39 protein-coding genes and 2 tRNA genes (1 of these 41 cut by a window edge) are annotated in these 41,043 nt (G+C 60.8%); 14 read left to right on the plus strand and 27 right to left on the minus strand.

Translation table 11 applies throughout. The features are described 5' to 3' along the window. The 4 genes in view from trmD to rpsP are tightly spaced (at most 42 nt apart) and all read right to left on the minus strand, a layout consistent with a single transcriptional unit that may run on beyond the window. Positions 1-29 carry the 5' portion of a tRNA (guanosine(37)-N1)-methyltransferase TrmD gene (trmD, locus tag DW892_RS07315; RefSeq protein WP_117639941.1) on the minus strand. 730 nt of this gene lie to the left of the window's left edge, so 29 of the gene's 759 nt are visible here — the first part of the coding sequence; the start codon lies at positions 27-29; its stop codon lies beyond the left edge, outside the window. Between the two features lie 10 nt (positions 30-39). Continuing rightward, positions 40-531 (minus strand): ribosome maturation factor RimM, encoded by a 492-nt coding sequence (gene rimM / locus DW892_RS07320; protein ID WP_233506183.1) that lies wholly within the window; start codon positions 529-531, stop codon positions 40-42. Positions 532-565: 34 nt separating this feature from the next. Continuing rightward, on the minus strand, positions 566-811 hold the full coding sequence (locus tag DW892_RS07325; protein ID WP_171021534.1) for a KH domain-containing protein: 246 nt from the start codon (positions 809-811) through the stop codon (positions 566-568). 42 nt (positions 812-853) lie between these two features. Beyond that, positions 854-1,195 carry a 30S ribosomal protein S16 gene (gene rpsP, locus DW892_RS07330; RefSeq protein ID WP_022094749.1) on the minus strand — a complete coding sequence of 114 codons (342 nt, stop codon included), beginning with the start codon at positions 1,193-1,195 and terminating at the stop codon, positions 854-856. A gap of 201 nt (positions 1,196-1,396) precedes the next feature. On the opposite strand from rpsP, the gene dinB reads away from it, so the two are divergent. After that, positions 1,397-2,650, plus strand: coding sequence for a DNA polymerase IV (gene dinB, locus DW892_RS07335; RefSeq protein WP_187365005.1), 1,254 nt, complete (start codon positions 1,397-1,399; stop codon positions 2,648-2,650). Between the two features lie 98 nt (positions 2,651-2,748). Here the strand turns inward: dinB and rsfS are convergent, their stop codons facing one another. The 19 genes from rsfS to DW892_RS07430 all read right to left on the minus strand — a co-directional run bounded on the left by rsfS (position 2,749) and on the right by DW892_RS07430 (position 22,627). Next, complete coding sequence (gene rsfS, locus DW892_RS07340) at positions 2,749-3,204, minus strand: ribosome silencing factor (RefSeq protein WP_055250002.1); 456 nt, start codon at positions 3,202-3,204, stop codon at positions 2,749-2,751. Between the two features lie 28 nt (positions 3,205-3,232). Beyond that, a complete protein-coding gene (gene yqeK / locus DW892_RS07345) occupies positions 3,233-3,766 on the minus strand; it encodes a bis(5'-nucleosyl)-tetraphosphatase (symmetrical) YqeK (protein WP_197736885.1) in 534 nt (177 codons plus the stop codon). A gap of 86 nt (positions 3,767-3,852) precedes the next feature. Beyond that, positions 3,853-4,530 carry a nicotinate-nucleotide adenylyltransferase gene (gene nadD, locus DW892_RS07350; RefSeq protein ID WP_117637231.1) on the minus strand — a complete coding sequence of 226 codons (678 nt, stop codon included), beginning with the start codon at positions 4,528-4,530 and terminating at the stop codon, positions 3,853-3,855. Positions 4,531-4,533: 3 nt separating this feature from the next. Continuing rightward, positions 4,534-6,000 carry a GTPase ObgE gene (gene obgE, locus DW892_RS07355; protein ID WP_187365006.1) on the minus strand — a complete coding sequence of 489 codons (1,467 nt, stop codon included), beginning with the start codon at positions 5,998-6,000 and terminating at the stop codon, positions 4,534-4,536. Positions 6,001-6,084: 84 nt separating this feature from the next. Further along, positions 6,085-6,342, minus strand: a complete 258-nt coding sequence (rpmA, locus tag DW892_RS07360; RefSeq protein ID WP_006236075.1) for a 50S ribosomal protein L27 — start codon at positions 6,340-6,342, stop codon at positions 6,085-6,087. A gap of 33 nt (positions 6,343-6,375) precedes the next feature. Further along, positions 6,376-6,750 carry a 50S ribosomal protein L21 gene (gene rplU, locus DW892_RS07365; RefSeq protein ID WP_035138585.1) on the minus strand — a complete coding sequence of 125 codons (375 nt, stop codon included), beginning with the start codon at positions 6,748-6,750 and terminating at the stop codon, positions 6,376-6,378. A gap of 67 nt (positions 6,751-6,817) precedes the next feature. Continuing rightward, a complete protein-coding gene (locus tag DW892_RS07370) occupies positions 6,818-7,630 on the minus strand; it encodes a TIGR03936 family radical SAM-associated protein (RefSeq protein ID WP_099431827.1) in 813 nt (270 codons plus the stop codon). Beyond that, positions 7,627-9,504, minus strand: a complete 1,878-nt coding sequence (locus DW892_RS07375; protein WP_117629156.1) for a TIGR03960 family B12-binding radical SAM protein — start codon at positions 9,502-9,504, stop codon at positions 7,627-7,629. Before DW892_RS07375 ends, DW892_RS07370 begins: the two co-directional genes overlap by 4 nt. A gap of 10 nt (positions 9,505-9,514) precedes the next feature. Further along, complete coding sequence (locus DW892_RS07380) at positions 9,515-10,444, minus strand: YcjF family protein (RefSeq protein WP_006236071.1); 930 nt, start codon at positions 10,442-10,444, stop codon at positions 9,515-9,517. Between the two features lie 18 nt (positions 10,445-10,462). Further along, a complete protein-coding gene (locus DW892_RS07385) occupies positions 10,463-11,689 on the minus strand; it encodes an FtsW/RodA/SpoVE family cell cycle protein (protein ID WP_055249988.1) in 1,227 nt (408 codons plus the stop codon). Positions 11,690-11,698: 9 nt separating this feature from the next. Next, entirely contained in the window at positions 11,699-13,768 is a 2,070-nt protein-coding gene (gene mrdA, locus DW892_RS07390) for a penicillin-binding protein 2 (RefSeq protein WP_117639953.1), read from the minus strand. A 13-nt stretch (positions 13,769-13,781) separates the two neighbouring features. After that, complete coding sequence (locus DW892_RS07395) at positions 13,782-14,348, minus strand: hypothetical protein (RefSeq protein ID WP_117583249.1); 567 nt, start codon at positions 14,346-14,348, stop codon at positions 13,782-13,784. A gap of 11 nt (positions 14,349-14,359) precedes the next feature. Beyond that, entirely contained in the window at positions 14,360-15,301 is a 942-nt protein-coding gene (mreC, locus tag DW892_RS07400) for a rod shape-determining protein MreC (protein WP_117639955.1), read from the minus strand. Positions 15,302-15,379: 78 nt separating this feature from the next. After that, entirely contained in the window at positions 15,380-16,411 is a 1,032-nt protein-coding gene (locus DW892_RS07405) for a rod shape-determining protein (RefSeq protein WP_006236061.1), read from the minus strand. 127 nt (positions 16,412-16,538) lie between these two features. Further along, complete coding sequence (locus DW892_RS07410) at positions 16,539-17,843, minus strand: tetratricopeptide repeat protein (RefSeq protein ID WP_233524911.1); 1,305 nt, start codon at positions 17,841-17,843, stop codon at positions 16,539-16,541. An 11-nt stretch (positions 17,844-17,854) separates the two neighbouring features. Beyond that, positions 17,855-18,397, minus strand: a complete 543-nt coding sequence (locus DW892_RS07415) for a peptidylprolyl isomerase (RefSeq protein WP_055249980.1) — start codon at positions 18,395-18,397, stop codon at positions 17,855-17,857. 107 nt (positions 18,398-18,504) lie between these two features. Continuing rightward, entirely contained in the window at positions 18,505-19,647 is a 1,143-nt protein-coding gene (locus tag DW892_RS07420) for a zinc ribbon domain-containing protein (RefSeq protein WP_158549290.1), read from the minus strand. A gap of 103 nt (positions 19,648-19,750) precedes the next feature. Further along, positions 19,751-22,474, minus strand: a complete 2,724-nt coding sequence (locus DW892_RS07425; RefSeq protein ID WP_117766669.1) for an HAD-IC family P-type ATPase — start codon at positions 22,472-22,474, stop codon at positions 19,751-19,753. Positions 22,475-22,550: 76 nt separating this feature from the next. Continuing rightward, positions 22,551-22,627 (minus strand) — tRNA-Arg (locus tag DW892_RS07430). 204 nt (positions 22,628-22,831) lie between these two features. Between DW892_RS07430 and aroF the strand changes: the two genes are divergently transcribed. The 10 genes from aroF to DW892_RS07480 all read left to right on the plus strand — a co-directional run bounded on the left by aroF (position 22,832) and on the right by DW892_RS07480 (position 32,870). Continuing rightward, a complete protein-coding gene (gene aroF, locus DW892_RS07435) occupies positions 22,832-23,854 on the plus strand; it encodes a 3-deoxy-7-phosphoheptulonate synthase (RefSeq protein ID WP_117766671.1) in 1,023 nt (340 codons plus the stop codon). Between the two features lie 3 nt (positions 23,855-23,857). Continuing rightward, positions 23,858-24,772, plus strand: a complete 915-nt coding sequence (locus DW892_RS07440) for a prephenate dehydrogenase/arogenate dehydrogenase family protein (protein ID WP_117766673.1) — start codon at positions 23,858-23,860, stop codon at positions 24,770-24,772. 36 nt (positions 24,773-24,808) lie between these two features. Continuing rightward, complete coding sequence (gene aroB, locus DW892_RS07445; protein WP_117766675.1) at positions 24,809-25,915, plus strand: 3-dehydroquinate synthase; 1,107 nt, start codon at positions 24,809-24,811, stop codon at positions 25,913-25,915. Beyond that, positions 25,909-27,228 (plus strand): 3-phosphoshikimate 1-carboxyvinyltransferase, encoded by a 1,320-nt coding sequence (gene aroA, locus DW892_RS07450; protein WP_117766677.1) that lies wholly within the window; start codon positions 25,909-25,911, stop codon positions 27,226-27,228. Before aroB ends, aroA begins: the two co-directional genes overlap by 7 nt. Position 27,229: 1 nt before the next feature. Further along, complete coding sequence (gene aroC / locus DW892_RS07455; protein WP_117766679.1) at positions 27,230-28,327, plus strand: chorismate synthase; 1,098 nt, start codon at positions 27,230-27,232, stop codon at positions 28,325-28,327. A gap of 43 nt (positions 28,328-28,370) precedes the next feature. Continuing rightward, the gene (gene pheA, locus DW892_RS07460; RefSeq protein WP_117766681.1) at positions 28,371-29,516 is read left to right on the plus strand and encodes a prephenate dehydratase; all 1,146 of its coding nucleotides are present in this window, start codon (positions 28,371-28,373) and stop codon (positions 29,514-29,516) included. Then, a complete protein-coding gene (locus DW892_RS07465) occupies positions 29,517-30,755 on the plus strand; it encodes a shikimate kinase (RefSeq protein ID WP_117766683.1) in 1,239 nt (412 codons plus the stop codon). Positions 30,756-30,854: 99 nt separating this feature from the next. Further along, a complete protein-coding gene (gene aroQ, locus DW892_RS07470; RefSeq protein WP_117766685.1) occupies positions 30,855-31,292 on the plus strand; it encodes a type II 3-dehydroquinate dehydratase in 438 nt (145 codons plus the stop codon). Between the two features lie 130 nt (positions 31,293-31,422). Then, the gene (locus tag DW892_RS07475) at positions 31,423-31,872 is read left to right on the plus strand and encodes a DUF4869 domain-containing protein (RefSeq protein ID WP_117766687.1); all 450 of its coding nucleotides are present in this window, start codon (positions 31,423-31,425) and stop codon (positions 31,870-31,872) included. Further along, positions 31,872-32,870, plus strand: coding sequence for a translation initiation factor 2 (locus DW892_RS07480; RefSeq protein WP_117766689.1), 999 nt, complete (start codon positions 31,872-31,874; stop codon positions 32,868-32,870). Before DW892_RS07475 ends, DW892_RS07480 begins: the two co-directional genes overlap by 1 nt. A gap of 357 nt (positions 32,871-33,227) precedes the next feature. Here the strand turns inward: DW892_RS07480 and DW892_RS07485 are convergent. From DW892_RS07485 to DW892_RS07495, 3 genes are all read right to left on the minus strand, one after another. Then, positions 33,228-33,304 (minus strand) — tRNA-Arg (locus DW892_RS07485). A gap of 54 nt (positions 33,305-33,358) precedes the next feature. Next, complete coding sequence (locus DW892_RS07490) at positions 33,359-34,126, minus strand: ABC transporter ATP-binding protein (protein WP_117766691.1); 768 nt, start codon at positions 34,124-34,126, stop codon at positions 33,359-33,361. Positions 34,127-34,137: 11 nt separating this feature from the next. Beyond that, complete coding sequence (locus DW892_RS07495; protein WP_233502550.1) at positions 34,138-34,983, minus strand: ABC transporter permease; 846 nt, start codon at positions 34,981-34,983, stop codon at positions 34,138-34,140. A gap of 160 nt (positions 34,984-35,143) precedes the next feature. Between DW892_RS07495 and DW892_RS07500 the strand changes: the two genes are divergently transcribed. Genes DW892_RS07500 through DW892_RS07510 form a run of 3 tightly spaced genes read left to right on the plus strand, consistent with a single transcriptional unit; the run spans position 35,144 to position 39,485 of the window. After that, on the plus strand, positions 35,144-36,115 hold the full coding sequence (locus tag DW892_RS07500) for a glycosyltransferase family 2 protein (protein ID WP_117766693.1): 972 nt from the start codon (positions 35,144-35,146) through the stop codon (positions 36,113-36,115). A gap of 6 nt (positions 36,116-36,121) precedes the next feature. Next, positions 36,122-37,090, plus strand: a complete 969-nt coding sequence (locus tag DW892_RS07505; RefSeq protein WP_117766695.1) for a glycosyltransferase family 2 protein — start codon at positions 36,122-36,124, stop codon at positions 37,088-37,090. Beyond that, a complete protein-coding gene (locus tag DW892_RS07510; RefSeq protein WP_117766697.1) occupies positions 37,074-39,485 on the plus strand; it encodes a YfhO family protein in 2,412 nt (803 codons plus the stop codon). Before DW892_RS07505 ends, DW892_RS07510 begins: the two co-directional genes overlap by 17 nt. Before the next feature lie 37 nt (positions 39,486-39,522). Here DW892_RS07510 and DW892_RS07515 read toward each other — a convergent pair whose 3' ends face one another. Further along, positions 39,523-40,977 (minus strand): sugar nucleotide-binding protein, encoded by a 1,455-nt coding sequence (locus tag DW892_RS07515; protein ID WP_117766699.1) that lies wholly within the window; start codon positions 40,975-40,977, stop codon positions 39,523-39,525. Positions 40,978-41,043 lie beyond the last annotated feature (66 nt).

The raw sequence follows: 41,043 nt of genomic DNA on the forward strand, positions 1-41,043 counted from the left end.
GGAAAGACCGAAAGGGTCTCAATCAGCATGTTGTCCTCCCTACTTGTCCATATCGATCAAGCCATCCATCACGTGGACGGAAATTGTTCCTGCATCGGGAAGATCGAGCACGACCCGCTCGATCACGGGAATCAGTACCTCGCCGTACCGATCGCCTTCGACAACCCAAACATCGTTGGCAGGCGTCGACATGATCTCGACAATCGTGCCGAGCGAACCGAAGCGCTCGTCGACCACCTCGCGACCCATCAGGTCGGTATAGGCGGCGTCGAGCGAATCGAGCTCAAAGTCGTCACGATTTGCCAGCACATAGCATCCCGTGATGCCCTCGGCGGCCGTCAAGTCGTCAATGCCCTCAAACGAGACCAGATCGCCATCGCCCGTATCGGTGACGGACACGACCGTGCAAAAGCGGTCGCGCTTGAGCGCCGGCGGCGTCAGGGCGACGCGCATACCCGGCTCTAATACAGAAGGAAGCCCCCGCAGCGGCTGCGCGAGGACCTCCCCCTTCCTTCCGTGCGGCTTGACCACACGGGCGATGTTTTTGTACTGGGACCTCAAGGTCCTAGCCCAGAACCTCTACCTCGACAGCAGTGTCGAGGCGAGCGGCCAGTGCACGGGCGAGCGTGCGAATGGCCTTGATGGTACGGCCACGACGGCCGATGACCTTAGCGACGTCATCCTCGGCGACAGAAACCTCAATCGTAGAGGCGTCATCACCATCAATGACCTCAAGGCTCACGGAATCCGGGTCGTCGACGATCTGAACAACGAGATATTCGACGAGATCGGCGATGCGATCTGAGAGCATTGCCTCACCCTCGAGCTGTGCAGCGTCAACCTCAGGCACGATTTACTCCTCGGCGCCCTCAGCGGCCTCAGCGGCAGCCTTAGCGGCCTCGGCCTCTTTGGCGAGCTGCTTCTTGGACTTCTTGACGACGGTCTCGGTCTTCTCGCCCTCGTTGGCGGCCTTGACCAGAGCGGCGACGGCGTCGGTGAGCTGAGCGCCCTTGGACTGCCAGTCGGCGATCTTCTCGAGGTCGAGGTTGATGGTCTTGGGGGCGGTCATCGGGTTGTAGCGGCCAACCTCCTCGATGATACGACCGTCACGCGGGGCGCGGGAATCGGCGACGACGACACGGTAGTACGGACGCTTCTTAGCGCCGTGACGAGCAAGGCGAATCTTGACTGCCAAAGGAAACTCCTCCAACCAAGCAGCTTTAGGCTGCAACTACAAACAAACAGTTGAACATAATACGCCATCGACGCGGGCAGGTGAAGTCCGTGAGACCAACTTCTTCGGTGTAGTCGAGGGCAAATCCATATCTTAGACAAGAATTCGGGATTTGCAAGCACATACACGCACCCCACATGAGCTGCGCGGTATACTCATGACATGGAAAGACGCGAACATACATACGGTTATGAGGATGCCATGAGCGTCACGCCGCCTCCCTGGACGGGTCCGGCGGTGGGCCTCATGGACCTCGATGCGTTTTTTGCGAGCGTGGAGATGCTCGATCATCCCGAATGGCGCGGAAAGCCACTCATCGTGGGCGGAGACGCCGATTCGCGTGGCGTCGTGTCCACGTGTTCGTATGAGGCGCGCCGCTTTGGCGTGCACTCTGCCATGGCCTCGGCCGAGGCGCGGCGCTTGTGCCCGCAAGCCATTTGGACGCACGGGCACTTTGATCGCTACCGCGAGGTGAGCGCGCAGGTCATGGCGATTCTTGCCGAGGAGACGCCGCGCGTTGAGCGCGTATCCATCGACGAAGCCTTTATCGATATCACACCGGGTCGCTTTGCGCCCGAGGACCCACTGCTGGTTGCACGGCGTATAAGCGACCGTGTGGCAGCGCTGGGAGTGACGTGCTCCATTGGCGTGGGCTGCAACAAGACGGTCGCAAAGATCGCAAGCGAGCGGGATAAGCCGTTTGGGCTGACCATCGTGCGCCCCGGAACCGAGCAGCGCTTTTTGGCCGCGCTGCCGGTATCTGCCATGAGCGGCATCGGGCGCTCGGCCGAGGAGCGACTGCGCCGTATGCGCATCTACACGCTCGGCGAGCTGTCACGCGCGCCGGAATCCACCTTGGCCTCTATTTTTGGCGTCAACGGCGAACGTATGCGTCAGCGTGCGCTGGGACTTGAAATCTCCGAAGTCACGAGTCTCGATGAAGAGCGCGAGGTCAAGTCGGTCAGCAATGAACGCACCTTTGCTAAAGATTTGACTGAGCGTGGGGATATTGAGGCGGCGATTGCGCTGCTGGGCGAGTCAGTGGGACGCCGCCTGCGCCGTCAGGGACTAACGGGCGCCACGGTGACGCTCAAGCTCAAGTATTCGTATGGAAACGGTCGCTCGGCACAGCGCCGGCTGCCTCATCCGACCGACGATGAGAACATCTTCGTGGCGGTTGCACTCGAACTGCTCGACAACATCTGGCAGGAAGGAATGCACGTGCGCTTAGCAGGCATCGGCATGAGCGACTTCGACCACCAAGGCGGCATCCAAACCGACCTGTTCTGCGAGATCGATGACCGCGGAGCCCAATCCAGCGACCGCCGCGACCTCTCCGTCGCCATCGATGCCGTCCGAGACAAGTTCGGCGACACCGCGCTATCCTTCGGCCGCCAATCCCGCTTCAACGATTAACCGCCTTTGGTCAAAAAGAAAGCTGGGCAGGTACGGAAAACCGCAACTGCCCGGCAAAATGCGCGAGGCTAACTAAAAGCCCCGTATCAAATGAGCCACTAGAGGAGGTCGAGGGGGAGCTGGGGGGCGTCACCCCAGAGCTTTTCTAGACGGTAGAAGTCGCGGGCTTCGGGAGTGAAGACGTGAACGACGACCGAGCCGTAGTCCATGAGCATCCAGGTCTTCTGCTCGCGGCCCTCGATGGAGAACGGATGCTCGCCGCAAGCCGCGGCGACCTTCTCCTCGATCTCGTCGACGATAGAATCGACCTGGCGGTTGTTGGTACCGGTGGCAAGCACAAAGTAGTCGCACACGTCGGAAAGCTCGGTCAGGTCGAGCACCTGCACGTCCTCGCCCTTCTTGTCGTAGGCGGCCTGCGCGGCGGCGCGGGCGACATCCTCGGCGGCGACACCGCTCGCGGACAGCGAGGCGGCGGTGCGGTCGGACGTGGCAACGAAACTCTTGTGCTCCACACCTTCAAGAATCTGCTCGTCAGTCATGGTCTCATCGGCCATGGAATACCTCTTTCTAGACACACCCGAGCTAGCGCAGCTGGGCGTAATGGTTGTAAATCGTAATAGCCGTGGGATAAAGATAGCGCCCGGACTGGATCACATAGACCAGACCCTGCGCAAAACAGGAGAAGAACAACTCGTCGAGCGAGGACTTCCCCACCATCTTGCGCAGCGCATGGGCATAGTCGCCGTGGCGGTTGGGCTCGATGGCATCTGCCACAAAGACCACCATATCGAGCGGCGTCATGTCGCAAGCACCCACGGTGTGACGGTCGACAGCCTGAAAGACTGCCGGCGACAGCTCGGGAAAAAGCTGCGGAAGCTCATAGGCGGCAACAGGGCCATGCAAAAGCGGCGTCGCGGCGGAAGGAGAGCCGGCAACCTTGATGCCATAGTGAAGCGCGCGGGCCACGAGCTCGTCATCGGAAAGCACCTTGTCCCAGTCGTGAATTAAGCCGGCGGCAGCCGCATCAAAGCGGTCAACGCCGTAGACCTCGGCCAGATGAAGTGCGGTCTCGGCAACACCCAGCGAATGCACATAGCGCTTGCGCTTATCTTTCATGCGAACATCGAGCAGCTCTTGAATGCGCTTGAGCAGCGCGCGCTCATCGCCCTCAAACTGATCCTCTACCGACAACGTAGCCCCCATCACTCAAAATCTTCTTGGCCCAAATCGGCATATAGCCTGCGCTTGCGAATGTAGCCGAGCACGGACTCGCTCGTAAGATAGCGCACGCTCATGCCGCGGGCAACTCGCTTACGAATGTTCGTCGAGCTGATCGCCAGCGCCGGAATCTGAATATAGCGCACGTCGAACGGCAGCCCCGACTCTTTGATTCGGGCACGCGCCGTATCGATATCAAAGCCCGGTCGCGTCGCCGCAATAAAGGTAGCAAGCTCAGCAATTCGCTCGGCATCATGCCAGGTCACAATATCAATAATCGCGTCGGCGCCCGTAATAAAGTAGAGCTTTACCTGCGGCGGATAAAAGTCGCGAAGGGCATGAAGCGTATCGGCCGTATAGGTTACGCCCGGACGGTCAATCTCGAACCGGCTCGCCAAAAAAGCCGGATTCGCGGCGGTGGCGAGAACCGTCATGGCATAACGGTCCTCAGCAGGCGTCACCGGTTTGTCGAGTTTAAAGGCAGGAGAGCCGGCCGGCATAAAGAGCACAGCGTCCAAGTCGAGCGACTCGCGCGCCTGCTCGGCAGTCACCAAGTGCCCGTAATGAATCGGGTCGAAGGTGCCGCCCATAATGCCAAGCCGAAACTCTTTGCCCTCTTTTATGGGCAGCTCGGGCAAACCGATTCCACCGCGCAGCGACATGGCTTACTCGCCCTCCGAGGTCTCGGCATCGTCCGCGGCATCCGCCGCATCGACAACCTCGACGCCCTCATCCGGAGCATCGGTCACGTCAAGGGCCTCAACGGCAACGTCCTCGCCAGCGTCCTCGAGCTCCTCGTACTCCGAGAAGTCCTCGGCGCCCTCAAAGTCAAAGGCGCGCTGGCAAATGCGGACCTCGTCGCCCGCACGGCAGCCGGCCTTCTCGAGCGCGTCGTCAACACCCATGCGCGCAAACTTGTGCTGCAGGTAGATGACGGCTTCCTCGTTTTCCCAGTCGGTCTGGATAACCATGCGCTCGATGGCGCGACCGACCACGCGGAAGGCACCGGGCTCTTCCTGAACAATGCGGAAACGCTTCTCGCGCTGCAGGCGACGGCGCTCCCACTCCTCGTCGCGAAGATCGACCGGCTCATCGGAGACCGCCAGCTCGGCGCGCAGCTTAGCCACCTGCTCGCCCACGGCAAGCATCAGCGTGTTGAGGCCGGCGCCCGTCACGGCGGACACGGCAAAGAACATATGTCCATCGTCGAGCGCGGCGCGCTTAAGGTCGGCAATCTTGTCGGCCGTGCCCGGCGCATCGCACTTGTTGGCGACGACGATCTGCGGACGCTCCGAAAGCTCGGCGCCATACTGCTCGAGCTCACGGTTGATGATGCGGTAATCCTCAACCGGGTCGCGATCCTCAAAACCGCCCGTCATGTCGACGACATGCATGATGAGCGCCGTACGCTCGATGTGGCGCAGGAACTGGTGGCCCAAGCCCTTGCCCTCGCTCGCGCCCTCGATGAGGCCGGGGACGTCGGCAACGACATAGGAGTACTCGCCGGCACGCACCATACCCAGGTTGGGCACGAGCGTGGTAAACGGATAGTCGGCGATCTTGGGTCGGGCGGCACTCATGCGCGCGATAAGCGAGGACTTGCCCACCGAGGGGAAGCCCACGAGCGCGGCATCAGCCATGAGCTTCATCTCGAGCTCAATCCAGTGCTCCTCGGCCGGCTCGCCCAGCTGGGCGAATGCGGGCGCGCGGCGCACCGACGTCACAAAGTGCGTATTGCCCAGACCGCCAGCACCGCCGGGCGCCACAACGACGCGCTCGCCATCATGCACCAAGTCGGCAATCTCGAACATCGGGGTCTGCGTCTCGGGGTCGAGCTCGCGCACCACGGTACCCATGGGAACCTTGAGAATAAGGTCCTCGCCGCTCTTACCGTTACGACGGGCACCCTGCCCGTGCGTGCCGCGCTCGGCGCGGAAGTGATGCTTAAAGCGGTAATCGATCAGCGAAGACAGCTGAGCATCGGCCTGGATGACGACATTGCCGCCACGACCGCCGTCGCCGCCATCGGGGCCGCCCTTGGGGACAAATGCCTCGCGCCTAAACGACATGCATCCGGCTCCGCCATCGCCGCCGCACACGTTAATGCGGCTGATATCGGTGAACTGTGACAACAGAATCGCCTCCTACAAAAAGAGGGAGACCCTTGAATCCTAAAACTCAAGTGCCTCCCACATATGTGCTCTATGAAGGGTGAATTACGCGTTCGCGAGCGGGCGTACGCTGACCCTGTGCTTGATACCCTTGTGGAACTCAACGGTACCGTCGACCAGCGCGAACAGCGTGTCGTCCTTGCCACGGCCAACGTTCTCACCCGGGTGGATGTGCGTGCCGTGCTGACGGACGAGAATCGTGCCCGTGGTTACCGTCTGGCCGGCATAGCGCTTCGTGCCAAGGCGCTGACCGCGGGAGTCACGGCCATTACGGGAGGAACCGAGTCCTTTTTTGTGTGCCATTGTGTATACCTACTCTTTCGTTACGAGTGTAATCTACTCGGCGACGGGAGCCTCGGCAACAGCCTCGGCCTCTGCCTTGACAGCCTTCTTGGCGCGGGACGTAGCCTGGACCTTCACGATCTTCAGCTTGGTGAGCTGCTGACGGTGACCCTTCAGACGACGATAGCGCTTACGCTTGTGGAACTTGAAGACCAGCTGCTTCTCGCCCTTGAACTGCTCAACGATCTGAGCGGTAACCTTGGCCTTGGCCAGCTTGTCGGGATCGGTGACGATCTTTTTACCATCGTTGAGGAAGATGACCGGCAGGGTGACCTTGTCGCCCTCATTGCCCTCGATCTTCTCGACGGTGATGACATCGTCGGTGGCGACCTTGTACTGCTTGCCGCCCGTGTTAACGATTGCGTACATGTTTACTTGCCCTTCATGCATCAGTTAGTGCAACAGCCGAATATAGTAGCAGGCGAAAATACCCCCGTCAACGAGTATGTGGAGCAAATCCACAAGTTCGCACAGGTATGGGGCTGACGAGTCGGCCCTCGTCGTCCTCGCATGCTTGATTCTGACGCTCGACATCGTAGGAGCAGATGGTCACGAGGTCTTGCATACCAGTGGAAACAATAGGTGCATCCACGCCCGGGGTCAAGCCCTGCAACAAAACATCAGCAGCGGAAAGCAAAATTTCCGGACGCATGGAGCCCTCGTTGTCGGCATGGGTGTCGAGCATGAGCACCAAATGGTCAGGGCGCTCCCCCGCCGTGAGCTCATAGCCCACGAGCGTGTGATCCAAATCCAAGCGCTTGCTCTTTTTGCCGCGCGCGTAGTCGATGCCATGGTCCGCGCGCAGCGTGTCGATCGCACGACGCACCTCGTCGGCGCTTACGGGCGCCTCGGGATCCAAGTGCAGGTCGATGCGATACGACAGACGCGTGAGCTGCGCCGTCAACGCCGGCGTGCGCACGTCGATGTACGCCGCCTCGATGGGCGCCAGATCGGCCGGAGACGCCGCAGCCAGGCGCCCAAACGCCTCGTCGAGCGCCACGAACTCGGTCATAAACAGGTCATACCACTCGCAGGTCGACGACGTACCCACCGGTAGCGCCGAAGAGAAGCCCACGCGCATGTGCGGAGAGAAGCCCTGTGTGACGGCATAGGGAAGTCCCGCGCGGCGCACGATGCGCTCAATGGTATGGATTACTTCGAGATGGCCCAGGTACTTAAGGCGATCGCGCTTGCCATAGCGAACACGAAGTCTAAAGAGCGTGGGGTTGTCGGTCAGGCGCTCACTCATGCGCGATCACCCATCAATACATTCTTGGCGTGAAGCGTGGGGCAGATTCCGCAGCCGGTGCACGACGTGCGGGTGCAGTCGGGAGTCGTGACGCCCTCGAGCGAGCGACGGTACTCGCGCTCGAGGAAGCCGCGCGTGCAGCCGGGGCTCACATGCTCCCACGGTAGGCGCCAGTCCAACTCGTAGGGCAGGTGCACGAGCTCATTGAGGTCGATGCCGTTTTTGGCAGCAGCCTCCTTCCAGTTATCGAGCGAGAAATGCTCTACCCAAGCGTCAAAGCGAGAGCCCGCGCGCCAAGCATCGATGATGACGGGCGTCATGTCACGACCGGCGCGGGACAGCGCGGCCTCGATGAGCGAGGTCTCGGCATCGTGGTAATGCACGCGGACGGCACGGTTGCGAACGCTCGTGACAAGCAGCTTCTGGCGGCGCTTGACGTCGTCGTAGTCGAGCTGCGGGCACCACTGGAACGGCGTGGCAGCCTTGGGAATAAAGACCGAAACCGAGATGGACACCGAGATCGAGCCGCGACGAGCCTTGGGCACCACGGAACGACCGAGCTCCAGCACGTGATCGGCCAGATTGGCGATGGCCACGATGTCCTCGTCGCGCTCGCCGGGAAGGCCCATCATAAAGTAGAGCTTCATGCGGTTCCAGCCGGCCTCGAAGGCTGCCTTGGCCGCACGGTCCAGGTCCTCCTCGGTCACGTTCTTGTTAATGATGTCGCGCATGCGCTGGCTGCCGGCCTCGGGCGCGAACGTCAGGCCGCCCTTCTTTTCGCCGGCGACCGACTCGGCCATATCCACGCCAAACGAATCCAGGCGCTGCGACGGAATAGACACGCGAATACCCGTATCCTCCAGGCGGCGGTTGAGCCTGCCGAGCACGTCGCGAATGCAGGAGTGGTCGGTCGTGGAGAGCGAGGTCAGCGACACCTCGTCATAGCCGGTCTTTTCCAGACCCTGAATCACCGACGAGACGATCTGGTCGGCCGAGCGCTCGCGCACCGGGCGATACGTCATGCCGGCCTGACAAAAACGACAGCCGCGGGCGCAGCCGCGCAGGATCTCGATAGACAGGCGGTCGTGAACCAGCTGCGCATAGGGCACGCACGACTGCGACAGCGGATTCGTGGCGCCGAAATCCTCGACGACGCGCTTGTAGACCACGGTCGGCGCATCCTTGCCCTCACGCGGCACGGTGTAGCCATGCGGCGAGCAGGGCTCGTCGTGACGAACCTCATAGAGCGACGGCACGTAGTTGCCGGCAATGGATGCAAGCTGCTCAACAATCTGCTCGCGCGGGACTCCTTCGTCGCGCAGGCGGCGATGCAGCTGGCAGGTCTCGAGCAGCGATTCCTCGCCCTCGCCGATGAGGATGGCATCGAAGAAGGCCGCGTACGGCTCGGGGTTGTACACCGAAGGACCACCGGCGATGATAATGGGGTCGTCCTCGGTGCGGTCGGCCGCCAACAGCGGAATGCCAGCGAGGTCGAGAGCCTCGAGGAAGTTCGTCACCGCCATCTCATGCGGCACATGCAGACCGACGATATCAAACGAAGCGACCGGCGCTGCACCCTCGAGCGACAACAGCGGAATACCCGCCTCGCGCATGGCGTCACCCATATCGGGCCACGGCACATAGCCGCGCTCACAGGAGATGCCCTCGGCCTGGTTAAGGATGTTGTAGAGGATGGCGATGCCCTGGTTGGGCAGACCAACCTCGTACACATCCGGGTAGATCAGGCAGCAACGGTAGTCGGCATCGGCCTTGGAAAGCGTGCCCCACTCGTGATCGATATAGCGACTCGGCTTCTCGACCTTGGCGAGCAACGGCTCAATTAAATGAAAACAGTCTTGGTATGCAACGCGCAACGGAAAACCCCTAAGCAGCGAGATCTGATGCGTCCTGATAGGACGCCATAGGACGGGTAGCGCCCGCGACCGTGGTCACCAGATCGCGAACGCGGGAGAACGTGGCAGTGACCACCTCGTTGGCACGGCTGTAGTCGACATCGCGCTCGTAGAGCGAAACGAGCGCACGGCCCATGCCATAGGTGCCCGCGGCAGCAGTGAGCGCCTTGACGGCAAACCCAATATGCGGCGTCTGCTTGACGAGCGCGCGGGTGACCGCGCGGATCACAAGACCGCCGGCAAGCACGCCGGCGACCTCGTAGCCGCGCTCGGGCTTAATGCCGCGTCCAAAGACGGCAGCGAGCTCAAAGAGCATGCCCACCTGCGCCAGCGCCATAACGGGATAATCGGCGCCCGGCAAAAACACCAAAGCCCCGGTCGCCATATTGGTGAGCGCACACGAGGTGATGATGCGGTTGGCCGCCGCGATGCGCATGAAGGCAAAGTTCGCCGCAAAAGCCGTTTCCTTGTCCGTGCGATCGAGAATCCAGCGGGCAAGCGTCTCGAGCAGATACGTCTTATCGGTTGCCGCTACCACGCCAAGCATGGGCGTGGACTCCTCGATAAACGGCACCTCCACAGCAGACTCGGCAAGCACGCACACGGGCGCGCCGGCGATCACGAGCTCCTGCACGGCACTCTCCAAGCGGTCGGAACCACACGAGAGCACCAGCACCACATCGGTATCGGTCTTTGGAGCAATTCGCTCCTCCCCCAGACGCTCGACGCGCACAATGCCCGAGGTCGTCTGCGGCACAAAGGCATCACGCACCGTCTCGGCCAGAAAGCGCGAGGCGGACGAATCCAGATAGACCGAGACGCGCACCGGCGTATCGGAATCCTTCTTAACGGACGCGCCCATCTTAAAAGCGCGGGTCAGCTTATCTACGGGAATTTTCATAGCAAACCCCTCCAGCGGTTACGCGGCGCCCGAACGATGCCGCCATATGGATTGTACGATACCCACCGTCAGCAGCTGAATCATCATCGAAGACGAACCGAAGCTAATAAACGGTAGCGGAATACCGGTAATCGGCATCATGCCGATGCACATGCCGATGTTTTCGAAGGTCTGGAACGCCCACATGCCAACGATGCCAACACACGAAAGACGCAAAAACAGGGACTCGCATTTAAAGGCGACGCGAATCGTCGAAAAGATCAACAGCACGTAGAGGCACAGGAGCAAAAAGGAACCGCAAAAGCCAAAGGTCTCGGACAGGAAGGCGAAGACGAAGTCGGTGTGGAACTCAGGCAGAAAGCCGCCGGCCGACTGCGTCGCATGGCCCAAACCCTTACCAAAGAAGCCGCCCGAGCCAACGGCGATTAGCGACTGCTGCAGGTTGTAGGCATCGTCCGAATCGGCATTATCGGGGTCGATAAAGACCGTCAGACGGTTCATCTGGTACTGCTTGATGAGCACATCGTGGCCGAGCAACGAATCAAAGACCGAATCAAGCGCCAGAACGAGGGCCACCAGGCCCACGAGCAGGGCCAGGGTCGACAGCACCCATTCGCGGCGTGCACCGCTCATACAGATGACGATGGCGCCCGAGACCAGCACGACCAGGCCCGAGCCCAGGTCGCCCATGGCAACGACGGCCAAAAACGGGATGGACAGCATGCCGCAGAGCTTGACGTAGTCGCGAACGGTATCGATGCGGCCGTTATACTGCGAGCCAAGCGTGGCGATAAAGAAGATGGTGATGAGCTTGGCAAGCTCGACCGGCTGGAATGTCAAGCCGATACCGGGAATCTTGATCCAGCCTGTCATGCCCAGACCGCCCGTATAGGACAGACCCGGAATCTTGGGCGAGAAGATCACGATCAGGTCGATGACGAGCAACGCCGTCGAAAAATTGGAAATACCGCGCAGATCGGTACGCCAGACGAGCACCGCAAGCACCGCGCCAATGCCAATGCCCAGCAGGTGGCGCGAGAATGAGGCGTCGGCCTTAAACTGTGACGCCGACCAAATAATGATGGCGCCATAGGCAACGAGCGCGACGGTAGCCAGCAGCACACCGATATGCACCTTTTGGCGAAACGTACCGCGCGAGGCCGAAAGTTGCTTGTTGACGCGGTCCAGGCTGCTGCGAGAGCCGGTCTTGGTTGAACGGAACAGATCCGCCGGAGAAAAATCCATCGCAACCTCCTATCGAACCGAAGAATCGCCCGAGGCCGAAGAGGTATCGGGCTCGTCATAAATCACGCCGAGCACGTCGCGCACGACATGCATCGCGGTATCCGAACCACCGCCGCCCTGCTCCAGGACAGTAGCGATGACATACTTGGGATCATCGGCCGGTGCATAGGCGCAGAACCACGCGTATTCGTCCTCGCCGCTTTTCTCGCCCGTGCCCGACTTGCCGTACACCTGCGGCGTCAGGGTGCCAAAGTGAGCCGCCAGGGACGTCGATGCCGTGTAAATCACGTCGTGCATGCCGTTGCGAACAAGAGTCAAATCCGAATCGCTGTTGATCTTGGCCTCCAGGCGCTTCTTCTTGCCCTTGCCGTTGTACTTATAGGCATCGCCGTCGCCATCGCGCGACACGGCAGACAAAAACACGTGAGGCACGTACTGTTTGCCGCCGTTGGCAAGACCCATATAGGCGCACGCCATCTGCAGGGGCGTCACCAAGATGTCGCCTTGGCCGATGGCAATGTTGGTCATATCGCCGGCATTCCACTTGCGGTCCTCGGCAGAGGCGTCGGTAAAGTACGACTCTTTCCACTCGGCATCGGGAATACGGCCCGCGCCCTCACTCGGCAGATCGATACCGCAGGTCTTGCCTAGGCCCCAGCGACGAAAGACCTCCTGCAGGCCCTCGGAATGTTGCTCGTCATAAAAGAAGGCCTTGCCCATGTCGTAGAAGACGGGGTCGCACGAGTTGGCGATACCCGACTGCAGCGTCATGGTGCCGTGGCCAGACGTCAGCCAGCAGCGCTTGCCCCAAGCCTTGCCCAGGCCCGTCCAATAGCCCGTGCAGTTGGTTGTCTGCGTTGAAGTGTAGGTTCCAAACTCAAGACCGGCCAGTGCCGAGAGCGGCTTGATGGTCGAGGCCGACATGTACTGTCCGCTAATGGCGCGGTTGAGCAGCGGGTGCGAACCCTTGTCATCATTGAGCTCGGTCCACACGTCATTTGAGACGCCGCCGATAAAGACGGACGGATCGAACTTGGGCTCGCTCGCCATGCCCAGGATCTCGCCATTGTTGGGATCGAGACACACCACAGCGCCGTTGCCGGCATTGCTGTAGCCAGTGGTCTTGGCAAGCTCGATGGCGCTCGCCAGCGCCGTCTCACAGGCCTGTTGGATCTTAAGGTCGAGCGTGAGCTTAATGTCGGAGCCGGCCTTGGCGGGCACGGCGCCGGCCTGACCGGTCACATTGCCCGAGGCATCGACCTTGACGGTCTGCTCGCCACGAATACCCTGCAGCAGGTTTTCGTAGTAGCTCTCAACACCCGCCTGGCCCACGATATCGCCCGACTGGTACGTAATCCGGCCAGCAGAAGCATCATCATCACCAGAGGTTTTCTTATTCTGGGCCTCGAGCTGCTCGGAGGTAATGGTGCCGGTATAGCCCAAGATATGGCATGCCGTCTCGCCATATGGATACTGGCGCTCGGTACGCTCGGCAATCTTGACGCCCGGGAACTCGCCGGCGTGCTCCTGAATATAGGCAACCGTGGAGCGACGGACGTCCGTCGCGATGGTATGCAGGCTCTGGGCGCCCTCGGAATTGTCCTGAATATTGCGCAGCACCGCCACGTAGGGCATACCGAGCACGTTGGCAAGATGGCGAACCAGAACCTCATCCTCGGCAAGGTCGCGGTAGGCCACGACAGCAAGTGAGGGACGGTTCTGGACAAGCGCCACGCCATTGCGGTCGAGGATGCGGCCGCGCACAGCGGGTGTGGTAACGGTGCGCGTCTGATTGCTATTAGCCTGCTTTTCGTAATAGTCCGACGAGACCATCTGCATGCCCCACAGCTTGACGGCAAGCGCCGCGAACATCGCGCCCGCACCCGTGGTGAGGATGGAGAAGCGGCCCTTAAAGGCGGTCGCCGCGGTATTGCCCTCGCCCTCGGTGGCGCGCGGGGCCGTCCCATGCTGCGTATCGTATGTAAAACGAGAATCGCCGCGACGCATAATGACCAGTGCGACCACGATGGCCACAACCAGCACGATACCGGCGATAATAACCGTCATCTGGGAAGACATCTACGAGCCTCCCCTATTTGAGCTTACGGGTCTTGGGCTTAAAGCGCATGCCCGTCTGGCGTCCGCCACGTGCGGAGAATCCATAACCGGACTGCGGCACGACGCCGGACATCAAAAACGGAATGGCAACCAGACCCGTCAGGATCGAAGACGGCAGCGCATGGCCGAAAATCGCCACGACAAAGCTCGTCTCCAAACCCATAAACAGCAAGATGATGCTGTAGATCACATTAATGACGAACGCGAAGGCGCCCACCGTGATGCCGCGCGCACTCGGGGCACCGCCCGTCTGACCGGCAGCGCTATGCACCAGGGCAAAAGAACCCACGGTCAGCAGGAGCGACATAACGCCCACCGGCACGGCAGCGGAAAGGTCATAGAACAAGCCGCTGCAAAAACCGCACACGACGGCACGGGTCGGGTCGCCCGAGAACACGCTTAGGCACACCAGGATAATCATAAAGTTGACGCGACCGCCCGCAATGGAGATCTGCGGTGCCAGGCCTGCCTGCAGCAGCACGCACACAATGGCGGCGATTACAAACGTGCGGGAGCTCATCCCCTGCTCGTGTAGATCCATGGACATGCCCCCTATTCGCTCGAGCCGGAATCGGTCGTCTCGGACGTGTCGGAACTGTCATCCGGGCTCTCGTCCTTCGTCTTGGTCGCAGCATCGCGCGACGTTCCCTGCGGCGTGCCGTTGGCCGTGTTCACGTCCTCATCCGAGGCCGACTGTTCGTCGGTCAGCGAGGTAATGACCAGCACTTCCTCGTTGTTCTCGGCCGTCGTCTGGGCGCGCACCACAATGGTGTAGTACACGTCGTTAGCCGATTTCTCAACAGACGAGACGGTGCCGAGCGGTAGACCCTTGGGGAACACACCGCCAATGCCCGAGGTCACGATGATGTCGCCAACCTTAACGTCGGAATCGACGCTCACGTACTCAAGACGCAGCGTGCCGTCAGCCTGACCCTGCAGCATGCCCTGGGCGCGCGTGTCCTGCACCATAGCGGACACGCCCGAGTTCTCATCGCCAATCAGGCGCACGGTGGACGTCTTGGCCGAGACCTCGATAATCTGGCCTATGACACCGGCAGAACTCGTCACAGGCATGTTGATGGTAAGACCGTCGGCAGAACCCTTATCGATGGTGACGGTCGAGGTCCAGGCATCGCCCGAAGCGCCGACGATACGAGCTGCGGTTGATTTGAGGTTGTAGGTCGACTGCAGGCCGACCAGCCCCTCCAGTCGCTCGGCGGTCTTTTGAGCCTCGGAGAGCTCGGCAACCTTAGAGGTCAGTTCCTCGTTTTGCTTCTTAAGCTCGTCAAGCGTGTCCTGCGACGCCGTAAGGTTAGAGAACACGTTACCGATCGCATTGAAGGGAGCCGCCACAGCCGAGCCCACAAAGCGCACCGGCGAGGTAATCGTCGTCACGCCCGAGCGCACGGCATGAATCGGTCCTGCCTCGCCCTCGCGGATGTAAAACGTGAGCAGCAACACCGAAATCAGGCTGAAAACAATCAACGGGCGCATACCATTTGATTGTCGCTTGGTATTCAGATTTGTGGAGAAACCCGAAGATCGTGCCAAATGGAATCCACCTTTTGGAAATTAAGCATTGGTCTGGACGAAGCCGCCATCAAACGCATTGGCCTCGAGCACGCGGGCACAGCCGTTAACAACGTTATCGAGCGCCGTGGGGCTGACGTTGACCGAAACGCCGGTCTCATCGCGCAGGCGCACATCGAGACCGCGCAGCAGCGCGCCGCCACCGGTCAGCAAAATGCCATAGTACATAAGGTCCGAGGCAAGATCGGGAGGCGTAGCGTCGAGTGCGTCCTTGACGGCCTTGGCCATCTCGTCGAGCGGCTTGTTGAGTGCGCGACGAATCTCCTCGCTCTCGATGCGCACGGTCTTGGGCAGACCGGTGATCACGTCGCGGCCGTTGACCTCGACGTCGAGCTCATCCTTGAGCGGCACGGCGGAGCCGACCTTGATCTTGATGTCCTCTGCCGTACGCTCGCCGATGGCCAGGTTGTAGGCATCACGAACGTGCGTGAGGATGGCCTGATCGAACTCGTCGCCGGCAATACGGATGGACTGCGAGACGACGATGCCGCCCATAGCGATAACGGCAACCTCGGTGGTACCGCCACCGATGTCGATGACCATGGAGCCGGTGGGTTCCTCGACGGGCAGGTCGGCGCCGATGGCAGCCGCCATGGGCTCTTCGATCAGATAGGCCTGGCGGGCACCGGCCTGGATCGTGGCCTCAAAGACAGCGCGCTTCTCGACCGACGTGACACCGGAGGGAACGCAGACGACAACACGCGGACGCGGAGTCCACGGATAGCGCTTCTCGGACGCCTTGTCGATAAAGTAGCGAAGCATGGCCTCGGTAACATCGAAGTCGGCGATGACGCCGTCCTTCAGGGGACGAACGGCCACGATGTTGCCGGGCGTACGGCCGAGCATGCGCTTTGCCTCGATACCGACCGCCAAGATGCGCTCGTCGTTCTTGTCGATGGCGACAACAGAGGGCTCGCGAATGACGATGCCCTTGCCGCGCACGGAGACAAGCGTATTGGCGGTGCCGAGGTCGATGGCAAGATCGCCCGCATAGCTACCGAAGAACATATCCATCAAAGAAAACAACGCAACTCCTGATGTGTTGGATGATTGCTGGAAAACTACTAGCTCATCATACTAGCGCAAGCCCGGCGCCTCACTTGCGGTGAAGCGCCGGGCAAAGCTAAATCCCATAAGGTCACTACTGGTTGTCAGCAGCCGAGAAATCCATATCAAGCGAAGAAACGGCCCAGCCGATATGGTTGTCGGAGCGCACGAATTTGACGGTGTACTCCTGCTCGCCGCCCTTGGACAGCGATGCCTTCACCTTGGCGGTCGTCTCGGTCATGGACTGATCCATGCCCTCGACGGACACGGTGGCACCCTGCGGAATCGAGGAGATGATCATCGACTTAGCGTCCTCGGACAGGCTCGAGGCCAGGCAAGACTCGGCCTTTGCGGCGTCACCGTCGCCGGCAGCCTGGAACAGATCGGTAACGACAGACTCCTGAGACGGGAAGCCAAAGCCGCGCGTGTAGGCAAAGCCCAGACCGCCCGCGGCGATCAAAATGAGCAGAAGCAGCACGATGAAGACTTTAAGACCCGTGTGGCGATGGCGACGACGGACCTTGGCCTGCTTACGATCCTGACGGTCCTGCTGGACCATCTCGGACTCGGACAGCGTAAAGAAGCCGGTGTCCGAGGGATCGGGCATAAACTGACCGGTCGCGCCCGTAGGATCGAGCGGATCGACGGCAGGAGCGTCCATCGCGGGCGCCGGAGCCGTGGCCATAGCCGTCTGGGCAGACAGCGCGGCAAGCGAATCGTGCACGCGGGCAAGCTCATCGGCCTGCTCGGAGGTGAGCTGGTAGATGCCATCGGCAGTAGCGGCGTTAAAGGCGTCGAGTGCGTCGGAGGGACGGCCGGCGGCAGAAAGCGCCTGACCCATGCCGGCGTTGAGCGCACGCGTGTCGTCGCGGGGGCCGGCAAAGTCGATAGCCGTGCGGTAGGTCTCCACGGCATCCGCCGGACGGCCGAGCTTAATGAAGCAACGACCGAGCTCGCCGAGTGCGGCGGCAGGAGCCGGATTGGCGCCGTCGATGGCAGCCTGACGGAAGGCAGTTCCTGCGTTGGCATAGTCGCCCGACTGGAACAGCGCATTGCCCAGGCCCAGATAGGCCTTGAACGGCGTGGCATAGGAAGCATCCTGCGTAGCAGCAGAGAACGCCTGAGCGGCCGTCGTGTAGTCGCCCACGGCGGCAAGCGCCTTGCCGCGGTTGGTGAGCAGCGCGCCGCGCTTGCCGTAGGTGCCGTCGTTGAGGGCGGCGGCATAGGCCTCGGCGGCCTCGGCATACATGCCCAGGTGCATCAAGGCGTTGCCACGAAGGTGATCTGCCTCGCCCATAATCTCATCGGGAGTCTTTGCCGCCCCAAGCATCTGGGCTGCAGCGGAAAAATCACCCGCGCGGCAAGCGGCGCGGCCCTGTTGGATCAGCTGGCTATTCAAGGAAGTCCCCTTTACTCGTGAACGATCTCGACATGGACGATCTCGTCGCCGGCACGCAGCTGCGAAATCACATCGAGACCCTCGACCGTGGTACCAAAGACGGTGTAACCGGAATCGAGGTTATGCTGGGCACCCAGGCAGAAGTAAAACTGCGAACCCGCGGAATCGGGGTCCATGGAGCGTGCCATGGCAAGGGCACCATCAACATGGCTGTTGCGCGGATTGGTGGCAAACTCGCCCTTGATGCAGTAGCCGGGGCCACCGGTACCGGGCATGCCGTCGGGGCCCTCAAGGCCGGCAGCGACGTCGGCGCCGGACATATCGCGGGTATTGGGGTCGCCGCCCTGAATGACAAAGCCGGGCACATAGCGATGGAACTTAAGGCCATCATAGAAACCCATCGTGGAAAGCTCGCAGAAGTTCGCGACATGAATGGGAGCGCCCTCGCCGTCAAACTTGACCTTGATGGTACCCTTCGACGTCTCGATTACGGCGCACTCGTCGCCGACAAGCTGATACTCGGGCGTGTAGAGCTCTTTCTTAAAACCAAACATGTGGTTCCTTCCTCGTGCGTTTAAAGCATATTTGTACGAATTGTAGCAATAAGCACGGGCTTACATCAATTGCGCACGTAGGTTATGCCGACTATGGCGAACTAATTTTAGGAACGCTGCTGCGGCTTCCAGGAACCCACATTGGCGTCGTACTGGTTCAGCGCGCTGTTGCCACCCTGCGCGATGGGCGCCAGGATCTCGCTTTGGTGGGAACTCATCGACTCGCCATCGGGAATGGCCAGCGAGATGTCCCAGCTCTGGCAGATCACGTCGACGCGCTCATACATCCACTCGGCAAGCTGCTTTAAGTGGGCGATGTCATCCGCATAGACCGTATCGTCCTGTACTTTCAGGTTGTTAAGCTCATCTTGCGTCTTTTTTATCTGGTCACGCAGGGCGTAGGCACTCTGCGACAGCTCCTGACGGGTGGACAGCGGCGTTCGGAGATAGCCGTTGTTAAAGGAATCGATGACCTCGCCGATCTGGTCTTCGTCAGCGTAGGACACGATGGTCTGATACAGACCGTCGAGCCTGGTATAGAGCTGATCATCGGTGAGCACGGTTTCTTCCTGGACCACCTCGGCAGAATCGTCCTGCTTGGTATCGTCCTCAGTCGCCTCGCCCTTTTGGCGCGTGGGGAAGGTGGTTTGTGCAGCTTGGCCAAACTGGTCGTAGAAGCCGGGCATAACACCCATGGGATCGGTCGTCACGAACCAATAGGCACCGCCGCAAACGACGGCAAGGACCGCGATGACGATAAGCGGCTTGGGAATATGACGCTTGTGCTTGTGATAGGCGTCCTCGTCGGGGTGCACCTTGCGCTTGGGTTTTTGAGCATCGTCATGCAGGGAAACGGGCATGGGAATATCGACCTTGGGGATACCGAAATCCTTATCAAAAGCCGGCAGCACGCAGGTCTCATTGGGGTCGGCGGCGTCTGAAAGCACCGCAGCGGCAGAGGCCGGCGCATGCGGCACCTCGGTATCGATCTGCTCTTGCGTTAGGCGCGGAAAGCCCGCCGTGCGGCCCGCTGCCAGGTCGGATGCTGCCGCGTCCTCGGAGAGGATACCCGGAGCGGGGCGTCCGCATTTGGGGCACGTACGATCATGCGGAGAAAGACGGGCACCGCAGCCCTCACAGAACACGAACTCGGTGTGCTCCGGACCATCGCCCGGACCCACATAGGCGTTGCAGTAGGGGCAGAACGAGGCGCCGTCCTCGATGGTCTTAAGGCAATGCGGACAGATCACGGCATCCTCTTTTCGAAGCAATTCAAACAATCGAGGTTAGAGCATAACATCGCAACGGCCCCACAGGAGCAAGGCACCAATTCAACATCGCCAGGGCGCGTAGTTACTTCTTCTTTTTGCTTGGCATCGAGACCTTAATGCCCTGGGCCGATTTGGTCACGCGGGAGCGCTTGGCACCGGCGCTCTTCTTTTTCTTGGGTTGGGTCTGCGCCACGCCCTCGAGTGCACGGGCCTCGGCCTCGCGAACGGTGCGAGCTTCGCGGCGCTGCGCCATGTCGGCGGCGACGCGCATGGCAAAACGCTCCGCCGTCGAACCCGTCGAGCTCACCTTACCGCCACCGCGACCCAGGCGGACGCGCACACCGCGGCCAAAACCAGTTGCGGCATGACGACGACGCGGCTTAAGCGAATCCATCATCGTGGCGAGCTTAAAGAACACCGAGCAGGTAAAGGCCACGATGACAGCCAAGATAACCATCTGGCCCATCGACAGGTTGGCAATAGACAGCAGCTCCGGGAATCCGATAACGCCCACCAGGATGCCGGCGACTACAAACACAAAGAGCGCCACGCGCAAGGGTGTGAGGGGCTGCGAGATACGCCAGATCAGGCTGACGCTCGCCGCGCACGACGTAAGCAGGCACATCGTAGACAGCGTGAGCTGGCTAAAGCCAAACACGCGCGCCACAAAGATATCGAGCGCCGCGGCCATAATGACCGCAAGCGACGCCGGCAGCGCACGCTTGAGCACGTTGGTCAAAAACGCACCCTTCACGCGAGCATTGTTGGGCTCCAGGCCCAACACAAAGCCCGGCGCGCCGATGCAGAAGAAGTTAATGAGCGTCATCTGGATGGGCTCGAAGGGGTACGGCGGCAGCGCGATGCACAGCGCCGCCAGGCCCATCGAGAACAGCGTCTTGGTCAAGAACAGCGAAGCCGAACGCTGCAGGTTGTTGATGGAGCGACGGCCCTCGGCCACCACGGCGGGCATCGAGGCAAAGTCGTTGTCGACGAGCACGATCTCGGCCACGTTACGCGCGGCATCGGAGCCGGCCGCCATGGCCACGGAGCAGTCGGCCTCCTTGAGCGCCAGCACGTCGTTGACGCCGTCGCCTGTCATGGCCACGGTGTGCTCGCGGCGCTTGAGTGCCTGCACGAGCTCGCGCTTCTGCTGCGGGGTCACACGACCAAAGACATGGTAGCGGTCCACTGCGGCATCGAGCTTGGCCGGCGTATCGAGCGTCGTGGCGTCCACATAAGCGTCCGCCCCCGGCACGCCCACCACGCGAGCGATCGACGACACCGTACGCGGGTCGTCGCCACTGATCACGTTGAGGGTCACGCCCTGCTCGTTAAAGTAGCCGATGGTCTCGGCCGCCGAGGTACGAATCTCGTCGCGGATGGTCACAAAGCCCACGGGCTCGGCCTCGCCCGCCATATCGCCATCGGGCGTAAAGCCGTCCACGCGCGCCACCACGAGCACGCGGCAGGTATCGGCAAGCTCGGCGACACGGTTCTCGACCTGGGCAAACGCACGATCAGAGAGCACAAACTGCGCCGCACCCATCACATAGGAGCCCTGCGCAAACGACGCGCCGCTCCACTTTTTGGAGGACGAGAACGGAATGACCGACAGCGGCTCAGACACCTCGACCGGGCGATCTGCGTAATAGTTGAGCAGCGCCTGGCAGGTCTCGTTGGCATCGGCCGAAGTCGCACGCGCCACGTTAGCCAGCGCAAAATCGAGCACCGTGGTATCGACGGGAACGGCGGCTTCGCCCTCCCCCGCGCCCATGCCAAAGCCCTCGATCGGCAGCGGATACGTGCCCTCGACCTCCATGCGACCCGACGTGATGGTGCCTGTCTTGTCCAGGCACAGCACGTCGACGCGCGCGAGCGTCTCGATGCAGTAGAGCTGCTGCGCCAGCACCTTGCGGCGGGCCAGGCGCACCGTGGCGATGGCGAGCACCGACGAGGTCAGCAGCACCAGGCCTTGCGGGATCATGCCCAGCAGGGCGCCCACCGTGGACAGCAGCGCCGACGAGGGCACGCGGCCGGCCAGCAGCTCGGAGAAGCACCACGAAAGCGCGCTATCGCCCGGGGTTCCCGCGGCATCCCACAGCTCGCTCACACTCGAGGAAAACAACGCCAAACCGAGCGGGATCATGATGATGCTCGCAAACCGCACGATGGCGTTAAGCGCGTTCATGATCTCAGAATTGACCTTTTTGACGTACTTGGCCTCGTTATTAATTTTGGCTACGTAGTTGTCGGCGCCGACATGGATCACGCGGGCGCGCAGCAGGCCCGAGTCGATAAAGCTGCCGCTCATGAGCTCAGAACCAGGCTGTTTCTTAATAAGATCGCTCTCGCCCGTCAGCAGGCTCTCATTCACGAGCGCCTCGCCCGAAACCACCACGGCGTCAGCGGGGATCTGGTCGCCGCGCCCCAAGCGGATGATGTCATCGAGCACGATCTGGTCCAGGTCGAGCTCCACCTCGGCGCCGTCGCGCACCGCGATGGCCTTCTTGGAGGTCAGCAGCGTGAGTTTATCGACCATCTTCTTAGAGCGCATGGACTGGATGACACCGATGGCGGTATTGAGAAACACCACGAACAAAAACGTCAGGTTCTTAAACGACCCGGTCACAATGACCAGGAGCGCCAAGATCACGTTGATCAAATTGAACAGCGTGCAGAGGTTCTCGATGATGAGCTCTTTGACCGACTTGGTCTTGAGCTCCATGTTGCGGTTGATCTTACCGGCGGCGATGCGCTCCTCGACCTCGGCGGTCGAGAGTCCGCGCTCGATATCCGTTGCTGCCATACCACGTCCCATCACGTCGCGTCGGTATAAGAAAAACCGCCCGGACCATGCGAGGTTCGGACGGTCTCACGTTCGATGGTGCCCCATGTTGGATTCGAACCAACGGCCTTCTGCTCCGGAGGCAGACGCTCTAATCCCCTGAGCTAATAGGGCCAACGTTTGGCATTATACCCAAGTGCACCACGGGCTATCAAAATAAAAGAAAAAGCTTTGCAATTCCGGGGAAGACGCGGCGCAACGGCTCACTTTAGAAGGCAAAAGCGAATCAGATAGTATAAACTCTCATGCACCATATATACACGGCTCGCGATGCGGGCCGTTTTTGCAAGGGTTATCCATCGAGGTGAGAGGCACACCATGATTGCAATTTTAAAAGAGAGCGCCAGCGACGAGGCCGTCAGCCATATCGTCAGCTGGATTGAGAAAAAGGGCCTGAAGACCGATGTCTCGCGCGGCGAGAATGAGACGGTCATCGGCCTGGTGGGCGATACGACCAAGATCGACCCGTTCCTGCTCGAGTCCATGGATGTCGTCGAGCGCGTGCAGCGCGTCTCCGAGCCGTTCAAGCGCGCCAACCGCAAGTTCCACCCCGAGGACTCCGTCATCGACTGCGGCCACGGCGTACATGTAGGCGGCGATCAGTTCCAGGTCATCGCCGGCCCGTGCTCCGTCGAGGGCGAGAACCTCATCCGCATCGCCCGCCGCGTGAAGGCCGCCGGCGCCACGATGCTGCGCGGCGGCGCCTACAAGCCCCGCACGTCCCCGTACGCCTACCAGGGCATGGGCCCCGCCGGTCTGGACCTGCTGTGCGAGGCGTCTGCCGAGCTCGACATGCCGATCGTCACCGAGATCATGGACCCGCGCGACGTGCAGGTCTTCCTGGACAAGAAGATCGACGTCATGCAGATCGGCGCCCGCAACGCCCAGAACTTCCCTCTGCTCAAAGAGGTCGGCAAGACCAAGACTCCGATCTTGCTTAAGCGCGGCATGTCCGGCACGATCGATGAGCTGCTCATGGCCGCCGAGTACATCATGAGCGAGGGCAACGACAACGTCATCCTGTGCGAGCGCGGCATCCGCACCTTCGAGACCCGCACCCGCAACACCTTCGACCTCAATGCCGTGCCGGTGCTGCACCACCTGTCGCACCTGCCCGTCGTCGCCGACCCCAGCCACGCCACCGGCTACACCCGCTACGTTGAGCCCATGGCGCTCGCCGCGACCGCCTGCGGTGCCAACGGCCTAGAGATCGAGGTCCACGACGAGCCCAGCCGCGCATGGTCCGACGGCGCTCAGGCCCTCACCCCCGATCAGTTCGACGACACCATGCGCCGCATCCGAGCCATTCGCGAGGTTGTCTGCCAAGAGACCATGGAGTAGCCCATGGGTACAGTGAGAAACGCGCGCGTTAACCAGGGCGGCCCCAAGTGCGCCGGCATCGTCGGCCTGGGCCTCATCGGCGGCAGCTTTGCCCGCGGCTATGCGCAGGCGGGCGTCCGCGTGCTGGCCTGGGACCCCGATGACGATGTCATGACGGCCGCCAGCATGGGCACTGTCGCCGGAGAGCTTAACGACAAGACGCTCGGCGAATGCGACATCATCGTCCTTGCCTGCTATCCCGAGGCATGCATCGAGTGGCTCGAGGCGCACGCCCAGGCGCTCGCCGACGCCACCGACACCGAGGCCATCATGGGCCCCGTGGTGATCGACACGGTGGGCGTCAAGGGCATCGTGTGCGAGCGCGCCTTTGAGCTAGCCCGCGAGCACGGCTTTTACTTTGTGGGCGCGCACCCCATGGCGGGCACGCAGTACTCGGGCTATGCGCACTCCCGCGCCGACCTGTTCCAGGGCGCTCCCCTGGTGCTCGTTCCACCCGCGGTAGACGATGCCCTTAAGCTCGAGCTCTTGGGCCAGGTGCGCGAGATGGTGCGCCCCTTGGGCTTTGGCAAGTTCAGCGTGACCAGCGCCGCCGAGCACGACCGCGTCATCGCCTTTACGAGCCAGCTCGCGCATGTCGTCTCAAACGCCTATGTTAAGAGCCCGACCGCTCAGGTCCACCACGGCTTTTCGGCCGGCAGCTACCGCGACCTCACCCGCGTAGCGCACCTCAACCCGCAAATGTGGTCAGAGCTCATGATCGACGACGCCAATGCGCTCGCCTTCGAGATCGACCATCTAATCGAATCGCTCGGCGCCTACAGCCGCGCCCTTAAGGACCGCGACCAGCGCTATCTGGAGAATCTCCTTGCCGAGGGCGACCGCATCAAGCGCGCGCTCGACGACGAGGCCTCCCACTAGACCACCCATCACGCCAGGTCGAAAGGACCGAAGCTTATGGCGATTACCATCGATATCGACACTGCACGCCCCTACCAGGTGCATGTTGGCACGTTTTTGCTGGAGCAGGCGGGACCGCTCGTGCGCGCCACTGCCGGCGGCACCAAGGCCGTCATCGTGACGGACACCAACGTGGGCCCGCTCTACCAGATGCCCGTTAAGCAGAGCCTGGAGGCGTCAGGCTACGAGGTGAGCATCTGCACCTTCGAAGCCGGCGAGGCACACAAGCGTGCCGAGACCTACGTCGCCATTTTGGAGTTTGTGGCCGAGCACGAGCTTTCGCGCTCCGACGTGATCGTGGCACTCGGCGGCGGCGTCGTGGGCGACATGGCGGGCTTTGTGGCCGCCACCTACATGCGCGGCTGCAAGTTTGTGCAGATCCCGACGAGCCTGCTCGCCATGGTGGATTCGTCGGTGGGAGGCAAGACCGCCATAGACCTGGCTGCCGGCAAGAACTTGGCCGGCGCCTTTTGGCAGCCGAGCGTGGTTATCGCCGACGTGGGGTGCCTGGCCACCCTCACGCCCGAGCAGTTCGCCGACGGCTGCGGCGAGGTCGTCAAGCACGCCGTGATCGCCGACCCGGAGCTTTTCGCCGAGCTGGAGAAGACCCCGCTCACGCTGGAGCTGCTCAACCGCGATGTGGCCCGCGTAGCGCTCATCATCGCCCGCAATATCGACATCAAGCGCGCCGTGGTCGTCGCCGACGAGCGCGAAACCAACCAGCGCAAGCTCCTCAACTTTGGACACAGCGCCGGACACGCCGTCGAGGCCTGCGAGCACTTTGAACTCGGACACGGCAACTGCGTGTCGATCGGCATGGGCATCATCACGCGCGCCGCGGCCCTGCACGGCGCTTGCGATGCTGCACTGCCCGGTCGCATTGAGGAGCTCTGCGCCCGCCATGGCCTCACGACCCGCTGTGACCTAGATGCCGATACCGTCTTTGCCGAGGCGCTCCACGACAAGAAGCGCGCGGGCGACACCATCGACCTGGTGATTCCGCACGGCATTGGCCGCTGCAGCATCGACCGCACACCGCTTTCCACTTTCCACGAACTCATTGCCGAGGGCCTCGGCCAGAAGGGAGACGCATCCGCATGCTAGCCCGCATCACCCCGTCCCCGCTCAAGGGCACCGTTCCCGCCATCGCGTCCAAGTCGATGGCGCATCGCCTCATCATCTGCGCCGCGCTCGCCAACGGCGAGACACACGTCACCTGCAACACCACCTGTGCCGACATCGAGGCTACGGTACGCTGCCTTACGGCACTCGGTGCCCGCATCGAGACCGTCGAGGACGGCTTCCAGGTCCACCCCACCATGAAGAGTGTTGAATTTGGCCTGCTCAAGGCCCTTGCCGGCGGCACGCTTGACTGCGGTGAAAGCGGCTCCACGCTCCGCTTTATGCTGCCTGTCGCCTGCGCGCTGGGCGCAGAAGCAACTTTTGTGGGTCAGGGACGCTTGGGCGCCCGCCCGCTGTCCCCGCTCTCGGACGAGATCATCGCCGCCGGCTGCGACCTACAGGGCCTGGGCGGTTTTCCGCTCAAGACGAGCGGACGCATGCGCCCGGGCACCTTTGTGCTTCCGGGCAACGTGAGCTCGCAGTATATCTCCGGCCTGCTGCTGGCAGCCCCGCTGCTGGCCCAGCCCTCCTGCGTGCAGGTAACCGGCCTCATTGAGAGCCGTCCCTACATCAACCTGACGATACAGGCCATGAAGGCCTTTGGCGTCGAGGTCAACGTCGAGCGTATTCCGGCCAAGGACGGCCAGCCCGAGGTCACGAACTTCCGCGTGAGCAGCGGCTCGTACCGCACGCCCGGCAGCGTAGCCGTCGAGGGCGACTGGTCCAACGCCGCCTTTTGGCTGTGCGCCGGCGCTATCGGCGCCGACCCCATCACCGTGGAGGGCGTATCCCTGAGCTCCGCGCAGGGCGACCGAAACGTGCTCGCCGCGCTTTCGCGCTTTGGCGCCCGCATCGTGCGCTCCACCAACGCCGCCACCGTGCAGTCCGACAAGCTCGCCGGCTTTGAGATGAGCGCCCACGACATTCCCGACCTGGTGCCCGTCATCTCGGCCGTGGCCTCACTGGCACAGGGCCGCACCTTTATCCGCGATTGCGCCCGTCTGCGCATCAAGGAATCCGACCGCCTGGTCACCACCACCCGCGAGCTCACCGCGCTGGGCGCGCAGGTGCGCATTGCCGGCGATGACCTCATCATCAAGGGTGTCGATGCCTTCACCGGCGGCGAGGTCGATTCGCACAACGACCACCGCATCGCCATGATGGCCGCTATCGCCGCGAGCCGCGCCGCCGGCGAGGTCGTGATCCACGGCGCCGAGGCCGTCAACAAGTCCTATCCCGATTTCTTCGACCACTACCGCCTGCTGGGCGGCAAGGTCACACTCGAGGAGGAATAGCATGTCCTCGACCTTTGGCAACGTCTTGCACGTAAGCATCTTCGGCCAGTCGCACTCCCCCGCCATCGGCTGCTCGCTCGATGGCGTCCCCGCCGGCATCGCCGTTGACCAAGAAGCGCTGCAGGCCTTTTTGAACCGTCGCGCCCCCGGTCGCGACGAGACCGCGACCAAGCGCCGCGAGGCCGACGCCGCCCAAATCATCGCCGGCGTGGTCGATGGGCACACCACCGGCGCGCCCATTGCCGCGATTATCGAGAACACCAACACGCGCTCCAAGGATTACTCCGAGCTGCGCCGCAAGCCCCGTCCGGGACATGCGGACTTCCCTGCGCGCATGAAGTATCACAACATGCACGATGTCGCCGGCGGCGGGCACTTCTCCGGCCGCCTAACGGCACCCCTGTGCATCGCCGGCGGCATCGCGCTGCAGGCACTCGAGGCCCGCGGCATTAAAGTGATGGCGCATGTGGCGCAGATCGGCGGCATCTCCGATCTGCCGATGGACGACATAGTCTATCGCGAGGCCGACCGCAAGGCGATCCTTACGAACGATCTGCCGTGCATTGACGCCGCCGCAGCCGGCCGCATGCGCGAGGAAATCCTAGCCGCGCGTGACGAACTCGACAGCATCGGCGGCATCGTGGAGTGCGGCATTTACGGGCTTCCCGCAGGCATCGGCGACCCCATGTTCGACGGCATCGAGAACCGCATCGCGCAGATCGCGTTTGGTATTCCCGCCGTAAAGGGCGTGGAGTTTGGCATGGGCTTTGCCGTGGCCGCCATGCGCGGCAGCGAGAACAATGATCCGTATCGCATCGATGCCGAGACCGGCGAGATCGAGGTCGAGTCCAACAACGCCGGCGGCATCCTGGGCGGTATTTCGACCGGCGCGCCCGTCATGTGGCGCATGGCCGTAAAGCCGACGCCCTCCATTGGCCGCGAGCAGCAGACGGTGGACATGGACGCTATGGAAAATGCCGAGCTCTCGGTCCACGGCCGCCACGATCCCTGCATCGTCCCCCGAGCTGTCCCCGTAGCCGAGGCAGCCGCCGCCCTTGCCATCTGGGACGCCCTCCTCGAAGACGCCGCCCAGCGCTAACTACCCGCCCCTCAACATCCCCCGACACGTGAAAGGAGTCTCCATGGACCTTGCTGACATCCGCCAGGCCATCGATGGCATCGACACCACGCTCCTCAACAGCTTTGTCGAGCGCATGGACATTGCCACCGAGGTCGCCAAGTCAAAAATCGAGATGGGCAAGGCCGTCTTCGACCCCGCCCGTGAGCGCTCCAAGCTCAACAACCTCGCCAGCCGCGCGCCCGAGCGCTACGAGGCGCAGACCATCACCCTGTTCCGTCTCCTCATGAGCATGAGCAAGGCCGAGCAGCAGCGCTACATCAACGAACTCAAGGGCATTACCGTCTCGCAAAAGGCCCACGCCACGGCTGCAGCCTCCGACACGCCCTTCCCTCAAACGGCCACCGTTGCCTGCCAGGGCGTCGAAGGCGCCTACAGCCAGATCGCCGCATGCAAGCTCTTTGACGTGCCCGACATCGCGTTCTTCGAGACCTTCGAGGGCGTCATGCGCGCCGTGCGCGACGGCTTCTGCGAGTTTGGCGTGCTGCCCATCGAGAACTCCACCGCCGGCTCGGTTAACGCCGTCTACGACCTGCTCGCCCAGTTCGATTTCCATATCGTGCGCTCGCTGCGTCTCAAGATCGACCACAATCTGCTCGTCAAACCCGGCACCAAGCTCGCCGACGTGCACGAGGTCTATAGCCACGGCCAGGCTATCGCCCAGTGCGCCGGCTTTATCGAGGCCCACGGTCTGCACGCCACCAAGTACCCCAACACGGCTATGTCGGCCGAGATGGTCGCCAGCTCCAAGCGTACCGACGTTGCCGCCATCGCCTCGCGCAGCTGCGCCGCACTCTACGGCCTGGAGGTGCTGGAGCCCAACATTCAGGACTCGGACAACAACTACACGCGCTTCGTCGTCATCAGCCGCGAGCCGCGCGTCTACCCCGGCGCCAACCGCACCTCACTCATGATTACCACGGCCAACGAGCCGGGCGCGCTCTATCGCGTGCTCGAGCGCTTCTACGCGCTCAATATCAACCTCATCAAGCTCGAGAGCCGCCCCATCCCCGGTCGCGACTTTGAGTTTATGTTCTACTTTGACCTGGACTGCCCCTTTGGCAGCAAGGCTCTCGACGACCTGCTCGATTCCATCGACGACGTGTGCGAGAGCTTTACCTACTTTGGCAGCTACACGGAGGTGCTCTAGATGACCGATATCGCCGCAACCCGCCCCTACGGCGTGCTAGGCCGCGTGCTGGGCCACAGCTACACCCCGACCATCTACAAAGAACTCGCGGGGCTCGAGTACGTACGATTTGAGCGCGAGCCCGAGGATCTTGAGGCCTTTATGACAGGCGACGAATGGGAGGGCACCAACGTGACCATCCCCTACAAGCGCGCCGTCATGGACTACCTGGACGAGCTGAGCCCACTCGCCGAGCGCATGGGAAACGTCAACACCATCACACGCCTGTCTGACGGCCGCTTGCGCGGCGACAACACCGACTACTTCGGCTTTCAGTGCCTGGTCGAGGAGCTGGGCGTAGAGGTCGCCGGCAAGAAGGTCCTCGTGCTCGGAGCCACCGGCGGTGCCGGCACCACGGCAAGTATGGTGCTCGGCGATCTGGGCGCCACCGTCGTGCCGGTGGGCCGCACGAGCGAGGTCAACTACGCCAACATCGCGCAGCAGTCCGAAGCCGCGCTACTCGTCAACTGCACGCCTGCCGGAATGTACCCCCACTGCCCCGACGCCCCCTGCACGCTCGAAGGACTCGATGCGCTCGAAGGCGTTATCGACATTGTCTACAACCCCGCTCGCACGGGACTCATGCTCGAGGCCGAGCGCCGCGGCATCCCCTGCATCGGCGGCTTGCTGATGCTCGTGGCCCAAGCGGCACAGGCCGTCGAGCGCTATACCGGCAAGGTCACCCCGCGCGAGCGCATCCTGGACGTGACGGAACGCTTGTCACGCCGCGAGCAGAACATCGCCCTGATCGGCATGCCGGGCTCGGGCAAAACCCGCGTGGGTGAGCAGATCGCCCTGCTCACCGGCCGCGAGCACATCGACTTGGACCGCGCCCTCGAGGAGCGTCTGGGCATGCCTTGCGCCGACTTTATCGTCGAGCGCGGCGAGGCGGCCTTCCGCGAGCAGGAGACGGCGGCCCTGGCCGACATCTCCAAGCGCAGCGGCCTGGTACTTTCCACCGGCGGCGGCGTCGTCACGCGAGACGAGAACCACCCGCTGCTGCACCAGAACAGCCAGATTGTGATGCTCAACCGCAAGCTCGACGAACTCGCCCACAAGGGTCGCCCCATCACCGCCCGCGATGGCATCGATAAGCTCGCCGAGCAGCGCATGCCGCGCTACCGCGCCTGGGCCGACTACATCATCGACTCACGCGACTGCGCCGCCAAAACCGCGGCCGCCATCGTCGAGACCCTCTAACCTGCCAAAAAGGGATAGGTTTATTTTGGCAGGTTTTATCTGGGCAAACGCCGAAGATCGCAAGACCAGCCACGCCAACCAACTGCAAAGGAAGCAACCATGAAGGCACTCGTCATCAACGGCCCCAACCTCAACATGCTCGGCATTCGCGAGCCGGGCATCTATGGCAGCGACAACTACGACCGCTTAGTGCAGATCTGCCAGGAAGCGGGTGCTGCACAGGGCTTCGACGAGGTCGAGGTCTTCCAGTCTAACCACGAGGGCAGCATCGTCGACAAGATCCAGGAGGCCTACGGCAAGGTCGACGGCATCGTCATCAACCCGGCGGCTTACACGCACACGAGCGTGGCGATCCTCGACGCCCTCAAGGCCGTCGCCATCCCTGCCGTTGAGGTGCACATCAGCGCCGTAGAGACGCGCGAGGACTTCCGCCAGGTAAGCCACGCCCGCCTGGCCTGCTTCGCCACCATCACCGGCGAAGGCCTCCAAGGCTACGCCCACGCGTTGGAGCTGCTGAAAGAGCGTCTCGAAAAGTAGCCTCGCGAGCAAATCCATCAACGCGATTCATACGCTAATAATGCCAGTGCCGCCAGCAGCAACCTCGCTACTGGCGGCACTTTATTACTGGCATATAATCATTGCAGTCACACAACGTCTGGAGACGCACATGCTGAGCATTCACCTGGGGGATTACCCCGGTTCCATCTACGATACCGAAACCTATTTTAGGAACTCATACTTGGACTCATGGTTCGAAGACCCTATGGCCGCACAGATTATTAAAAGCGTGGACGGATCAGAGCTCATCGGTCCCCACAACATCGTAAGCAAGCAGCTGGGCTCAATCACCCCACTCGAACTGTCCGGCGGCGTTAAGACGCTGCTGCTGGTGCGCAATCTCCCAAACATGGTGTTCAATGCATCCACTTGCGGAGATAACTGCGCTCGCTGGCTGCTCAAAATTGGCAAAGAGCAGGATGTGCTGGTGACCCTTTACCACATCATGAAGTTCCCCTGGAAGAACTTTGAAATCCGCATTGAAAACGATGACCGCATCGTCAGAAACATGCAGGAGTTTGTCGGCGCCACGAATGACTTTTTGGATGTTGATGAGTAATGAAGGGAACGCATACCGTTGTCGTAGAGCGTGCAAAGGTCAAATACACACTCACCTTTAAACGCAACATTTCCTTCATTCGCGGTAACAGCGGCACGGGCAAAACGACGCTCATCTCGATGATTCGCGACTACAACGACCGAGGACCGGAAAGCGGCGTTACACTCAGCTGCGACGCGCCATGCGAAACGCTTTCCGGCAGACGTTGGGAGCGCGAGCTGTCGATCATCGAAGATTCGATCGTCTTTCTAGATGAGGGCAACGAGTTTATCTACTCAAAGGACTTCGCCAAAGCCATCAACGGATCGTCCAACTATTTTGTTCTGATATCTCGTCGCGACGCCAACGAACTCCCCTACAGCGTCGACGAGATCCTAAAGCTAGTCAACACCACAAGCAAGACAATTAATGGCCGCAAGAGCGACAGACGCTTCTACTCGGTGACTAAACCGCTATATGACCACACGGCAAGCATGCTGTATCAGGACCTTAACGTAGGGTTCGACAATCCTGACGCCGTAATTGTCGAGGATAGCAAGTCTGGCTATCAATTCTATAGCACCCTTTGCAACCGACTGGGAATCCCCTGCTATACCGCCACCGGCGTAGCGAACCTAAAACGAACGATTCACGAATGTCCCGAGCAAAACATCCTTGCCATAGGAGACGGCGCAGCGTTTGGTCCCTACATCGAAAAGGTGCTCGGACAGCGCGTTTACAAGAACGTTCGCTTGTTCCTCCCTGAATCATTTGAGTGGACGCTTTTGCGATCTGGCCTCATCCCCAACAACGACATTCCAAAAATCCTCAAGGACCCTTCGAGCTATATCGAAAGCCGCGACTACCTGAGCTGGGAGCGGTTCTTCACCGACGTATTGATCAAGTACTCTGCAGACACTCGCTACGTCTACAGAAAGGCACGGCTCAACGAGCAGTACCTAAAGCCGCAGGCGATGGATGCAGTTGCGAGCGTCTTGCCCGAGTGTCTGAAGGCATAATGGCAGTGGGGAGGACCAACTTGGTCCTCCCCACTGCCATGGAAACCCAGCACACGCAATAGCTGCCGGCAAGAGCGGCAACTGTCGCAACCACAAACCCATCCACGCGGCGGCTCGAAAGCTCAAGCCCACTCAGCGCGGCAAGGACAAGCCAAGTGACACCGGCTCCAATAAACAGCAGGGGCTTGCTCACGCTCGGCTCGAGCCCCCCTTGGCGCGCCGTATAGCCAATCCACATCAGCAGCACAACAGCAGCTCGCGCCACGGCTTCGGCCTAAACGTATACCCGGCAAGAATAAAGAACACCTGCATGTGAAAAAAGCCCAGACCACCAAGCGGCCCGGGCTTAATAAACGATGGTGCTCCATGGCGGATTCGAACCGTCGACCTTGGGATTAGAAGTCCCCTGCTCTATCCAACTGAGCTAATGGAGCAAATAACAGCACGCCCAAGCAAGCGCAAGCCTGTCAGGCGCAAGTAATTATAACCTAGTTGAACTGCTCACGGTACGCCTTGCAGACCTTATCGACCGGGCCGTCCATGCGAAGGTCACCCTTCTCAATCCAAACGGCACGCTGGCAGATGCGCTCAACCTGCTCCATGGAGTGCGAAACAAACAGAACCGTCACGTCGCCGCTCTGGATAAAGTGCTGGATACGGGCCTCGCACTTCTGCTGGAAGAACACATCACCGACGGAAAGTGTCTCGTCAACGATCAGGATGTCAGGCTCAGTGATCGTTGCGATTGCAAAGGCAATGCGCGCAACCATGCCCGAGGAGAAATTCTTAAGCGGCATGTCGACAAAGTTCTGAAGCTCAGCGAACTCAATAATGCCGTCAAAGTTGGCATCGATGAACTCCTTGGTATAGCCGAGCAGGGCACCGTTCAGATAGATGTTCTCGCGGGCGGTCAACTCGGGGTCAAAGCCGGCACCAAGCTCAATCAGCGGCGCGATGTTACCGTGCACCTTAACGCTGCCTTCGCTAGGCTCAAGCACGCCAGCGATAATCTTGAGCATCGTGGACTTGCCGGAGCCATTGGTGCCGACCAGGCCCACGACCTCGCCACGATGAATATCGAACGAGATATGCTTGAGCGCCCTAAACTCCTCAAAGAACAGCTCGTGCTTGGCAAGCTTGATGAAGTACTCCTTGAGGTTGGTCAGCGACTCGGACGCCATGTTAAAGATCATGGTGACGTCGTCGACCTCGACAGCCAGAGGCTGCTCGCTGTAATCAACAACAGATTCAGTCATCACAGCACTCCTTAGATGTAGAGGATAAACTTGCGCTCGGACTTATGGAACACGGTGTAGCCAATGACAAGCGCAAGGACCGCCCAAGCGACGCACATACCAAACGTCAAAAGCGAGGGCGTGGTCTGGAACAAGAAGATATCGCGCATAAACTGCAGGTAGTTATACATGGGGTTCGCATACATCAAGATACGCACGAGATGCGGCATTTGCGCAATATAGTCAGTCGTCCAGAAGATGGGCGTAATATAAGTCCACGCCGTAATGACGACGCTCCACAGATGCATAACGTCGCGGAAAAAGACCGTAAGGGCAGAGAGCATCATGCCCAGGCCCATGCAGAAGCACATAAGCAGCAGCAGGCAAACCGGCAGCAGAATCAAATGCCAAGAAGGCATAACGCGGAACCACAGCATAACGATGGCGACGGCGACCAGCGAGAAGGTAAAGTTGACCAGCGAGAAGAGCACCTTCTGCACCGGGAAGACCCAGCGGTGCACCTTAACCTTCTTGAGCAGAGGGGCAGCACCCACGATCGACGTCAGGGCCTGGTTCGTAGACTCGGACATGACGGCAAAGGTAACGTTACCCACGATCAAGTACAGCGGGTACATCTCGGGCGTCATTGAGCCATTGCGGCCCTGGCCAAAAATCGTCGAGAACACGATGGCCATGACGATCATCATCAGCAGCGGGTTGAGCACCGACCATGCGACGCCCAGAACGCTACGGCGATACTTGATCTTAAAATCCTTGGTAACCAGCTGACGAAGGATAAACGCGTCCTTCTCAAATTCGTTCTTAGCAAACGTCGCAGGCAGACTGCGAGCTTCTTGTTGCTTTGTCTGATCCGACACGGATGCAACTCCTTTACTCGTAATCGTTGACAAACGAACAGTATAGACCCGACGGCCATGCAAACGATTCGCGCAACAAAACTGGAGAACTAACCCACATCTTAGGATGCCAAGCCCAAACGGCTATACTTTCAAGGATTGAATGTATAAGGAGCATTGAGTGAATTCTGAATCCATCGCCGTCATCATCCCCTGCTACAACGAAGCCCTCACGATCGGCAAAGTCATCGACGACTTTCACCGCGAGCTTCCGCAAGCGACGGTCTATGTCTATGACAACAACTCGTCGGACGACACCTCACGCATCGCCACCGAGCACGGCGCCACGGTCCGCTTTGAACCCCGTCAGGGAAAGGGCAACGTGTGCCGTCAGATGTTTCGCGACATCGACGCCGATTGCTACCTGATGGTCGACGGAGACGACACCTACCCCGCCGAGGCGGCCAAAGCCCTCTGCGAGCCCATCCTTAACGGCACAGCCGACATGACCGTAGGCGACCGCCTTTCCAACGGCACCTACGCCGAGGAAAACAAGCGTGCTTTCCACGGCTTTGGCAACAATCTGGTCCGCGCCATGATCAAGTGGATCTATGGCTACAGCTTCGATGATGTCATGACCGGCTACCGCGCCATGAGCCGCCCGTTCGTCAAAACCTTCCCCGTGCTTTCCGAGGGCTTCCAGATCGAAACCGAGCTCTCGATCCACGCCGTCGACCACCGCTGGCGCATCAAAGATGTACCCATCGAGTACCGCGACCGTCCGGAAGGCTCCGAGTCCAAGCTTAATACCGTCAGCGACGGCATTAAGGTCGTTGCGATGATCGGCACGCTGTTCAAGGACTACCGCCCTCTGAAGTTCTTCAGCCTGGTTGCGCTTCTGTTTGCGGTGATCGGCCTCGCCCTGGGCATGCCCATCGTTGTCGAGTATTTCCAGACCGGCCTCGTTCCGCGCTTCCCCACCGCCATGCTCGCCGCGTCGTTTATGTTCCTGTGCGGTCTGAGCCTTGCAACCGGATTCATCCTGGATTCCGTGGCAAAGGTCGAAAAAAAGCAGTGGGAGGTCAACGTATACAGCAAATACACCTACGACGACCAGCCCGACCACCCTACTTCCAAGCCAAGCAAGAGGTAAACCACCATGCCGCTCATCTCCATCGTCGTGCCGTGCTACAACGAGCAGGAATCACTTCCGATCTTTCTCAAAGAGCTCGATGGCGTCGTTCGCATCATGACCCAGCAAGATCCCGGCATTTCCTTTGAAGCCGTCCTCATCGACGATGGTTCGGCAGACAAAACGCTCGCCGTCATGAAGGCAGAAGCCGCGGCGGCGCATCCATACGCCATCCGTTGGCACTCTTTCTCGCGCAACTTTGGCAAGGAGGCGGCACTACTCGCCGGACTCCAGCACGCAAAGGGCGGCTATGTCGCCACCATGGATGCCGACATGCAGGACCCGCCCTCGCTCCTGCCGCAGATGTACGAGATCTTGCAGACCGAAGACTACGACAACGTCGCAACGCGCAGGACCACCCGCGAAGGCGAGCCTCCCATCAGGTCGTTCTGTGCCCGTATGTTCTACAAGATCATCAACCGCATTTCCAAGGCCGACATCGTCGACGGAGCACGCGATTTTAGGCTCATGAAGCGGCCTATGGTCAACGCCATCATCTCCATGGGCGAATACAACCGATTCTCCAAAGGCATTTACGGCTGGGTGGGCTTCAAAACCAAATGGCTCCCCTACGTAAACGTCAACCGCGTGGCCGGCGAGACCAAATGGAGCTTTTGGTCGCTGCTCCTCTATTCCATCGACGGCATCGTCGCGTTTTCCACGGCGCCGCTCTCCCTCGCCGCCCTCACAGGTATCGTCTTCTGCCTCATCGCTATTCTGGGATTCGTCGTCATCCTAGTAAAGACGCTTGTCTGGGGCGACCCCGTCGGCGGATGGCCGTCGCTCGCCTGCCTCATAACGCTGTTTGGCGGCATGCAGCTTCTGTGCCTGGGAATCATAGGTGAATACTTGGCAAAAGCCTACTTGGAAACCAAGCGACGTCCCATCTATATCATTCGAGAATCCAACGAGGAATCTGATGACACGGCCCAATAACAGCACGCTCAAGAATGTGGCGTTCTACGCCGCCTGCTTCGCATTTTCCGTCGCACTCTTTGTCGCACTTGCAGCGGCGGGACATGTCTATCCCTTTGGCGACAACTCGTTTCTCACCAACGATCTCAAATACCAATACATCGACTTCTTCGCGTGGTTTCGCCGCGTCCTTTTAGGCGAGGCAAACCTTCGCTATTCCTTCTCACAGGGACTCGGCATGAACACATGGGGGCTCTATAGCTACTACCTCGGCAGCCCCTTCAACCTGCTCTGCGTGCTGTTTCCCGCAGACAAGCTGACGCTCTTCGTGCTTGTTATCTCCGCGCTCAAACTGGGCTGCATCCACATCAGCGGCGCTTGGTATGTGCAAAAGCGCTTTGACCTACCCAAGCCCGCAGCATTCCTGCTTTCCCTCTCGTTCACGTTTTGTAGCTGGACCATCAGCAACCTGCGCAACCCGCTCTGGATCGATTGCCTCATCATGCTGCCCATCTGCGCCTACGGATGCCACGAGCTCATCCGCAAGCAGCGCATGATCCGCCTCGTCATCGCAACGGCGCTCAATGTCATGTTCTGCTGGTATACGGCCTACATTAGCATCCTGTTCCTCTGCATCTTCGTACTGGTTGAATTTGTCGATTATGTTGCAGAAGAAGGATTTAGCTGGAAGCTCATGCTCGATCGGGCCCTGCGATTCGCCGGGGCTATCGCGCTCGGACTGCTTCTGTCCGCTTGGACCTTTTTGCCGACCATCCTTGCCATGTCCAAGGGCGGTCCCGTTCTAGCACTCGGCCCCCTACTTAAAACCAACCTCAAGTCGCTCATCAGGGGCTTTCTTCCCTGCATGTGGGTAAGCAATGAAAGCACACCTCAGTTCTATTGCGGCATCATCATGATGCTGCTTGCGGTGAGCCTGCTGGTTAACCGCACGGTTTCAATCAAGACGCGCATCGCAACACTCGTCGTCACGATAATCCTGGTTGCAAGCTCCGTTTTGAGCCCGCTCGAGTACATCTGGTGCGGCATGCGCGTTCCCAACGGCTTCTACTCGCGCACGGCTTTTTTGCTGAGCTTCTTTGCGCTGTGGGCTGCGGGCTATACCCTGCAGATCCTCAAGGATCAACCTAAATTGCGCCAAGCCTATCGCCCCGCCGTCATCTTGCCACTCCTGGCGCTCACCGCTATTGAACTGTTTGCCAACGCTCATGTAGTATGGAACCAGCTCTACGCGGGCTATTCCGAAAATACCAACAGGGCCTATGTAGCCACCGCAACCAACACGATCGCTACCACTACAGAACGGGATTCAGCTCCGTTCTACCGCATCGATCGTACAACCACACGAGCCGATAGTGCCGCTCTAAACGAAGGCCTGGCACTAGGGTATAACCAGCTATCTTCTTATTCGTCCGCCAATAACCAGCAGGCAATTGCATTGCTCAACTCCCTTGGTTACAGCAGCGTCGGCGAATTCTCGACCCGTTATGCCGAGCCCATTCTTGCCGTCGATGCCCTACTGGGAGTCAAGTATGCCATTCCCGAGAACGCGCCTGCGGGATACGTTTCGACCAAGACGAATCAGGTCGACTCCACAAGCGCGGTGTACGAGAACCCCTATGCGCTCAGCATTGGCGTTGCAGCCTCAAGCGATATCCAAAACAGCACGCTGAAAAACGAGAACCCCTTCGAAAAGCAGAACGACCTCTACAGCAAAATCCTAGGCCGCGAGGTCAAGCTCTATACCAAGATCGAGGCCACGAGTACGGAGAATAGCGATAGCTTAAAGCAATGGAGCGTTACTGTACCGGCAAGCTCCATCGGGTATCTCTACATCAACAAAGATACGACTGCCGGCAGTTATTGGCCCGTCACCCTTACCATCGACCAGCGAACGATCGAAAACGAGGCCTGGAGATTCGACAATAATATCCGCCAGATTGCGGATGCATCGGACGCCCCGAGCCAGCATACGGTGTCAATCGGAGTCGCGGAGGGCTATACAGACATGCCCCAAGACAATGAGCCGGTCTTTTACGCCCTCGATCTGGACGTTTTCGAGCAGATTATTAACGAGCTTAAGACGAGCGAATTTGTTCCGACAGTTTTTGAGGACGGAAGAATCGAAGGCGAGTATACCGCCAAGGAAGACGGCAACCTGCTGCTGAGCGTTCCGTACGATGAGGGCTGGAACGTAACGGTAAACGGAACCGCCGCAGAACTAACGCCCGCCGCCGATAAGGGCCTGTCGTCCCTGAACGTGCAGAAAGGCGCGAATAGGATCGTGATGACCTACAAGACTCCGGGTGCCCTTGCGGGGCTTGCAGTGAGTCTGGCGACCACCGTCGCCCTTGTTGCAGCGGGGCTATACGCCAGGCATAAGAAAAGCCGCCGTTAACAAGCGGCGGCTTTTACTCTCGAAAAGTTAATAGCGGCTAGAGCATCTTGAGGTACTCCCCCAGCTCTTCCTCCCAGTCGGGCATGTGGAACCCGACCGACTCGAGCCCGGACAGGTCGAGTGCGGAGTGGACCGGGCGCGGTGCGACGGGGCCCTCGGCGCTCGCGTAGTAGTCGGCGGTCGATACCGGCACGACCTTCTCGCCGTTGCCGTTGGCGGCCTCGAAGACGGCGCGTGCGATGTCCGCCCAGGACTTCACCGCGCCGGATCCGGTGCAGTCGTAGGTGCCGTAGGGGGCGTGCGTCCCCAGCACGTGGAAGATGGCCTCGGCCATGTCGCGCGTGAAGGTCAGGCGGCCCAGCTGGTCGTCGACCACGGTGACCTGCTCGAGCTTGTCGTCCGGGTCGGCGACGCGGTCTGAGAGTGCCTTCATGGTCTTCACGAAGTTGTGCCCCTCGCCGATGACCCAGCTGGAGCGCATGATGTAGTGGTGCGGGCACCCGGCCACGGCGATGTCGCCGGCGGCCTTGGTCTGGCCGTAGACGGACAGCGGGGAGAACGGCTCGTCCTCCGTGTGGACCTCGGCGGTGCCGTCGAAGACGTAGTCGGAGGATACGTGGACCAGGGTGATGCCGTACCCGGCGCAGGTGCGTGCGAGAAGGGCGGGCCCCGTCGCGTTGGCCTTCCAGGCGGTCACGCGGCCCTCGGGGGTCTCGGCCCTGTCGACTGCCGTGTAGGCGCCGCAGTTGATGACCGTGCCGTAGAGCGACCAGTCGTACTGCGAATAGGCGTCCGGGTCGGACATGTCGAAGGTGTCGATGTCGCAGAAGTCGAAGTCCTTCGCCACGCCGCGCTCCTCGGCGAGCGCGCGCACCGCATGGCCCAGCTGGCCGTTGCAGCCGGTGACGAGGGTGCGCTTCGGCGCCATCGGGACGACGTCCTTGAGCATCGGGTGGTTGAGGTCGGCCTCGGAGACGGTGGCCTCATCGAGCGGGATCGGCCACTCGATGGCGAGCTCGGGGTCGGCGAGGTTCACGAAGGTGTAGGTCTTCTTGAGCTCCAGCGACCAGTGGGCGTCCACCAGGTAGGTGTAGGCGGTGCCGTCCTCGAGCGCCTGGAAGCTGTTGCCCACGCCGCGCGGGACGTAGATGGCCCTGGACGGGTCGAGCGTGCAGGTGAACACCTTCCCGTAGGTGGCGCTGCCCTCGCGCAGGTCGACCCATGCGCCGAAGACCGAGCCGCGGGCCACGGAGATGAACTTGTCCCAGGGCTCCGCGTGGATGCCGCGGGTGACGCCGCGGCTGTCGTTGTAGGAGATGTTGTTCTGGACGACCTTGAGATCGGGGATGCCGAGCGCGCACATCTTGGCGCGCTGCCAGTTCTCCTTGAACCAGCCGCGCGAGTCGCCGTGGACGGCCAGGTCGACGACCTTGAGGCCCTCGATGCCGGTCTCCGCGACCTTCAGGTCCTTCTCGAATTCGATGTCAGCCATGTGGTTAATTCCAATCGTGTTGCGGGCGCCCCTCGCGGTGCCGCAGGATCATCCCCATGCCCTGCG

This window comes from Collinsella sp. AM40-7AC, from assembly GCF_003468125.1.
GTDB lineage: Bacteria > Actinomycetota > Coriobacteriia > Coriobacteriales > Coriobacteriaceae > Collinsella > Collinsella aerofaciens_O.

What these genes read in the sequence shown, in the direction of transcription:
- DW892_RS07480 (WP_117766689.1), top strand. Translation starts at nt 31,872, where the DNA reads ATGAAGGGAACGCATACCGTTGTCGTAGAGCGTGCAAAGGTCAAATAC.
- DW892_RS07510 (WP_117766697.1), top strand. Translation starts at nt 37,074, where the DNA reads ATGACACGGCCCAATAACAGCACGCTCAAGAATGTGGCGTTCTACGCC.
- rsfS (WP_055250002.1), bottom strand. Translation starts at nt 3,204, where the DNA reads ATGGCCGATGAGACCATGACTGACGAGCAGATTCTTGAAGGTGTGGAG.
- aroA (WP_117766677.1), top strand. Translation starts at nt 25,909, where the DNA reads ATGCTAGCCCGCATCACCCCGTCCCCGCTCAAGGGCACCGTTCCCGCC.
- DW892_RS07415 (WP_055249980.1), bottom strand. Translation starts at nt 18,397, where the DNA reads ATGTTTGGTTTTAAGAAAGAGCTCTACACGCCCGAGTATCAGCTTGTC.
- yqeK (WP_197736885.1), bottom strand. Translation starts at nt 3,766, where the DNA reads ATGAAAGATAAGCGCAAGCGCTATGTGCATTCGCTGGGTGTTGCCGAG.
- DW892_RS07380 (WP_006236071.1), bottom strand. Translation starts at nt 10,444, where the DNA reads ATGAAAATTCCCGTAGATAAGCTGACCCGCGCTTTTAAGATGGGCGCG.
- mreC (WP_117639955.1), bottom strand. Translation starts at nt 15,301, where the DNA reads ATGCGCCCGTTGATTGTTTTCAGCCTGATTTCGGTGTTGCTGCTCACG.
- aroB (WP_117766675.1), top strand. Translation starts at nt 24,809, where the DNA reads ATGGCGATTACCATCGATATCGACACTGCACGCCCCTACCAGGTGCAT.
- DW892_RS07395 (WP_117583249.1), bottom strand. Translation starts at nt 14,348, where the DNA reads ATGGATCTACACGAGCAGGGGATGAGCTCCCGCACGTTTGTAATCGCC.
- DW892_RS07515 (WP_117766699.1), bottom strand. Translation starts at nt 40,977, where the DNA reads ATGGCTGACATCGAATTCGAGAAGGACCTGAAGGTCGCGGAGACCGGC.
- DW892_RS07490 (WP_117766691.1), bottom strand. Translation starts at nt 34,126, where the DNA reads ATGACTGAATCTGTTGTTGATTACAGCGAGCAGCCTCTGGCTGTCGAG.
- nadD (WP_117637231.1), bottom strand. Translation starts at nt 4,530, where the DNA reads ATGTCGCTGCGCGGTGGAATCGGTTTGCCCGAGCTGCCCATAAAAGAG.
- DW892_RS07475 (WP_117766687.1), top strand. Translation starts at nt 31,423, where the DNA reads ATGCTGAGCATTCACCTGGGGGATTACCCCGGTTCCATCTACGATACC.
- rplU (WP_035138585.1), bottom strand. Translation starts at nt 6,750, where the DNA reads ATGTACGCAATCGTTAACACGGGCGGCAAGCAGTACAAGGTCGCCACC.
- rpmA (WP_006236075.1), bottom strand. Translation starts at nt 6,342, where the DNA reads ATGGCACACAAAAAAGGACTCGGTTCCTCCCGTAATGGCCGTGACTCC.
- aroC (WP_117766679.1), top strand. Translation starts at nt 27,230, where the DNA reads ATGTCCTCGACCTTTGGCAACGTCTTGCACGTAAGCATCTTCGGCCAG.
- DW892_RS07325 (WP_171021534.1), bottom strand. Translation starts at nt 811, where the DNA reads ATGCTCTCAGATCGCATCGCCGATCTCGTCGAATATCTCGTTGTTCAG.
- DW892_RS07370 (WP_099431827.1), bottom strand. Translation starts at nt 7,630, where the DNA reads ATGAGTGAGCGCCTGACCGACAACCCCACGCTCTTTAGACTTCGTGTT.
- aroF (WP_117766671.1), top strand. Translation starts at nt 22,832, where the DNA reads ATGATTGCAATTTTAAAAGAGAGCGCCAGCGACGAGGCCGTCAGCCAT.
- DW892_RS07405 (WP_006236061.1), bottom strand. Translation starts at nt 16,411, where the DNA reads ATGGATATGTTCTTCGGTAGCTATGCGGGCGATCTTGCCATCGACCTC.
- DW892_RS07425 (WP_117766669.1), bottom strand. Translation starts at nt 22,474, where the DNA reads ATGGCAGCAACGGATATCGAGCGCGGACTCTCGACCGCCGAGGTCGAG.
- DW892_RS07385 (WP_055249988.1), bottom strand. Translation starts at nt 11,689, where the DNA reads ATGGATTTTTCTCCGGCGGATCTGTTCCGTTCAACCAAGACCGGCTCT.
- DW892_RS07440 (WP_117766673.1), top strand. Translation starts at nt 23,858, where the DNA reads ATGGGTACAGTGAGAAACGCGCGCGTTAACCAGGGCGGCCCCAAGTGC.
- pheA (WP_117766681.1), top strand. Translation starts at nt 28,371, where the DNA reads ATGGACCTTGCTGACATCCGCCAGGCCATCGATGGCATCGACACCACG.
- aroQ (WP_117766685.1), top strand. Translation starts at nt 30,855, where the DNA reads ATGAAGGCACTCGTCATCAACGGCCCCAACCTCAACATGCTCGGCATT.
- dinB (WP_187365005.1), top strand. Translation starts at nt 1,397, where the DNA reads ATGGAAAGACGCGAACATACATACGGTTATGAGGATGCCATGAGCGTC.
- DW892_RS07465 (WP_117766683.1), top strand. Translation starts at nt 29,517, where the DNA reads ATGACCGATATCGCCGCAACCCGCCCCTACGGCGTGCTAGGCCGCGTG.
- mrdA (WP_117639953.1), bottom strand. Translation starts at nt 13,768, where the DNA reads ATGTCTTCCCAGATGACGGTTATTATCGCCGGTATCGTGCTGGTTGTG.
- DW892_RS07505 (WP_117766695.1), top strand. Translation starts at nt 36,122, where the DNA reads ATGCCGCTCATCTCCATCGTCGTGCCGTGCTACAACGAGCAGGAATCA.